We start from the raw sequence: 57,671 nt of genomic DNA on the forward strand, positions 1-57,671 counted from the left end.
AAATTCATTTCTTGTATAAAGGATAAGAAAGGGAAATATCATGAATTAGAAATACCGATAAATTAATAAAATTTATGATTGATACAGCTATATTTTAATGGTGTTTGTAGATCTTGCAACATAACAATATCTTTTAAAGTCGGAGTTTTTTTGTAGGTGTAAGTATCTATGGATGCTGCACCTGCAAAGTTTCCGGCTTTTTGTAATTGTCGATTTAGATTTTATTAAGGAATTTCTGGTAGTCATATTCTTTAAAAGGAAACTTGAAAGAATATGACTTAGATTTAATACGAAATTTGTAACGTGAAATTGAAATAGCGAGACAGAGAAAAGGAACGTAACAAATGAAATAAAAACTTTTTCTGAATATAAGGCCCGACATCTTGCCGATTGTTGTCATAGTTATGAGACAAGTGTTACAATTATCATTAGGTATATACATTTTAGTTTTTTTAATTAGGAGAAAAATTGGCATAACATACATTTGATTTTTATAACGACTGATTGTAATAGAGAAAAAGAAAACAATCGGAAGTTTTATTTTAATAAAAAGAGGAGCGTATTTCCTATGATCGGTATTTTAAAAAAGGTGTTTGATGTAAATCAACGCCAAATTAAACGTATGCAAAAGACAGTTGAGCAAATTGATGCATTAGAGTCATCTATTAAGCCACTAACTGATGAACAATTAAAAGGAAAGACGCTTGAATTTAAAGAACGTCTAACAAAAGGTGAAACAGTAGATGATCTACTACCTGAAGCTTTTGCAGTTGTTCGCGAAGCGGCAACTCGTGTTCTTGGAATGCGTCCATATGGCGTACAGTTAATGGGTGGTATTGCCTTACATGAAGGGAATATTTCTGAGATGAAAACGGGTGAAGGTAAAACGTTAACATCTACATTACCTGTATATTTAAATGCTTTAACAGGAAAAGGTGTTCATGTTGTTACAGTCAATGAATATTTAGCACAACGTGATGCGAGCGAAATGGGACAACTTCATGAGTTCCTTGGCTTAACGGTAGGAATTAACTTAAATAGTATGTCACGCGAAGAGAAACAAGAGGCTTATGCTGCTGATATTACGTATAGCACAAATAATGAGCTTGGATTCGATTACTTACGTGATAACATGGTTTTATATAAAGAGCAGTGCGTTCAACGTCCACTTCACTTTGCTATTATCGATGAAGTCGATTCTATTTTAGTCGATGAAGCACGTACGCCGCTTATTATTTCAGGACAAGCTCAAAAATCAACAGAGCTATACATGTTTGCAAATGCATTTGTTCGTACGTTAGAAAATGAAAAAGATTATTCATTTGATGTGAAAACGAAAAATGTAATGCTAACAGAAGATGGTATTACGAAAGCGGAGAAAGCTTTCCATATTGAAAACTTATTCGATTTAAAACATGTAGCACTTCTTCACCATATTAATCAGGGACTTCGTGCACACGTTGTTATGCACCGTGATACAGATTATGTTGTACAAGAAGGCGAAATCGTAATTGTAGACCAATTCACTGGTCGTCTTATGAAAGGTCGTCGTTATAGCGAAGGATTACACCAAGCGATTGAAGCAAAAGAAGGTGTAGAAATTCAAAATGAAAGCATGACGCTTGCAACAATTACATTCCAGAACTACTTCCGTATGTATGAAAAATTATCTGGTATGACTGGTACAGCGAAAACAGAGGAAGAGGAATTCCGTAACATTTACAATATGAACGTTATTGTAATTCCGACAAACAAACCGATTATTCGTGATGATCGTGCCGATTTAATCTTTAAATCAATGGAAGGTAAGTTCAATGCTGTTGTTGAGGATATTGTAAATCGTCATAAACAAGGGCAACCTGTTCTTGTAGGTACAGTTGCAATTGAAACTTCAGAGCTTATTTCAAAAATGTTAACGCGTAAAGGTGTACGTCATAACATCTTAAATGCGAAAAACCATGCTCGTGAAGCAGATATCATTGCAGAGGCTGGTATGAAAGGTGCTGTAACAATCGCGACGAACATGGCAGGTCGTGGTACAGATATTAAGCTTGGAGACGATGTGAAAAACGTTGGTTTAGCAGTTATCGGTACAGAGCGTCACGAAAGTCGTCGTATTGATAATCAGTTACGTGGTCGTGCTGGTCGTCAAGGGGACCCTGGTGTTACGCAGTTTTACTTATCGATGGAAGATGAATTAATGCGCCGATTTGGTTCAGATAATATGAAAGCAATGATGGACCGCCTTGGTATGGATGATTCTCAGCCGATTGAAAGTAAAATGGTTTCTCGTGCGGTAGAATCTGCACAAAAACGTGTTGAAGGAAATAACTATGATGCACGTAAGCAGTTACTGCAATATGATGATGTACTTCGTCAACAACGTGAAGTTATTTACAAACAGCGTCAAGAGGTAATGGAGTCTGACAACTTACGCGGCATTATTGAAGGTATGATGAAATCTACAGTAGAACGTGCTGTTGCCCTTCATACGCAAGAGGAAATTGAAGAAGATTGGAACATTAAAGGTCTTGTTGACTACTTAAATACAAACCTTCTTCAAGACGGAGATGTAAAAGAAGAAGAATTACGTCGCCTTGCTCCTGAGGAAATGAGCGAACCGATTATCGCGAAATTAATAGAGCGATACAATGAAAAAGAAAAGCTTATGCCAGAAGAGCAAATGCGTGAGTTTGAGAAGGTTGTTGTATTCCGCGTTGTAGATACGAAATGGACAGAGCATATTGATGCAATGGATCACCTTCGTGAAGGTATTCATTTACGTGCTTACGGTCAAATCGATCCACTTCGTGAGTACCAAATGGAAGGGTTCGCGATGTTCGAGTCAATGGTTGCTTCTATTGAAGAGGAAATTTCTCGTTACATTATGAAAGCTGAAATTGAACAAAACTTAGAACGTCAAGAAGTTGTTCAAGGTGAAGCTGTTCATCCTTCTAGCGATGGCGAAGAAGCAAAGAAAAAGCCAGTTGTAAAAGGTGACCAAGTGGGCCGCAACGATTTATGTAAATGTGGTAGCGGTAAAAAATATAAAAACTGCTGTGGTATCGTTCAGTAATATAGGACGGTAGCTTTGGCTGTTTTGCAAACTTTTATATCAAAAATGTATAATTAAGAAGGATTAAACTCTCTCCGTAATAAGTGGAGAGAGTTTCCCTTGTTTTCATACGAAAGTAACAGCAATTACATAGAGGTGAAGGAAATGGAATTAGTAGAAATTAGACAGGAATTAGAGAAAATGGCTAAGCGATTAGCGGCTTTTAGGGGGTCTCTTTGACCTCCCTACTAAGGAGAAACAAATTGCAGAATTAGAAGAAAAAATGATGGGCGCAGGATTTTGGGATGACCAACAAGGCGCACAAGCTGTAATTAATGAAGCGAATGCGTTAAAAGATATGGTTGGAAAGTTCCGTCAGTTAGATGAGACGTTTGAAAATTTAGAAATCACGCATGAGCTTTTAAAAGAAGAGTATGATGAAGATTTACATGAGGAATTAGAATCAGAAGTAAAAGGCTTAATTCAAGAAATGAATGAGTATGAGCTTCAGTTACTATTAAGTGATCCTTATGATAAAAATAATGCGATTTTAGAATTACATCCAGGTGCAGGTGGAACTGAGTCACAAGACTGGGGTTCTATGTTATTACGTATGTACACACGCTGGGCTGAAAAACGCGGATTCAAAGTAGAAACGGTTGATTATTTACCAGGTGATGAAGCTGGTATTAAGAGTGTAACTTTATTAATTAAAGGTCATAACGCTTACGGTTACTTAAAAGCAGAGAAAGGTGTACATCGTCTTGTACGTATTTCACCATTCGATTCTTCAGGGCGCCGTCATACATCGTTCGTATCTTGTGAAGTTGTACCAGAGTTCAATGATGAAGTTGAAATCGAAGTACGTACAGAAGATTTAAAAATTGATACGTACCGAGCAAGTGGAGCTGGTGGGCAGCACGTAAATACGACAGATTCAGCAGTTCGTATTACACATACACCGACAAATACGGTTGTAACATGTCAGTCGGAGCGTTCTCAAATTAAAAACCGTGAGCATGCGATGAAAATGTTAAAAGCGAAATTATATCAAAAGAAACTAGAAGAGCAACAAGCAGAATTAGATGAAATTCGCGGAGAGCAAAAAGAAATCGGATGGGGTAGCCAAATCCGTTCTTATGTATTCCACCCGTATTCTCTTGTAAAAGACCATCGTACAAATACGGAGGTTGGTAACGTACAAGCTGTTATGGATGGAGAGATTGACCCATTTATTGATGCTTACTTACGTTCTCGCATCTAATAAGCGAAAAAAAGCCAACGAAATTGTTGGCGCATGCTGAGGACAATAGAGGATATAAAGAATTTGATTTTATTTTTATAGATGAAGTAAAGAGGAAGAGAAGTTGGAAACGACAACTTCTCTTTTTGATGGGATTATATGTAGATTACAATGCTGTATATTGTTTTGTAAAAAGTAGAGAATAGTAAAATAGAGCGGTAATAGGGTAAAGATTTATATAGAACTTTTCTAATTTTCCTTTTAAAAAGGATACTTTATAGAAGTTTTTTAAGTTGTTCACAGAATTGAAACAACTTATGAAAGCTTTATTTTATCAAGGTTCTCACTGTATTTTTGAGGAATATGAAATACACCTTAGTTTTTCTATATAAAGATAATGCTTATAATGAAAATGAGTGTGTTAGGAATAAAAAGAATATCAACAATGGGGAGCGATAGAAGTGAAAAAGAAATTGTTGGCTATTGCGCTAGGGACATCGGTTGTTTTTGCTTTAGGAGCATGCGGAAATAAAGAAGAGAGTAAGTCTTCGAAACAGTCTGCAAGCACAGACAGCGCAGAACAAATTTTCCAAAGAAGTTGTGCGGGATGTCACGCAACAGATTTATCAGGGGCAACTGGACCTGATTTAAGAAAAGTAGGCGGTAAGTACGACGCTGCAGATATCGAAGAGATTATTAAAAAAGGCCGTGGTTCAATGTCACCAGGACTTATTCAAGGTGAAGATGCGAAAAAAGTATCTGAATGGTTAGCTGAACATAAATAAAAAGGTGAAATGGGCGAGTTGATAATATAGTCAGCTCGTTTTCCTTTTTTCTGGTATGTAACATAACTGTAACAAAAATGTATCCAAATTGGAAACCGTTTGATGTTACAATGGGGTTTGTAGAATTTTGCTGAAATATATTACATAGAGTGGTATTGCTTATGAGAAAGCATAAGTAAACTACCTTCAACAAGGATGACTAAATGAAAATGAAGGATGTCTTTTATTTTCAGATGTACAGAAAAGTATTTCGAAAAAAATCATTAAGTATTGGGTGATAAATAATGATAAAAATGACGAATGTTTATAAGGAGTACCCGAATGGTATGAAAGCCATTGCTGGTCTTACAGTTAACATTAAACAAGGTGAATTCGTATACGTAGTTGGACCGAGTGGAGCCGGGAAATCTACATTTATTAAAATGATGTATCGTGAAGAGAAACCATCTACAGGATCTATTAATGTAAATGGACTTACTATCGAAACATTGGCAGAAAGAGACGTTCCGTATTTTCGTCGTCAATTAGGCGTAATTTTCCAAGATTTTAAATTGCTACCTAAATTAACGGTATATGAGAATGTTTCGTTTGCTTTAGAAGTAATTGAAGAAGAACCGGATGCAATTCGTGAGCGTGTAACAGAAGTTCTAGGTCTTGTAGGCCTTGAAGATCGTGCAGACGCACTTCCAAGTGAGCTTTCAGGTGGGGAGCAACAACGTGTGGCTATTGCAAGAGCAATTGTAAATAGACCAAAGGTTGTAATTGCCGATGAGCCAACAGGTAACCTAGATATTGAAACAGCTCTTGATATTATGAATATTTTTACTCGCATTAATGAGCGCGGCACAACGATCGTTATGGCGACGCATAATGCAGATATCGTAAATACAATCCGTCATCGTGTAATCGCGATTGAAGGCGGAAAAATTGTTCGAGATGAGATTGAGGGAGGATACGGATATGAAGGCTAAGACCCTTAGTCGACATTTGCGAGAAGGTGTAAAGAATCTATCACGTAACGGATGGATGACATTTGCTTCTGTTAGTGCAGTAACAGTTACATTATTACTTGTAGGTGTCTTTTTAACAGCGATTATGAATATGAACCATTTTGCGACGAAAGTAGAGCAAGATGTAGAGATTCGTGTACACATTGATCCAGCTGCAAAAGAAGCGGATCAAAAGAAATTAGAAGAAGATATGAGTAAGATTGCAAAAGTAGATTCTATTAAATATTCTTCTAAAGAAGAAGAGTTAAAACGTTTAATTAAAAGCTTAGGTGATAGTGGAAAAACGTTTGAGTTATTTGAACAAGATAACCCACTTAAAAACGTATTCGTTGTAAAAGCAAAAGAACCAACCGATACAGCGACAATCGCGAAGAAGGTTGAAAAAATGCAGTTTGTTAGTAATGTTCAGTACGGAAAAGGACAAGTTGAACGATTATTTGATACTGTAAAAACTGGTCGTAACATTGGGATTGCGTTAATTGCTGGTCTTTTATTCACAGCGATGTTCTTAATCTCTAATACAATTAAAATTACAATTTATGCTCGTAGTACAGAAATTGAAATTATGAAACTTGTTGGTGCAACAAACTGGTTTATTCGTTGGCCATTCTTGCTAGAGGGATTATTCTTAGGAGTATTAGGATCAATTATTCCAATTGGCCTAATTCTAATTACGTATAATTCGTTGCAAGGTGTGTTTAATGAAAAACTTGGCGGAACAATTTTCGAGCTTCTACCATACAGTCCGTTCGTATTCCAATTAGCTGGTTTACTAGTGTTAATCGGTGCTTTAATCGGTATGTGGGGAAGTGTAATGTCAATTCGTCGCTTCTTAAAAGTATAAAAAGTTGCAAACATAATTCGTACAAGCTTATCATATAGTAGAAATAGGTAAAGGCATCACACACTGTGTGATGCCTTTTGCTACACCACCTGTGTGTTTTGGAAAGGGGAATTCCGCATTGAAACGTAGAGTTGCAATTATTGGAATGGTTGTTGCATTTTTAATTGGTGCTGGCGGAATGTTTGCAGGCATGTCTGTATTTGGGGTTAACCCATCAGAAGTAACGCAAACAATTTCGAGTGGGAATGCTAGCACTGCGCAAGGGAATTTGGCAAAAATTAATGAGGCGTATGCACTAATTGATTCACGTTATGTGGAAGACGTGAAAGATGAAAAGTTAGTTGAAGGTGCAATACAAGGTATGTTGTCTACGCTGAAGGACCCTTATTCCACGTATATGGATAAAGAAACAGCCAAACAGTTTAGTGAATCGCTTGATCCCGAATTAGAGGGGATTGGGGCTGAGGTGAACAAGACGGACGGTAAGCTTATTATCGTATCGCCAATTAAAGGTTCACCAGCAGAAAAGATAGGAATTAAACCGAATGACCAAATTTTATCTGTAGATGGAAACAGTGTGAAAGACTTATCACGTGAAGAAGCAGTATTAAAAATTCGTGGTAAAAAGGGAACGACTGTCGCAATTGAAATTAAACGTGCGGGAGTAACTGATCCGATCGTATTTAAAATTAAGCGTGAAAAGATTCCAATCTTTACAGTATTTAGTTCTGTGAAGCAAGAGAGCGGAAAAGATATCGGTTATATGCAAATCACTTCTTTTGCTGAAAATACAGCGAAAGAATTTAAGGATCAGTTAAAAGAGTTAGAGAAGAAAAATATAAAAGGCTTAGTTATTGACGTGCGTGGTAATCCTGGTGGCTATTTAAATAGTGTAGAAGATATACTAGGGGAAATTATGACGAATAAAAAGCCGATGCTACAAGTAGAGCAGCGAAATGGTGAGAAGAAGAAATTCTCTACGGAACTGAAAGAGAGAAAACCATATCCAATTTCAGTATTAATTGATAATGGAAGTGCTTCTGCTTCAGAGATTTTAGCGGGTGCGCTGAAAGAAGGAGAAGGATACGATTTAATTGGTGAAAAGACATTTGGTAAAGGTACTGTCCAGCAAGCTGTTCCATTTAAAGACGGCAGCAACATTAAATTAACGATGTTTAAATGGTTAACACCGGATGGGAACTGGATTCATAAAAAAGGAATCGCACCAACAGTAGAAGTGAAGCAACCAAATTATTATCATGCGACACCAATTCAAATTGAAAAAACACTTTCATACAATTCAAATGATGTACAAGTAAAACATGCTCAAGAAATGCTTAAGAGCTTAGGGTATGTACCAGGTCGTGAAGATGGATACTTTAGTAAAGAGACAGAATCGGCTCTGAAAGCATTCCAAAATGCAAATGAGATGGAAGCGACAGGACAGCTTGATAAAAAGACAGCTGAAGCGATTCAAACTAAAATTATCGAAAAAATCCGTTCTGGAGAAAATGATCTACAATTACAGTCAGCATTAAAATTAATGGCAAAATAAGAAGAAATACAGGCAGTTTGCTGCCTGTATTTTTTTGTGTTAAACAAACGTTTGTTTAGTTATGATAATATAAAAAGAAAGAATGATATAAATGGTGGTGAATGAGTTCATGGAGGCGTGGATTTTTGAAATAATGCGGGCAGTTGGACGTTTTTTCTTACACCCTGCTGTCTATATATTTGTAATAAGTAGTATCTTCGTTGGATACTTACGTATGTTAAGAGAACGAAAAGATTTTTCTTTTAAAGTTTATGATATTTGGTTTGAACTGCGAACCTCTCTATTTGCAGGGATTGGATATGGATTAGTAGTATCTATTATTACGATTGGGCTTGGACTTGTTGTTTCTAAAGCGAGCTTATGGGCCATTTTAATTTGGACGTTACTATTTGGATTAACGGCTATGTATCGATATTTATCGGCGGCTTATACATTTAGCATTGCGATTGTATGTGTTCTATTATCTTCTAAGCTACCAGTTTCCTTTTTACAGCTTCGAGAAGGTGAAGAGAGTACCATTGTATCCCTTGTTATTTTACTAGGCGTTATGCTTATTGTAGAAGGCTTATTGATTTCTAAAAACGCAGTAGGATATTCGACGCCGAGGATTAGGAAGGGGAAGCGTGGATTAAAGATTGGTTTACACGAATCAAAGCGTTTATGGATCGTTCCTATTTTTATTCTTGTACCGGGTGATGCGGTAACGCAGTTTATTTCATGGTGGCCTGTCGTTTCAATCGGTTCAAATACATATTCTCTATTCCTCGTTCCATTTTTAATTGGATTTATGAGAAAGATTAAAAGTTATGAGCCGACGGAAGCCTTATTATTTACAGGAAGACGTGTTTATGGATTAGCAGGACTTGTGCTCGTTTTAGGAGTCGCAAGTTACTGGTGGCACGTACTTGCAATTATCGCGATGGGAGTCGCAATGCTTGGGCGTTTCACAATCTCGATGCAAGAGAAAATTGCCGATGAAACAAGACCAGCATATTTTGCTGCACGCAATGATGGGCTCGTTGTACTAGATACAATTCCAAATACAATTGGAGCAGAGCTAAAATTACTGCCTGGAGAAATTATTACGAAAGTAAATGGAGTCATTCCAAAAAGCGCCGAGGAATTTTATGATGCGCTTCAAACGAAGACGACAGGAGCATTTTGTAAATTAGAAGTATTAGATACAAATGGTGAGCTTCGTCTTGCACAAACTGCATTATATGCTGGTGGGCATCACGAATTAGGTATTGTATTCGTTGAGCAGGAGCACGAGTGGGATTCGGAAGCGATGTAATAGAAGGAATGGTATCACCTTGTGGTGGTACCTTTTTTGTTTTTGGGGGAGGGGAGGGGAGGGGAGTTAGTAAATGAAATTTATATCGGCGATTTTCCGAATATATCAGCGCAACTTGAAATATATCGGCGATTTTGCAAATATATCAGCGCAACTCGAAATATATCGGCGATTATTCGAATATATTGACTTTCCAGCAAAAAACGACAACTATCGCAAAGCTTATTTTCAGTTTCATAGACGGATAACTTGAATAATTATTTGATAATGGTTATCATTTAGGGGGTCTTTTTAATTTTGGAAAATGGAGGTAAGATATGCTGCGTAAATTTTTCTCGTACTATAAACCGTATAAAGGTTTATTTATACTCGACTTTTCTTGTGCGGTTGTCGCAGGATTATTAGAACTCGGCTTCCCGCTTATCGTAAATCAATTTATTGATAAGTTATTGCCAGGGCAAAACTGGACGCTTATTTTATGGGCTTGTTTCGGTTTACTCGCAGTTTATATGTTAAATGCAGGCTTACAATATGTCGTTACATATTGGGGACATATGCTTGGTGTTAACATTGAAACAGATATGAGGCAGAAATTATTTGATCATATTCAAAAGCTATCATTCAGATTTTTTGATAATAATAAAACTGGTCATTTAATTTCACGCCTTACAAACGATTTAATGGAAATTGGGGAAATTGCTCACCATGGACCAGAAGATCTATTTATCGCCGTAATGACTTTAGTTGGGGCATTCTCATTTATGATGATGATCAACTGGAAGTTAGCGTTATTAACGTTCTTCGTCATTCCATTCCTATTATGGTTAGCACTTTACTTTAATAAAAAAATGACAGGTACATTTAGACGTTTATTCTCAGACGTTGCTGATTTTAATGCATGCATTGAGAACAATGTTGGGGGAATTCGTGTTGTACAAGCATTCGGAAATGAAAAGTTTGAGAAAGAGCAATTTGCTGTCAACAACGCTCGTTTCCGTACAACGAAATTAATGGCGTATAAAATTATGGCGTTAAATTCATCGATTAGTTATATGCTCATGCGGCTCGTAACGCTCTTCGTCTTAATATGCGGTACATGGTTTGTTCTGCAAGGAGAATTAACGTACGGTGGATTTATCGGATTCGTTCTATTAACGAATATTTTCTTCCGCCCAATTGAAAAAATTAACGCGGTAATCGAAAGCTATCCGAAGGGAATCGCCGGTTTTAAAAGATATGTAGAGCTTCTTGAAACAGAGCCTGACATTGTAGACTCTAAAGATGCAATGGAAGTTAAACATGTACATGGTGATATTCAATATAACAACATTACGTTCGGATATGAAAATAAAGAACCAATTTTAAATGACATTAGTTTGAAAATACATGCAGGTGAAACGGTTGCGTTCGTTGGACCATCAGGAGCTGGGAAAACGACGTTATGTAGCCTATTACCACGTTTTTATGAGCAATCATCTGGATCAATTCAAATTGATGGGATTGATACGAAAGATATGACATTATCTTCACTTCGTAAGCAAATTGGAATTGTGCAGCAAGACGTGTTCTTATTTTCAGGAACAATTCGTGAAAATATCGCTTACGGAAATTTAAAGGCATCAGAGCCTGAAATTTGGCAGGCAGTAAAACGTGCGCAGTTAGAAGATTTAATTTACTCACAGCCGGAAGGTTTAGATACTGTTATCGGTGAGCGCGGCGTGAAACTTTCAGGTGGACAAAAGCAGCGTCTAGCTATTGCTCGTATGTTCTTGAAAAACCCGCCAATTTTAATATTGGATGAAGCAACTTCTGCACTAGATACAGAGACAGAACTTGCGATTCAAAAATCGCTTGCTGAATTAGCTGTCGGTCGCACAACGCTAGTTATCGCTCACAGACTTGCAACGATTAAAAATGCAGATCGCATCGTCGTTGTAAATAAAGATGGCATTGCAGAACAAGGTTCACATAATGAATTAATTGAGCAAGGCGGAGGATACAGTAGGTTATACGAAGCTCAGTTTAGTTCGTAAATATAATTTGTACTGAATTAGTGCACCATAAGTAGGTAAAAATCTCATATGGGAGGCTATAAAGTATGATTGTAACAACAACGTCTACAATTCAAGGAAAAGAAATTATTGAGTATATTGATATCGTCAATGGAGAAGCGATTATGGGTGCGAATATCGTTCGTGACCTTTTCGCTTCTGTTCGTGACGTTGTCGGTGGTCGTGCTGGCGCTTATGAAAGTAAATTAAAAGAAGCACGCGACATCGCAATGGAAGAGATGAAAACTTTCGCAAGACAAAAAAATGCAAATGCAATTGTTGGTATCGACGTGGATTACGAAGTAGTTCGCGAAGGTATGTTAATGGTTGCGGTGAGCGGGACTGCTGTCCGCATATAAAGTAAAAAGCCGTGCTGATGCACGGCTTTTTACTTTGTATGTCGAAGTTTCAATATTTCTTGGGAAATGTGGAAGGCCCCGTCGATATATAGGGAAGACATTAGAGCGCTTCTTTACATTTTTGAATTTGAGTTAATAATTTTGCGTATTCTTGTTCGAGAGATGTGATGTCATCGTGATGATTTGGAATGGAAATCATCACGATGACTTCTGTTAATTTTGTTTGTAATCGTAACAATTCTTGCTCAGTAACGTTTACAGAAGCTCCGGTGGTTCTTTTTGTGTATTGCTCGTAATTACCGTGGAAGATTCTTGGTTCACTCTCATCTACTTGTAGAATATGGTCTGCAACAGAGCGAATAAAGGCACGGTCATGGCTAATGAAAAGTATTGTGCCAGGATATTCTTGTAACATGGTTTCTAATTCTTCTTGCGTTGCTAAGTCTAAATAGTTTGTCGGTTCATCTAGCAGAAGCATATTATAGTTTCCTAAAAATACTTTTGCGAGTGCAACCTTCATTCGTTCACCCCCGCTTAGAACGTGCACAGGTTTATGAACATCCTCATGGCGGAATAGAAGTCGTGCAAGTATTGTGCGAACGAATGCTTCTGTATAGTTTGTTTCTTCTAGAACATTTTCTAAAATCGTTTTATCTGTTTTTAAAATAGATAATGTTTGTTCGAAGTATCCAATTTTACAACTTTTCGATAGCTGCATGCCACGCTCGTTTGTGAGAAGCATGTTGAACAAAGTGGTTTTGCCGCTTCCATTTGCCCCTAAAACGGCAAGCTTTGCACCAGGGGCAATAGTTCCATTCATATTTTTAAATAGTGTGCGGTCGCCTATTTTCTTTGTTGCTTTATTGAATTGTACTGCCACCTTACTATGAATGGGAGTATGGTATTGCACGTCAAATTGAGCTTGAGAAAGATCCTTTGGCTTTTCCTTCTTTTCTAGTTTTTCGAGACGTGTCTCTAATGCCTTCGCTGCTTTGCTAACCTGTTCTTGGCCATGAGCCCCACTTAACCTATAAAGTCTAGATTCAGATGAACTGAACCGCGTTGGGATTTTTGTCATGTTAGAAGCACGTTGCTTTCTTTGTAGAATGGACTGTTCTAAACGATTTTTTTCTTGTACATATTGCTCATATTCTGCTTGTTTTTGTATTCGTTCACGTTCTTTTTGTTTTCGATAGTTTGAATAATTCCCTTTGTACTCTTGAATAGTACCGTCTTCAATTTCAATAATTTTGGTACATATATTATCTAGAAATTCACGATCATGCGATATTAAAACAAGTGCTCCTTTATAAGATGAAAGTGCCTTTTCTAATTGCTCTGTACCGACCATATCTAAGTGGCTTGTTGGTTCATCAGCGAATAAAATGCCTGCATTTTGTTCGAGAGCATGGGCGATCTTTAGCCGCATTCGTTCACCGCCGCTCATTGCGTCGGTAACGTTTGAAATACTCCATTTTCCTTTTGCAAGAGAAGAAGCAGTTTCCGGTAGTTCTTCGCTAAGCTGAGGAATGATGCTGATAGAACTATGATGAGTTACTATGCCTCTGTCAGCTTCTATTTCTTTACTTAATATTTGTAATAACGTAGATTTACCAGCTCCGTTGACTCCGACAATTCCTATGCGATCCTGTGCTTGAATTTCCAGTGATGGTAATGTAAATAGTGTGCGATCACCAAAGCTCTTTTCAATATTACTTGCGAATAAAATAGTCATAAAAAACCCTCCCTAGTTTCACTAGAGAGGATAAACGTCGCCCTTGTATGTAAAAAATCGTACATAAATAAACGATTTTTTACATGATCGTTTCGAAAGAAAGTATCGACAAATGGACAGACTAATCCCCTGCTAGTTTTCATCATTTTTGTTCACTATTTGTGATGGATGAAATAAATAAGAGAATTAGAACTTCATTGGTCAAAGTACCTTCCTTTCATAATATTACTTTTATTGTATGCGCATACAAAAGGGTTTGTCAAACTTATTTCTGTTCGCTATTTTTGAATTTATCATTATACAATTGTGCTTTTGCCAGCGCCTCAGCATCGTTTTTAATTTCATCCAGTCCATTCGCATTCCCAATAACATAACCTTCAAATGAAGAGCCAACAAAATCAAAGATATATTGGAATTGAGCAATAAGCGGTAATGCTTTTAGCTTTGGGTTGTCCCCGCCAACGATGACAACGTACATTTTTTTGCCTTTCATTTTTTCTTTGAAATGAAGAGATGTATCGCGCAAGCTTTGTGACCAGCGATCAACAAAATTTTTCATATGTCCACTCATTCCATACCAATATAATGGTGTAGCAAAGATAATCGTGTCGTGCTCTAGCATGCGTTTGGTTAACTGCTTATAGTCATCATTTACGGGTTGGAATCCTTCTGCATCATGACGTTGGTCTATAATAGGATAGACGGTATGATCACGCAAATAAATTTGTTCTGTTTCAATGTCCTCTATCATCATATGTGTTAAAGCTTCTGTATTTCCGTTTTGTCTTGAACTGCCATGTATAACAAACATGTAATCATCCCTTTTCTTTTGCATGTTTTAGGAGTGAAACGTGTTTTTGCAAATTCGTTTGGATGTTGGAAAGCAATGAGATTTGCTTTGTTACTTCATTGAGTTTATCTTCATAAAGCGTAAGGATACTGCTGCACGGATTGTCGTACAGGTGCGGTTCAATTTCAAGGCAGCGCAGCATCCTTGCCGTCTCTTCTAAATTTAAGCCAATTTGTAAGTACATTTGAATAAGCTCCACTTTTTCGATGGCACTTTCATCAAAATCACGGTAACCATTTGCGAGGCGTTTCGAAGGGAGTAACCCCTTTTCTTCATAATGTCTTAGAGATCTTTCGCTAATGCCAGTTTCTTTTGATAACTCTCCAATTCGCAATGTGTTTCACTCCTTTTACATGTATTGTAAACCTTCACACTAATGTGAAGGTCAATGCTGTTTTTTCGCAAAGGAATCTACATGATTTAAAAACACTTGAATAGCTTTAGACGGAATAAAATATTTGCCGCGCACGATGGAGAATGGACGGATGAGTTGTTCATTTGGAACTTCGACGTGGAATAGTTCTTTTGCTAGTAGCTCTTTCCGTACAGTCCAATCAGAAAGGATAGCGATGCCAAGCCCAGCACTAACAGCTTCCTTTACGCTTTGGATACTGCTGAATGTAAAGAATCGTTTCATTTTTAAATGGTGTTGATGAATAAAGCGGTCACTATAAGCGCGTGTACCAGAACCACTTTCTCTTAATACCCATACTTGATCTTGGAGTGAGCTTTCATTTATTTCATTTGTGCGGAGCAATGGATGATTTGGCGGGACGACGAGCTTCATTTCATCTTGCATAAATGTTTCAACGTCAACGTCAGCGTATACGACTTGCCCTTCTACTAAGCCGATATCAATTTGATTAGAACGAAGGCTTTGCAAAACGTCTTCTGTATTTGAGATAAAGGTATGAACTTCGACGTGTGGATTTTCATTTGCATAGTTAGCCAGTATTTTTGGAAGTAAGTATTCGCCAATTGTAAAACTAGCACCAATGCGCAGTGTTCCTGTTACAACGTTATGTAGTTCATTAATTTCTTGTTTCGCATCTTCGTAAAGAGAGAGCATTTGCTTTGCATGTATATATAATATGTTTCCAGCTTCCGTAACTTGGACGTGCTTCGGGGAGCGTTGAATAAGTGTAGTACCAAATTCGTTTTCTAAGTTGCGTATATGCATACTTACTCCAGGCTGTGAAAGGTTTAATAATTCTGCTGCACGAGAGAAGTGTTTCTGCTCAACGACAGTAACAAAAATTTTTAAAATGTCTACGTTCATATAATGGGCTCCTTTCTTTTTCTATTATCTTATCATAAGTATTTCTAATGATAGAGATTTGGTATTGGTATTAAACTTATTATAGAAACTCTCTTATAATGTAAGTAGAAAGAACATGCATGTTCCAATACGATTATTGGAGTGGTTCAAAATGGAACAAACACTTGTTATACAAAAGAAGAAGCGTTTTGGATTTTCGCAAGGGATTGGGATTACGCTATTAATCGCAATTGCCGCGAAATATTTAGCAGAGCTTCCATTTTTAAATATTATGGGACAATTAGTAATTGCTATTCTAATTGGGATGGTTTGGCGTGCGGCAATTGGAGTCCCTCAAGATGCGATTGCAGGGACGAACTTTGCGAGTAAGAAGTTGCTGCGCTTTGGAATCATCTTACTTGGAATGCGATTAAATCTTGTTGATATTGCGAAGGCAGGGCCGAAAGTATTGGTCATCGCAGCGGTTGTTATTACATTTACGATTTTCGTTGTATATGGACTAACGAAAGTATTTAAGGTAGAAAAGAAACTTGGGATTTTAACCGCATGTGGTACAGCAATTTGCGGGGCGGCAGCGGTCGTGGCAATTGCGCCGCAAGTGAAAGCAAAAGATGATGAAACGGCAGTTGGGGCTGCAATTATTGCTATTTTAGGTACGATATTTACGCTTATTTATACGTTGTTATATCCAGTGCTTGGCCTATCTCCATATGGTTACGGTGTATTCTCAGGGGCCACGCTGCATGAAATTGCTCATGTTATCGCAGCTGCGGCGCCAGGAGGAAGTACAGCTGTAGACATCGCAGTTATCGTGAAGTTAACGCGCGTTGCAATGCTCGTACCAGTAGCAATTTTAATTGGATTATGGTTTGGAAAGAGTGAAGGAAGCAAGGAAAAAAGATCGTGGCGCGACCTTCCAATTCCATGGTTCATTTTCGGATTTTTAGCGATGAGTGCCGTGCATTCGCTCGGGATTATTCCAGAAGTTGTTGCGGGATACATTGTTGTCATTGCTTATATGCTAATCGCAATGGCGATGGCAGGACTTGGTTTAAATGTAGAGTTTAAAACGTTCCGTAAGTTAGGAAGCAAAGCGTTCGTGGCGGGGCTGATTGGCTCGGTTTGCTTATCGGTTCTTGGATACGTTCTTGTATATGCGTTAGGATTTATGTAGTAGGAAGAAGCTGTTCCCGAAGGTATTTGGGGACAGCTTTTTCTTATGATTATAGTAGCGCTACGGATGTCGATATTTGTCGGTAAGTCGATATATTTGAAAAATCGCCGATATAAATGGAGTTGCGCTGATATATTTGGGAAATCGCCGATATAATTTAAGTTGCGCTGATATAAATTGAATTACTCTTGTACTTTATTAGAGTAGGTGTTCAGTGAAACGTTTTTCTAAAATTTGTAAAGATATCTTTACTTATAACTGGAAAATATTTATAATTTAAGTAAAGATATCTTTACTTTTGAAGGTGGAGCCTATGGGTGTAAAAAATAAAATAAAAGAGTTAAGAAAGCAAAATCATATAACGCAAGTTGAAATGGCAAAGGCGATGCAGGTGACGCGGCAGACGATAGTGGCGATTGAAAACCATCATTACAATCCGAGTCTAGAGTTATCTTTAAAAATCGCCAAGTATTTTGGAGTGAAGGTGGAGGAAATATTTACGCTGGAGTAAGGAGAAAGAAAATAAATGATAAGCTTGAGAGATTTCAATTAGAGTAAACGTTTAAATATATAAGGATTGGTTTTGATTTATTAATTAGCATCGCATCAACGAGCGTGTTAGCAACAAAGAATAATAGATAGAAAAAGGGGAACTGGGATGGGATTACCGGTGTTATGTGTCGCTACAGCTATATTTTCGCTTCTTTGGGGAATGCAAAACTTTTCTCGTAATCCAGTGCCAAGCATTTGTATTATGATTGGTACTGTAGGTTTATCGTATTATTTATTATTATTAGCCCATTATCATAAAACGGCAACGAGTGTTGTTGTTGGGGCACTTATTTTATTTTGTGGGCGCGCCATACAAAAGGGGTTATTTCCATAAAAGCTGTTTATACACTTTGTATAAACAGCTTTTTGTATTTTTTTTACAAAACGCTTGAAAGTTACGTAACGTCATCTTTTATAATGAGAGGGAAGAGGTGATGGTAGTGATTTCAATACAAGAATTGACGAAAGAAACAGGGGTTACAGTACGTACACTACGTTATTATGATCAAATAGATTTATTAAAGCCGAGCGGAAAAACAGAGGGTGGACATCGGTTATATAGTGAAAATGACGTTATTCGTTTGCAACAAATTTTATTTTTGAAAGAAATGGGATTTTCATTAAAAGAAGCTGCGAATATGTTAGTAAAAGGTGAGCTGGATTTAAAAAATTCGCTTGAAAAACAACTTCGGTTTGTACAGGAAGAACAAAAGAAATTTAATCGAATGGAGCGTGTTTTACAAGCAGTTGTTTATTCGGTAGATGTAGAGGGAGAACTTGATTGGAAAGTTATGTTTGAACTTATTCAGCTTTCAAAACAGTCTCCTCGTATACGTGAAATATTTCAAAATGAAGTATTTTCAAAGGAAGAACAAAAATTGCTTCAGAATTTGCCAAATATGAGTGAGGAAGATCCGAATGTTTTAGAATGGGTAGATTTATTAAAGCAATTACGTACTTTTATGAAAGACGGTAAAGAAGTCGCAAGTGATGAAGTACAAGAGGCAACGAAGAAATTAATGCAGAAATGTTTAGAAATGGCTAATGGTGACGAAGCGTTTTTAGATAAGTTATGGGAAGTTAGAAAATCGAAGGAAGATTCACAGAAAATGAGCATGTATCCAATTGAAGAAGAACTTTTAGCATATATGGATGAGGCTTTTCGTATTTATGATGAAAGGGAGAAGGATAAATGAGTATACTCGCAGAATATCGTTGGTATTTTTTAATTGGGGCAGAAATTGTATTTTGGTTATCAGCTATCGGTTTCTTTTTACTTCGCTACGGATTCCGTTTGAAAAGAGCGAGTTTTATTATGGGGATTGTACTCCTCGTAAATGAAGTATTTATTTTAACTTTAGGGGTAGTGGACTATTATCAAACAGGAAAGTTCTCTAACTTTCAGATTATTACTGTAATCATTTTATTATATGCAGTTTTCTACGGGAAAAAGGATTTAAAGAAGCTTGATATATTTTTACAAAAATCAGTTGCGAAATGGCGTAATGAACCGGCGCCTATTATTGAAGAACAGGTAGAATTAACAGGTATGGCCTATGCAAAGCAGGAAATAAAAAATTGGGTATTACATCTTGTTTTATTCGTTGGTGTGCACATATTCTTTTTCTTCGCGTATGGATTTATTCCATTTGAACAATGGGGTAATTGGTTAGAATCGGGAATCGTTTTAAATAAAGCTGCAAGTCGCGTGAGTCAAGTGTGGGCGATTATATTTTTAGTTGATACAGCGATTTCATTTTCATATGTGATTTTTCCGAAGAAGGAGAAAGGAAAAGAAAAGCTACTTTCATAATTGAAAGTAGCTTTTCTGGTATACAAATAATTTTTATAGGAGAGGATGACAATAGGAAAAAGAACCAGTTTTATAAGTCTATTTCTCTTTAGTTTAGTAGCATGTTCACCATCTAGCACTACAATTGATAAGAAGAATGATGTCATTGTAAAGGGAGCAGGAATTCTCAATCTAGATAAATTTGAAAAGTTCGTTTTGAATGTCGAGCAAAGGGAAGTTGATAAAATAAGAATTGTACAGTATACCCTTGAAGGGGACCCGATTTTTCAAACGTTAGAGTATAGTGGGAACGATATATTTTATGTGTCAGATAATAGAAAAGACAAATTTGCTGGGAAGGATAAAGGGTTACATAAAGATAGTTGTAAAGGTATTGTTAAAGAGCAGCGCGAATCAGAAAGTACTTATCGGTTAATAGATTGTATGAATGAAGCTGGGCGCAATGGATATGACTTAGTATATGTACCTGAAAAATAGAATTAGTAGAGGAAGGAAGTATTTACTCCTTCCTTTTTCTATGTGTATATTGTCGAAAACTTTACCGAATATCTGTTCGTTTTTTTAGGTTTTTTATAGGTATTCGTGGTAAAATAATAATACAGATTTTTATGAGGAGGTCGGATTTTCTTGGAACGTCAATTTGAAATTGTCTCAGCGTATTCCCCGCAAGGTGATCAGCCGGTAGCTATAGAGAAGCTTGTAGAGGGAATTAATAGTGGAAAGAAAAAGCAAGTGTTGCTTGGAGCGACAGGAACGGGTAAGACATTTACGATTTCAAATGTCATTAAAGAAGTGCAAAAGCCAACACTTGTTATGGCTCATAATAAAACGTTAGCAGGGCAGTTGTATAGTGAGTTGAAAGACTTTTTCCCGAATAATGCAGTTGAATATTTTGTTAGTTACTACGATTATTATCAGCCAGAAGCGTATGTGCCGCAAACAGATACGTTTATTGAAAAAGATGCGCAGATTAATGATGAAATTGATAAATTGCGTCACTCGGCAACGTCTGCATTATTTGAACGGGACGATGTAATTATCGTTGCGAGTGTTTCGTGTATATATGGCTTAGGTTCTCCAGAAGAATACCGCGAGCTAGTTGTTTCGCTTCGAGTTGGTATGGAAAAAGACCGCAATCAATTGCTTCGTGAACTTGTTGATGTACAGTATGGACGTAATGATATTGATTTCAAGCGTGGTACATTCCGTGTACGCGGAGATGTAGTTGAAATCTTCCCGGCATCACTTGATGAGCATTGTATTCGAATTGAATTTTTCGGTGATGAAATCGATCGTATTCGTGAAGTAAATGCGTTAACAGGTGAAGTATTAGCAGAACGTGATCATGTAGCAATCTTCCCAGCATCTCACTTCGTTACACGTGAAGAGAAAATGAAGGTCGCTATTGAAAATATCGAAAAAGAATTAGAAGAGCGTTTAAAGGAGTTAAATGATAACGGTAAGTTGTTAGAAGCGCAGCGTATAGAGCAACGTACACGTTATGATTTAGAAATGATGCGCGAGATGGGCTTTTGTTCAGGTATTGAAAACTACTCCCGTCATTTAACACTTCGTCCAGCGGGGGCAACGCCGTATACGTTATTAGACTATTTCCCGAAAGATTTCTTAATCGTTATGGATGAGTCGCACGTATCAGTACCGCAAGTAAGAGCGATGTATAACGGTGACCAAGCACGTAAACAAGTGCTTGTGGATCATGGATTCCGTCTGCCATCGGCTTTAGATAATAGGCCGCTTACGTTTGATGAGTTTGAAGAGAAAACGAATCAAGTTATTTATGTTTCGGCAACGCCAGGACCGTACGAGTTAGAGCAGTCACCAGAAGTAATAGAACAAATTATTCGTCCAACAGGACTTTTAGATCCGCCAATTGATATACGACCAATTGAAGGGCAAATTGACGATTTATTAGGAGAGATTCAAGATCGCATTGCAAAAAATGAACGTGTATTAATTACGACTTTAACGAAGAAAATGTCAGAGGATTTAACGGATTACTTAAAAGATGTAGGAATTAAAGTTAACTATCTTCACTCTGAAATTAAAACGTTAGAACGTATTGAAATTATCCGTGATCTTCGCCTCGGTAAATTTGATGTACTTGTCGGCATTAACTTATTGCGAGAAGGATTAGATATTCCGGAAGTATCACTTGTCGCTATTTTAGATGCTGATAAGGAAGGATTTTTGCGTTCAGAACGTTCATTAATTCAAACAATTGGTCGTGCCGCGCGTAATGAAAACGGCCGCGTTATTATGTATGCAGATCGTATAACGAAATCTATGGGGATTGCGATTGAAGAAACGAAGCGTCGTCGTAGTATACAAGAAGCTTACAATGAAGAGCATGGTATTACACCGAAAACGATTCAAAAAGGCGTTCGTGATGTTATCCGTGCAACGACAGCTGCTGAAGAGACAGAAACATACGAAGCAACTCCTTCTAAGAAAATGACGAAAAAAGAGCGCGAAAAGACAATTGCGAAGATGGAAGCAGAGATGAAAGAAGCAGCAAAAGCGTTAGACTTCGAGCGTGCAGCTGAACTAAGAGATTTACTATTAGAATTAAAAGCGGAAGGGTGAAAAAAGTGAGTAAGAGCAAGGATTTTATCGTTGTAAAAGGTGCTAGAGCACATAACTTAAAAAATATTGATGTAACCATTCCGAGAAATCAGCTTGTCGTTGTAACGGGATTGTCTGGTTCGGGGAAATCATCATTAGCATTTGATACGATTTATGCAGAAGGGCAGCGCAGATACGTAGAATCATTATCTGCGTATGCGCGCCAGTTTTTAGGACAAATGGATAAGCCGGATGTGGACACGATTGAAGGATTGTCACCAGCGATTTCAATCGATCAAAAAACGACGAGTCGTAATCCACGTTCAACTGTCGGAACGGTAACGGAGATTTATGATTATTTACGTTTATTATTTGCGCGAATTGGTACGCCAATTTGTCCAAATCATGGGATTGAAATTACATCACAAACAGTAGAGCAGATGGTAGACCGTGTTCTTGAATATCCTGAACGTACGAAATTACAAGTGTTAGCTCCTATCGTGTCTGGGCGTAAAGGTGCACATGTGAAAGTACTTGAAGATATTAAGAAGCAAGGATATGTTCGTGTACGTGTTGATGGTGAAATGCTTGATGTATCTGAGGATATTACGTTAGATAAAAATAAGAAGCATTCCATTGAAGTTGTAATTGACCGTATTGTTGTAAAAGAAGGAATCGCAAGCCGTCTTGCTGATTCACTTGAAAGTGCATTAAAGCTTGGCGGAGGCCGAGTGTTAATTGATGTAATGGGAGAAGAGGAACTTCTATTTAGTGAACATCATGCTTGTCCGCATTGTGGTTTTTCAATCGGAGAATTAGAGCCGCGTATGTTCTCATTCAACAGTCCGTTCGGAGCATGTCCTTCTTGTGATGGACTTGGTTCAAAGCTAGAGGTAGATTTAGAGCTTGTTATCCCGAACTGGGATTTATCATTAAATGAACATGCAATTGCACCTTGGGAACCGACAAGTTCACAATATTACCCGCAACTTTTACAATCTGTATGTAATCACTACGGCGTTGATATGGATGTGCCTGTGAAAAATATACCGAAAGATTTATTTGATAAAGTGTTGTACGGAAGCGGGGAAGAGAAGGTTTATTTCCGCTATGTAAATGAATTTGGTCAAGTAAAGGAAAATGAGATTTTATTTGAAGGTGTTATTCCAAACATTGAACGTCGTTATCGTGAAACGAGCTCCGATTACATTCGTGAGCAAATGGAAAAGTATATGGCAGAACAAGCTTGTCCGAAGTGTAAAGGTGGACGCTTAAAGCCTGAGAGCTTAGCTGTATTTGTTGGCAATAAAACGATTGCTGACGTAACGAAGTATTCAGTTCAAGAAGTACAAGAATTCTTCTCGAATGTAGAGCTAACGGAGAAGCAACAAAAAATAGCTCATTTAATTTTAAGAGAAATTCAGGAGCGCGTTGGGTTCTTAGTGAACGTTGGTTTAGATTATTTAACGTTAAGTCGTGCCGCAGGAACTTTATCAGGTGGTGAGGCGCAGCGTATTCGTTTAGCGACGCAAATTGGTTCTCGTCTAACTGGCGTACTTTATATTCTTGATGAACCTTCAATTGGTTTACACCAGCGTGATAACGATCGTCTTATTCGTACATTGCAAGAAATGCGCGATTTAGGTAATACGTTAATTGTTGTTGAACATGATGAAGATACGATGATGGCTGCTGACTATTTACTTGATATAGGGCCTGGTGCAGGTATTCACGGTGGACAGGTCGTTTCAGCAGGGACGCCGGCTGAAGTGATGCAAGATGATAATTCATTAACAGGGAAGTATTTAAGCGGTAAAGAGTTTATTCCAGTTCCACTTGAAAGACGTAAAGGTGATGGACGTAAAGTAGAGATTGTCGGCGCAAAAGAGAATAACTTAAAGAATGCGAAAATGTCATTCCCGCTTGGTACGTTTGTAGCGGTAACAGGGGTATCTGGTTCTGGTAAAAGTACGATGATTAATGAAGTACTATATAAATCGCTAGCTCAAAAGTTATATAAAGCGAAAGCGAAGCCAGGTACTCATAAAGAGATTAAAGGTCTTGAACATTTAGATAAGGTAATTGATATTGATCAATCACCAATCGGTCGTACACCACGTTCTAATCCAGCGACGTATACAGGTGTATTCGATGATATTCGTGATGTGTTTGCACAAACGAATGAAGCGAAAGTGCGCGGATATCAAAAAGGACGTTTCAGCTTTAATGTAAAAGGTGGACGTTGTGAAGCGTGCCGTGGTGATGGAATTATTAAAATCGAAATGCACTTCTTACCAGACGTATACGTTCCGTGTGAAGTTTGTCATGGTAAACGTTACAACCGTGAAACGTTAGAAGTGAAATATAAAGATAAGAATATTTCTGAAGTGTTAGGGATGACAATTGAAGATGGAGTAGAGTTTTTCGCTAATATCCCAAAAATTAAGCGTAAACTTCAAACGCTTGTAGACGTTGGGCTTGGTTATATGAAATTAGGTCAACCAGCAACAACATTATCTGGTGGGGAAGCACAGCGTGTGAAATTAGCCTCTGAATTACACCGTCGTTCTACAGGACGTACGTTATACATTTTAGATGAACCAACGACTGGTTTGCATGCGCATGATATTGCACGTCTTCTAGAAGTGCTGCAACGTCTTGTTGAGAGCGGTGAGACGGTACTTGTAATTGAACATAATTTAGATGTGATAAAAACAGCTGATTATATAGTTGACCTTGGACCAGAGGGTGGAGATAAAGGTGGACAAATCGTTGCTTCCGGAACGCCAGAGCAAGTAGTGAAAGAAGAGCGCTCGTACACAGGTAAATATTTAAAAGAGATTTTAAATCGTGATAAAGCAAGAATGAAAGAGAAAATAAAAGAAGTAGAATTATCGCAATAAGTTTATTGATGAAAACCGGGTGGAAATGACGCTCGGTTTTTATTGTATAGGGGGAGAAGATGAAGTTTTTAGAGGTGTTAAGGAAGAAAAATATGAAAGTAAGAGAGTTTCAAAGTTGGGGTGTATATTTTCGAAAGCGCTGGGAGGATCACTTTGCAAATCATTTAAGTGATGAAGAAAAAGAAGACATTTTTCTTTATGGAGATAAGTATGGATGTGGGTATCTTTGGCACATATTTAGTTATGAGAAAAAGAAGTGTTTAGAGGGTAAAGAAGCAAAGAACGCGTTTCATAATGAAGTGAAAAAGGATTGCTACATTTTCTACCAACACTGTGATGAGGTACTGTTAATAAAGGATGCGAGTTTGTTACATATGGATGATATATTGTGTGAGAGGGACGATATGTATAAGGGTGATATCTATATTGTAGATAAGGAGTTCACTTGGACTTTTGTAAAAACTCATGAACATAGATGGTGCGGCCCTTATTTTACTAAGAAATGTTAGTAGGTATACAAGCATGAAAGATAGAATAAGTTGATATAAGTGTTCGTATCATACTTGCGTTTCTTATCTATTAGCGTATGATGAAATATATATGTTTAAAAGGATGTGTAACGAAATGAGATGGATTGTATCACTTCTTGTAAATAGCGTTGTGTTAATCGCTGTATCGGGACTTTTAAAAGGGATTGCACCAGATGCATTTTACGTAGCAAATATACAAACTGCAATTATTGCGAGTATTATATTGGCGGTTTTAAATGTGTTCGTAAAGCCATTTTTAATTTTAATTACGCTACCAATTACTGTTGTAACTTTCGGCTTCTTCTTAATTGTTATTAATGCGATTACGTTAAAAATAGCAGATTCATTATTAGGAGATGCTTTTAATATATCAGGATTTGGTGTAGCGATTGTTGCGGCAATTTGTATTTCAATTTTTAATATGATAATTGAAAAGGCAATTGTTGAGCCTCTATATGAAAAAAAGAGAAAGTGACAAAAAGAAAAACATTTCATTATTCGTATGAAATGTTTTTTTCTATTTATTAGAAACCGTATTTCTTGTTTTCAGAAAAAAATGGTACAATATCCGATAGAATGGAATTTTACATCAAACGAGACTGAACCCGCAGCGGAGTGGAGGTTTATACATATGCCGAAAGTAAGGACAAAAGATTTAATTGAACAATTTCAATTGGAGTTAATCAGTGGTGAAGAAGGTATTCATCGTCCAATTGATACAAGTGATTTATCACGACCTGGAATTGAAATGGCAGGGTTTTTTACATATTATCCAGCAGATCGTGTGCAGCTTCTTGGTAAAACGGAGCTTACTTTCTTTGACACGTTAACGTCAGAGCAAAAACAAGAGAGAATGAAAGCGCTTTGTACTGAGGAGACGCCATGTATTATTGTAACTCGTAATCAAGATGTACCAGATGAGTTATTACAAGCATCACGTGAATCAGGTATGCCTTTATTACGTTCTTCTCAAACGACAACGAGATTATCAAGTCGTTTAACAAACTATTTAGAAGGTAAGTTAGCACCAACAACAGCTGTGCATGGTGTGTTAGTAGATATTTACGGCGTTGGTGTTTTAATTACAGGTCAAAGTGGTGTTGGTAAAAGTGAGACAGCTCTTGAGCTTGTAAAGCGTGGTCACCGTCTTGTTGCGGATGATAGTGTGGAAATTCGTCAAGAAGATGAAGATATGTTAGTCGGAAGTTCACCAGATTTAATCGAGCATTTATTAGAAATTCGTGGTCTAGGTATTATTAACGTTATGACGTTATTCGGTGCAGGGGCAGTACGAAATTATAAGCGTATTACACTTGTTATTAATCTTGAAATTTGGGATCAAAAGAAAAATTACGATCGCTTAGGTCTTGATGAAGAGAAGATGAAAATTATTGATACAGAGCTTACGAAGATTACACTTCCAGTTCGTCCTGGTCGAAACTTGGCTGTTATTATTGAAGTAGCAGCGATGAACTTCCGTTTAAAACGTATGGGAGTCAATGCAGCACAGCAGTTCTCTGAACGATTAATGAGTGCAATTGAGTTAGGAAATCAGGAGTAAACTTTGGAGAGGGAGGTCATATACATATGCTGTTAGCTTCTGTACCACAGCTTGACCGTGTAGCTATCCAACTTGGGCCGTTTCCTGTGTATTGGTACGGGATTATTATCGGTACAGGTGTACTATTAGGTCTTTGGCTGGCAACTCGCGAGGGAGAAAGGCTAGGTATTCCAAAAGATACATTTGTTGACCTTGTATTAATTGCAGTACCGATCGCTATTCTTTTTGCGAGAATGTACTATGTTATTTTTGAATGGGAATATTACGCACAAAATCCGAGTCAAATTATTAATATTCGTCAAGGTGGTTTGGCGATTCATGGTGGTTTAATCGGGGCTGTTATTACAGGTGTTCTTTTTGCGAAACGACGCGGGGTTTCCTTCTGGAAGTTGGCAGATATTGCTGCACCAAGTATTTTACTAGGACAAGCAATTGGCCGATGGGGAAACTTTATGAACCAAGAGGCGCATGGTGATGAAGTAACGAGACAGTTTTTAGAAGGTCTTCATTTACCAGATTTCATTATTAATCAAATGTATATTGAGGGTGTGTACTATCATCCGACGTTTTTATATGAATCATTATGGAATTTTGCAGGCGTAATTTTACTACTTGCATTAAGAAAAGTGAATTTACGTCGCGGGGAGTTATTCTTCACATATTTAATTTGGTATTCAGTAGGACGCTTCTTCGTAGAAGGCTTACGTACAGATAGTTTAATGCTAGGACCACTTCGTATTGCACAAGTAATGTCAATTGGACTTGTTGTTATTTCTATTATTTTCATTATTGTGAGACGAAAAATGGGGCAAGCTGATAAAAGATATTTAGAAAATTAGAGACAAGTAGCATCTTATTATAAGATGCTGCTTCTTTCATATTCAGGAAGGCGAAAGGACTAAGGCGATGAGAATAAATACCGTGTTATTTGATTTAGATGGAACTTTAATTAATACAAATGAACTTATTATTTCTTCGTTTTTACATACTTTAAATACATATTATCCAAATCAATATAAGCGTGAAGATGTGTTGCCATTTATCGGTCCATCTTTGCATGATACTTTCAGCAAGATTGATGAAAGTAAGGTTGAAGAGATGATTACTAGCTATCGGAAATTTAACCATGATCATCATGATGAATTAGTAGAAGAATATGAAACTGTATATGAAACAGTTCGAGAGTTGAAGAAGCAAGGTTATAAAGTTGGTATTGTTACAACGAAAGCGAGACAAACCGTTGAGATGGGATTACAGTTGTCAAAGCTTGATGAATTTTTTGATGTTGTCGTGACAATTGATGATGTAGAGCATGTGAAACCACATCCGGAGCCACTTCAAAAAGCGCTTGAATTATTAGATGCAAAACCAGAAGAGGCATTGATGGTTGGGGATAATCATCATGATATTGTCGGTGGTCAAAATGCGGGGACGAAAACAGCTGCGGTTTCATGGACGTTGAAAGGTAGAGCGTATTTAGAGGCTTACAAGCCGGACTTTATGCTAGATAAAATGAGTGATTTGCTACCGATTTTGTCTAACATGAACCGTTCATAAAGGTCCAAGTAAGTTAGTAGAGGAGCGAGCTAAGTGCGACGGACAACGCGCTATCCTGTTTCAGGAGAAAATTCGTTATGGAATGTGTATAAAACAGTGTCTTTTTGGAAGGTAATGAAAAACTTTATTATTATCCAAATTGCGCGTTACACGCCATTTTTATCCGTAAAAAATTGGTTGTACCGCACTTTTTTACGGATGAAAGTAGGAAAGAAAACATCATTTGCGCTTATGGTAATGCCGGATATTATGTTCCCAGAAAAGATAACTGTGGGAGAGAATTCGATTATTGGCTATAACACAACGCTTTTAGCACATGAATATTTAATTCGTGAATATCGACTTGGCGAAATCGTCATTGGAAATGAAGTAATGATTGGAGCGAATGTAACAATATTACCAGGTGTGAACATTGGAGACGGTGCGATTGTCTCAGCTGGCACACTTGTTCATAGAGATGTACCGAGCGGTGCTTTCGTAGGTGGAAATCCAATGCGTATTATTTATACGAAAGAGCAAATGACCGCAAGAGAAGGTTCATGGTGAAAATGTAACATTTCTCCTCTTTTTTTATGAATAAAAAGGAAATAATTGAGTATAATATACTGTTTTGTTTTTTACGGAATCGTTTATACTTATAGATAGAAGAATGTGTGAACGAAGAAAACAAAAAACTGGAGGATATATGGGGAAAAATCAAAGGATATATAAGGAGAACGGACAAGTTATCTCTTTTAATCAATTAGCGGACTTCTTTTATAAAAAAGGGATGAGAGCTTACAAAGGACAAAAATTGCAAGATGCAATTAAATATTTTCGAAGAGCGGCACAAAGTGAGAAGGAGCCGTTTATTTTATGTCAATTAGCATCAGTATTATCTGAGGCTGGTGAATATCAAGAATCGAATCAAATCTTCTTAAAGTTAGTTAGATCTAATCCAGAACTTGAACAGTGCTATTATTTTATTGCAAATAATTATGCATATATGGGGTTATTTCAACAGGCGAAGAAATATGCAGATCGTTATTTAGAAGTTGCAAAAGAGAAGGAATTCGTAGAAGATACATTAGAACTTCTTGAGATTATGGAAGAAGAAGCAATGGGTGCGGAAGAGATTGAAGATGAAGATGATTTAATTGTTATGCAGGAAGAAGCGAATCGCTATATTCGTAATGGACAATTGGAAGAAGCAATTGCTACATTAGAAATTGTTACGAAAGATTATCCGGAATTTTGGTCAGGTCATAATAATTTAGCCATTGCACATTTTCAATCTGGTAATGTAGACAAAGCACTGAAGTTAACAGAAATGATTTTAGAGAAAAATCCTGGCAATATACATGCGCTTTGTAATACGCTTATTTTTCTATATTCAATTGGAGAGCATAAACAAGTAGAGGCATTAGCGGGACAGCTAGTTTCGGTATATCCGATTTCATTTGAACATCGTTTGAAACTGGGAACTACACTCGCAACAATTGGTTATTTCGAGCATGCATATAAGTGGTTCAAACTATTAAAGCGTCAAGGATATGAGGGAGACGTTAGTTTTTATTATTGGTTTGCATATTCTGCGTATATGGTGAAAGACCAGCAACTAGCTGAAAAAATGTGGCAATATGTCGTGGAATTACATCCTGATAAAAAGGGAAAAGAACCGTGGAATGCGCTGAATTTAGCAGATGAAGGGCAAAATGTGTTATTTGAAGAATTACGAAAATCATTTCAGCAAAGTGCGACGCTAGAAGAACAAATGCTAGCTTTATATTTAATGAATGAATTGTCAACGCCGGAGAAGGTTGGATTCTTCTTTGATATAACGCAAGCGAAGAACGGTGTTCCCATCGTATCGCAACTTGCAAAGTACTTCTTTTTACTTAATAGTCATAAGAGTATTCCAGCTGATTTACAGCAATTTGAGCAGTGCGCGAGAATTGCGGATGCATTATACAATTATACGAAAAAAGATGATGAATTAATTGAAGAGTGTTTACACTTTTGGTTTTGTACGTTCATACGTTTATATACATCTGGAGACATATTTACAAATGTGTACGGCTGGTCAGCTGCGATTGAATACATTGTACGCGGCGAACAAGGAAATAAAATGACACAGTCGGAGCTTGGAGATGTATATAATGTATCTGTAGCGACTGTCCGAAAGTATGTGCAAGCTGTTAAGCGTACGCACACATAAGATAAGCAAATCATTGGGAAAAAAATGATGCTAACAGTATAATGAGGGTAACTTAATTGTGTAGGAATGGATAGGAGTGAATAGTGTGTCAGAAGAAAAAATTTATGATGTCGTTATTATTGGTGCAGGACCAGCTGGTATGACAGCTGCAGTATATACATCTCGTGCAAATTTAAGCACATTAATGCTTGAGCGAGGTATTCCAGGTGGCCAAATGGCAAACACGGAAGATGTAGAAAACTACCCAGGTTATGAGTCTATTTTAGGACCAGATTTATCAAATAAAATGTTTGAGCATGCGAAGAAATTTGGTGCTGAATATGCATACGGTGATGTGAAAAAAGTCATCGATGGTAAAGAATACAAAACAATTATTGCTGGTAAAAAAGAATATAAAGCACGTGCAATTATCGTTGCAAGCGGTGCAGAGTATAAAAAAATTGGTGTACCGGGTGAAACAGAACTTGGCGGCCGCGGTGTATCATATTGTGCAGTATGTGACGGAGCATTCTTTAAAGGAAAAGAGCTTATCGTAATTGGTGGCGGAGATTCTGCTGTTGAAGAGGGTGTGTTCTTAACACGCTTCGCATCAAAAGTAACGATCGTTCACCGTCGTGACACGCTTCGTGCACAGAAAATTTTACAAGACCGTGCTTTCCAAAACGAAAAAGTAGATTTCATTTGGAATCACACTATAAAAGAAATCAACGAAGCAAGTGGTAAAGTAGGAAGTGTAACACTTGTGGACGTAAATAGTGGAGAAGAGAAAGAAGTCAAAACTGACGGCGTATTTGTATACATCGGTATGTTACCTTTATCAAAACCATTTGTTGAACTAGGTATTACAAATGAAAATGGTTACCTTGAAACGAACGAGCGTATGGAAACGAAAATCCCTGGTATTTTCGCAGCTGGTGATGTTCGTGAAAAAATGCTTCGTCAAATTGTAACTGCAACAGGTGACGGTAGTATTGCAGCGCAAAGTGCACAACATTACGTAGAAGAATTATTAGAGGAATTAAAAACTGTATCAGAAAAATAAGGGATAATATACCTTTTGAGAAGAAAGCTACCGACAGGAGCTTTCTTCTTTTTTTGTGTGAAAATGTCAAAATTTTGTCAAAAAATATAAGGATTATAAGCTTTCTTATTGATATACTGGACTTTACGGAAAAAATCACTATAAGAAATGAGGAATTTATTCAGTATGGAATGGCGTAATATATATCGTGGATTTTGTATGGGCGTTAGTGATTTAATTCCTGGTGTGAGCGGCGGTACAATCGCTGTTGTGTTAGGGATTTATGAACAATTGCTTGCGGCAATTAGTGGATTCTTTAGTCGTGAATGGAAAAAACATTTAGGATTTTTAATTCCCCTTGCAGCTGGTGTGGCAGCGGCATTTTTAACGTTAAGTCACGTTATTAAATATTTACTTGCAAATCATTATGAACCGACTCAATTTTTCTTCCTCGGTTTAATTATTAGTATATTACCGATGTTAATGAGGGAAGCTGATGCAAAGTCGTCGTTTAAAGGTAAGCACATCGTTTTATTAATAGTTGCAGCAATTCTTGTTGCGATTACAGCTTTCTTTAAACCAGATAAGGCAGCAGATCCAATTACGACTTTAACAATTTTAAATGCAATTGGTTTATTTTTCGCAGGATGGATGGCTAGTATGGCCATGCTGCTTCCTGGGATTAGTGGATCGTTTATTTTATTAATTATTGGTGTGTATCCAACAGCAATTAACGCTTTAACTACACTTAATTTACCTTTAATCGTGGTTATCGGTGCTGGTGTTATGGTTGGATTTGTTGTAAGTAGTAAAGGCATTAGTTTTTTATTAGATCGTTATAAAAGTATGACATTTGCGGCAATTATTGGACTTGTAATCGGTTCGATTGTAATTGTATTCCCAGGGATTCCGACTGGTGGATTTTCAATTATAAGTTCAATCATTACCTTTATTTTAGGATTTGCGATTGTTACTTATTTCGGTAAGAAATAAGTACTTTAATCCCCTTGACGATAAAAAGCGTTAAGGGGATTTTTCATGCTATTCATTAAAAGTCTAAGCATTTACATTGCTTGTTATAGAAAGCTTTTTTAAAATTGCTGAGTAGCATATGCTTAGCGAAAGAGGACTGGCTCCTTCGTTGTAGCAAACTGTTTTTGATAGTATAATGAAAGAAGTATGCAGTGAGGAATTTTACTGCAAGTAGCTGAGGTGAAGAAACATGCAAAGAGTGACAAACTGTGTGTTAATTAGAGATAATGAAGTACTCTTACTCCAAAAACCTCGCCGGAATTGGTGGGTTGCACCAGGCGGGAAAATGGAGCGTGGTGAGACTGTAAGAGATTCCGTTGTTCGCGAATATCGCGAAGAAACAGGTATTTATTTGAAAAACCCAGCGTTAAAGGGGGTCTTCACCTTTGTCATCCAAGAAGGTGATAAAGTTGTTTCTGAATGGATGATGTTCTCCTTTTTAGCGACAGATTTTGCAGGAGAAAACAAACTAGAGAGCGAAGAAGGCATCATTGGTTGGCATACATTTGATAAAATTGATGATTTAGCAATGGCGCCAGGAGATTATCACATTATTGATTATTTAATTAAAGGAAATGGCATAATCTACGGTACATTTGTATATACCCCAGATTTTGAGTTGCTTTCATATCGATTAGATCCGAGTTAAACCGTCAAGGAGAGGATACGATGACAGAGAATAATGATATAAAAATGGTAATTATTACAGGGATGTCTGGAGCTGGAAAAACAGTAGCTTTACAAAGTTTTGAAGATTTAGGATATTTTTGTGTAGATAATTTACCACCGATGTTATTGCCAAAGTTTATTGAGCTTATGGCGGATTCAAAAGGGAAAATGAATAAAGTGGCACTTGGTATTGATTTACGTGGCCGCGAGTTTTTCGAACATTTATGGGGAGCACTTGATGATTTATCAGAACGTACATGGATTATTCCTCATATTTTATTTTTAGATGCGAAAGATAGTACGCTTGTAACTCGTTATAAAGAAACGAGACGTTCGCATCCACTTGCACCAACTGGTTTGCCGTTAAAGGGAATCGAAGCAGAGCGCAATTTATTAACAGATATGAAAGCACGAGCGAATATTGTGCTTGATACATCGGATTTAAAACCGAAAGAATTACGTGAAAAAATTGTTCACTTGTTCTCAACAGAAACTGAGCAAGCATTTCGTGTAAATGTTATGTCATTTGGATTTAAGTACGGTATTCCAATTGATGCAGATTTAGTATTTGATGTTCGTTTTTTACCAAATCCATATTACATTCCACACATGAAGCCATTAACAGGACTAGATGAAGAAGTTTCTTCGTATGTACTGAAATTTAATGAGACACATAAGTTTTTAGAGAAGTTGACGGATCTGATTACTTTCATGCTGCCTCATTATAAAAGAGAAGGCAAAAGTCAACTTGTAATTGCAATTGGATGTACAGGTGGACAGCATCGTTCTGTTACGCTTACAGAATACCTTGGGAAACATTTGAAACCAGAGTATAGTGTTCATGTATCTCATCGTGATGTGGAGAAGAGAAAGGGCCATTAAGGGATGAAAAAAGAGAGAAAACCTAAAATTGTCATCATGGGAGGCGGAACTGGACTCTCAGTTTTATTAAGAGGATTAAAGCAATATCCTGTTGATATTACAGCAGTTGTTACAATCGCTGATGATGGTGGCAGTTCGGGTCGATTACGTGATGAGCTAGAAATTCCACCTCCAGGTGACATCCGTAACGTACTTGTTGCGTTATCGGATGTAGAGCCACTGGTGGAAGCTTTATTTCAGCACCGTTTCACAACAGGAGACGGACTGAAAGGTCATGCGTTAGGAAATCTATTATTGGCAGGTATGACCTCGATTACAGGAGACTTTTTCCATGCAATTACAGAAACAAGTAAAGTATTAAATGTCAGAGGACGTGTATTACCAGCAGCGAATCAAAGTGCGGTACTTCATGCGGAACTTGAAGATGGGGAAATTGTAACAGGTGAATCAAAGATTCCTTATTACGGAAAGAAGATTAATCGTGTCTTTTTAACTCCAGAAGATGTAGAGCCATTGCATGAAACGTTGGCTGAGATTAAACGAGCTGATTTACTTGTTTTCGGTCCTGGCAGTTTGTATACGAGTATATTGCCCAATTTAGTTGTTAACAAAATTGGAGACGCTGTTCTTGCTGCAAAGGCGAAGAAGGTATATGTATGTAACGTTATGACACAAGCGGGTGAAACGATGGGATATACTGCTTTTGATCATGTGCAGGCGTTACACGATCATTTAGGGCAACCATTTATCAATACTGCAATTGTAAATAACCGTGAGATTCCTTGTGAATTACGTAAGTTATATGATGAAGAAATGTCTACACCAGTTGTAGTGGATGAAGAACGTTTTGTTGAAAATAATATTGATGTTATTCAAGAGGGATTAGCGAAGTATGATGATCATGTTGTAAGGCATGATACGTTAAAGTTAGCTTCCATTTTATATTCATTGTTATAAATATGCGTTGCCTCGTTTGAGGTAGCGCTCCTCATTCATATAGGACAAGAATTTTGTTCCATAATAATCGTATAAGGAGGTGTTGACTGTGTCATTTGCATCAGAAACAAAGAAAGAGTTGACGAATCTTGAGATGAAGGAATGCTGTGAGAAAGCAGAATTATCAGCGTTACTTCGAATGAACGGGTCGCTTTCTTTTTCAAACCGTCGTCTATCTATCGATATTCAAACGGAAAATGCGGCAATTGCAAGAAGGATTTATACGCTTTTGAAAAAAGGATATGACGTGACGGTAGAATTGCTTGTTCGTAAAAAAATGCGCTTGAAGAAAAATAATGTATATATTGTGCGGCTTGTTGAGAAGTCTCGTGAAATATTAGCTGATCTTCATATCGTTCGAGATGACTTTTCATTTATTCGAAATATATCACAAGAATTGATTGAGAAGAAGTGTTGTAAACGATCGTACTTACGCGGCGCATTTTTAGCAGGTGGTTCAGTAAATAACCCAGAAACATCATCTTATCATTTAGAAATCTTTTCGTTATATAAGGAACATAATGATGCTATATGTGAACTGATGAACGGATTTGATTTAAATAGTAAGACGTTGGAAAGAAGAAAAGGGTACATTACGTATTTGAAAGAAGCAGAAAAAATTACAGAGTTTTTAAATATTATAGGTGCTCATAATGCACTTTTAAGATTTGAAGATATTCGAATCGTACGTGATATGCGTAATTCTGTAAATCGTTTAGTGAACTGCGAAACAGCTAATTTAAATAAAACAATTGGTGCAGCACTAAGGCAGATTGAAAATATTCGTTACATTGATGAGACAGTTGGTCTTGATATATTGCCGGATAAACTACAAGAGATTGCACAATTACGAAGAGATTATCAAGATGTAACATTGAAAGAGTTAGGTGAGATGGTATCCGGGGGGAAGATTAGTAAGTCGGGTATTAATCATCGTTTGCGTAAAATCGATGAAATTGCAGAGAAATTACGCGCGGGGGAAACGGTAGCAAAAAAATAAGAGGTTAAAGGGGAAATGGAGCTGTGGTTCAAAAACGAGTTCAGGTTTCATTAAAAAACGGTTTACAAGCACGTCCGGCTGCGTTGTTTGTACAAGAGGCAAATCGCTTTCATGCAGATATCTTCATCGAGAAAGATGGAAAGACAGTAAATGCAAAGAGCATAATGGGGATTATGAGCTTAGCAATTGGAACTGGAAGCATGATAACAATTACAACAGAAGGTTCAGATGCAGAAGAGGCTTTAGAAGCATTAGCTGCATATGTACAATAAAAAGCTATCGCGTATATGCGATAGCTTTTTTGTTGTCTGTGCGAATTAGCGAGGAGGGGTATTTAAGGGGTACGTGCTTGTCGAGAATTGGCGGTAAGTCGATAAGTTATGTCGAAACGTCGATATATTAAAATAATCGCCGATATAATCGGAGTTGCGGTCGATATATTTGAAAAATCGCTGATATATTTAGAGAGATACTGGATGGGGTATGTGAGCGGGGAACAATATATAAAAGAAGCGCCCAATTATAGGGCGCTTCCACTTTTAGTTGTATCCAGCTCCAGCGACCTGCGATTCTAAACGAGCCGCTTTCGCTTTTAAGTATTAACGATTTGTAAAGATTTTATCGATTAAACCGTATTCTAAAGCTTTTTCTGCTGTCATGAAGTTGTCGCGGTCTGTGTCGCGTTGTAGTACTTCAAGTGGTTGACCAGTACGGTCAGCAAGAATTTGGTTTAGTTTTTCACGTAAGAATAGGATACGTTTTGCAGCGATTTCGATTTCAGTTGCTTGACCTTGTGCTCCTCCAAGTGGTTGGTGAATCATTACTTCACTGTTTGGAAGTGCATAACGTTTTCCTTTTTCACCTGCTGCAAGTAAGAATGCACCCATAGATGCTGCCATACCGATACAGATTGTTGATACTTGTGGTTTAATAAACTGCATTGTATCATAGATTGCCATACCCGCTGTGATAGAACCACCAGGGCTGTTGATGTAGATGTGAATATCTTTTTCTGGATCTTGAGATTCCAAGAATAAAAGCTGGGAAACGATTGAGTTAGCTACGTTGTCATCAATTGCACTACCAAGCATAATGATGCGGTCTTTTAATAGTCGAGAGTAAATATCGTAAGCGCGTTCTCCACGATTTGTTTGTTCAATTACTGTAGGAATTAAATTCATCTGTTATTTCCTCCTTATAAAGCTTTCTTAGTCTTATAATACAATTATGGTCAATAAAGGTCAAACGAAACCACTTTAAATCAAAAAAATATGTAGTTGTACCATGAAATATTCGCTATGTTTTCGAAATTCCCTGCTTATGTATCTTCAACATCATAACCGAATTACATAAATTTAAACGTTATGAAAACTGGAGAAAAAAAGAAAAGAACGCCTTTTAACTGAAGCGTTCTTTCGATAATTAGTCTTTTAAAAGATAAGTTACTTTATTTAAAATCTTTTCGATTTGTTTCGCGTTTTTACTATACATTTCGCTTGCTGATTTCGACTTTGTTTCTAGGGAAAATAGTTCAAGATCAGCATGACATTTTTTTAAAGATGCTAATAATAAAGGTTTGTTTTGAGGAGAAGGCATTTGGAGTTTGTCATTGTAAATGTCGATAGTAAGTTGTCCGTATGAATCCACTTGACCGAGGAAGACATTTTCAATAACAACACCGAGTTTTTCTAATTCTGAATGTAGCCAAGCGCGGTTATGTCCGCTTGCTGAAAGAGGTTCATCTAGTACATTTCCATCCATAATAACAGTTTGTGGTTCTTTCTCGTTTGGTACTTTTAAACCGATATCTTTTGCTGTAAGTGGCTGGGAATCTTTCTTTAATAATACATTTAATTCTCCGCTTGGTTCTAAGACAGCAAATTCGACTTCAGCTACGCTGAACGCACTTTTTCCACGGAGAAGTTCCAGTAATTCGTCACTCGTATATTTTTCTTTCTTTAAGTTATCTTCGAGTATCTTTCCGTCTTTTATTAATACGGTAGATTTCCCTTCAAAGAAGTCCCGAGCTGTTTTGTTCTTTAAAGAGAGGATTCCTGTTAAAAAAGGTACCACAGCGAAAATGAGTATCGCAAAGACGCCGTGAAAAAATTTTGAATCGAGCCCTGTAGATACTTGGGCAGCGATGTCACCAATCGTCATTCCGGCTATGTATTCAAAAAAGGAAAGCTGAGAGATTTGTCTTTTCCCTAACCATTTCGTAATAGCGAATAAAATAATTAATATGAATACAGAGCGAAGAATGACAAGTGTCCATTCCGGCAGGTGAGACATAGTCGTTTCCTCCAGTCTACTTAAAACCCTTTATATTGAGGTTCTTCACGTTCTAATACTGAAATTCTATCCTTTAAATCAGCGATGACGCTGTCCATTTCTAACATACATTCATGAAATACGCGTTTTGATTCTTCGTCTTGTGAATTTAATGAAAGGGAGCTTAAACTTGCTTGAGCGCCCCTTACACTAGCAAGGCAAGTTTTTACGCTAGCGATAACAGTCATATAAACACCTCTTATCCTTTCGGTTTGAATAACAATGCTCCAATGAAGCCGAAAATAATAGCCGCTGATACACCGGCGCTCGTTACTTTAAACATGCCGGTAATAACGCCAACGATGCCATGTTTTGCAGCTTCTTCCATTGCGCCATGAACGAGGGCATTACCAAAGCTTGTAATAGGTACAGTTGCCCCGGCTCCAGCGAAATCAATTAATGGCTCATACAAATTAAATCCATCTAATATAGCTCCAGCAACAACGAGTGTTGCCATTGTATGAGCAGGTGTTAGTTTGCCGACATCAAACATAAGTTGGCCGATTACACATATGAGTCCGCCAATGACGAAAGCCCAGAAAAAAATCATTGCGTTGCACCTCCAAATTCAATCGAAACGGCGTGAGCGATACACGGAATCGTTTCTTCTTGTTGGAATGTAAGTGGAGATAGTAAAGCGCCTGTCGCAACGACAAGTATTTTTTTGAACTCTCCTCTTTTCATTCGGTTTAATAAATGACCGTACACGACTGTTGCAGAACATCCAGGTCCGCTAGCACCAGCTATGACAGGTTGTCCTTCTCTATAAATGATAATTCCGCAATCTTGAAATTGTTCGCTCGTTACTTTCGTGCCGTGTTTATGTAGTAAGTCATAAGCAATTTCGCGTCCTACATGTCCGAGATCGCCTGTTACGATTAAATCGTAGTAAGAGGCATCAATTTGACGTTCACGTAAATGGGCTTCAATTGTATCAACTGCAGCTGGAGCCATTGCGCCTCCCATATTAAACGGATCCGTTAATCCCATATCAACCACTCGACCGATTGTTGCAGAGGTTACTCTTGGACCGTGTCCAGTATCGCTTAAAATAGCGGCTCCTGCTCCGGTTACTGTCCACTGTGCAGTAGGCGGCTTTTGTCCACCGTATTCGGTAGGGTAGCGGAACTGTTTTTCTACAGCTGTATTATGGCTTGAAGCTCCAGTTAATAAATATTTTGCACCTTTTGCATTTACGATACTTGCCCCAAGTGCTAAACCTTCCATAGAAGTAGAGCAAGCCCCGAATAATCCGAGATAAGGAGTCCCAAGTGTGCGGCAAGCAAAGCTTGTTGGAGTAATTTGATTAATTAAATCTCCTGCGAGTACGAATTGAATATCATCTTTACGAAGTTCTGCTTTTTCAGTAGCGCGACTACAAGCTTCTTCGAATAAAATCTTATGTGCTTTTTCATAGGAATCTTGTCCGAGCCATAAATCTTCATGAAGGATATCGAAGTCTTCTGGGATGTTCCCCTTTGCTTCAAATGGTCCACCGACAACCCCTGTTGAAATAATGACTGGTTTGTTTTCAAATACCCACGTTCGGTGTCCTTGTAACATTTATAGCCCTCCCCATTGAACGAGAATAGTTTTAATAAGTGCGATGACGAAAGCGGAAAATACACCAAATAAAATAACAGAACCAGCTAGTTTAAACATATTACCGCCGACACCAAGTACAAAACCTTCCGTTCGGTGTTCAATACACGCGGAGATAACAGAGTTACCAAATCCAGTGACAGGTACAGCTGTTCCAGCGCCTGCAAACTGACCGAGACGATCGTATACACCGAATCCGGTTAGCAACATTGAGATAAAAATGAGAGTTGCGACTGTTGGATTTCCTGCTGAGCGTTCGGTAAAATCGAAATACGTAATATAAAAAGTTGATATCAGTTGCCCGATTAGGCAGATAAAACCACCAACGAAAAAGGCCTTTAAACAATTTTTTAGAACAGGGCGTTTCGGTTCGCGTTCTTGCTCGAATTTTTTGTATTCCTGTTGTACAGGGGTTAAGTTTTTATCTTTACTTGACATTACAATCCTTCCTTTTCTATTCGAAAGCGTTAAGTGTTAGATTCCATTTCTGATCCGATTAGCTTTAACTGTTTTTTGATCTCATCTTTAGATACTTCTTTTTTCTTAATTTTGTTTGCAAGCTTTTCGAGTAACATAAAGATTTTTTTATCTGTACTAACACGAACATCGAAAGTAGGATATTCATCACTTAGTTGCTTTTGAAGTTTCTTGCGCAAAGGTTTTAATCCAAACCTTTCATGATGCTCAGGTATAACCGCTATGTAGAGATCTAAATTTGAATTCACTGCTGCGCTTTTTATAATTTCATCCATAGCGAGGGCCTTTTTCTTAGCTCCTTGCGATATAGATTGATTAAAGGATTCTGTACTCATCTTTGTTAATTTTGGACCCTTTTCTTTTTCTGTTCGTTTTGTTTCTTCTTTCTTTACCTTTTTATCTAATGGGCTATGATCACAACCGGTAAAAGAACTAAATAGAAGTATAAATAACGCGGTTATAAGTCCAATCTTTCGCATAATCATCATTCCATTTCTATTGCAATATGTAATGTGATAGAAAAAGGATGACTGCATATCATCCTTTTTCTATTTCACAGCAAGATTGGTTCGTTATTGCTGTGAGTATTGTGGTTCTTCTTGTTGGACTTCTTCAACACGTGGGTTTAAAGAATCGATAATCGTTTGTGTTTGCTGCGCAGCTGTTTGGAAAAGTTGCTTAGCTTGTTGGTTATCCGTATCAAGAGCGAATCCCTCTAAGCTAGCTTGTGCACTTTTTAATCCAGAAACAGTCTGCTTTAATTTTGTAATTACAGTCATTGAATGAAGCCCCCTTTGGAATATCAATTCAAAGATTATAATTTGTGAGTTGGGGAGAATTTATGATTGGAAAATTTAGGGGTGGAATGGATTTTATATGCTTTTAGCTAAGATGCATAAGGTATTACAGGGATATTTTTATTGATTTAGATGGATTTTATTGCTATTATTATGAGAAGAAAATGAAGTGTTTTCTATAATCATGCGCCCATAGCTCAGTCGGATAGAGCGGTGGTTTCCGGTACCACGTCTGCCGGGGGTTCGAATCCCTCTGGGCGCGTCAAAAAGTCCTAACTTACGTTTTGTAGGTTAGGACTTTTTTTATTTACCTCTTGTTATATCTAGTAATAAGATTTACTATTAGTACTTGATGATAATTTTTAACTTTATTATTTTCTTTCAATATTATTCAAATTTCGGTTGTAAGTTGTAAATCTCATTAATACATATAAATTAATAATATTTTGGAATGGGTGTCTGCGTGAGGATTCTCCTTTTACCAAACTTATTGTACAATAGAAACAAGGGGGAGATTAGTTTGAAGGCAAGTCTTTTACAAGAACAAAGCTTACGTTTGGCAATGACACAAGAGTTAAGGCAAGCGATTACAATGCTCCAGTATAATGTACAAGAATTATCGGAGTTTTTGTATGAGCAATCGTTAGAGAATCCCCTTATTGAGTTAGGTGGTTTTGAGAGGGAGAAGAAAAAGAGCTCTAACAACAGTAAAAGTACCAGCAAACAAGTCGAGAATCAGATGGAGATCTACAGTGTGGATTCTACAACGATTCAGCAACATTTATTAAATCAAATACAGTATTATAAAATAGATGAAGAAGAGCGAAAAGTAGCTTCTTTCATTATTATGAACATGGATGGAAATGGATATTTACAAGAAACGAATGAAGAGTTAGCAGAGCTCCTTTCTGCACATATTCATGTAGTCGACCGTTCTGTAGAGCTTGTCCAATCACTGGAGCCAGCAGGGGTAGGGGCGCGTAATATTCAGGAATGTTTAACCTTACAATTGAAGCGCTTACAAAGACGTAATGGATTAGCAGAAGAGGTTGTAGAAGATCATTTCGCTTATTTTGTGAAGAAAGATTGGCGAAAGCTCGTTCAAGTGTTGAAATGTAGTAATGAGGAATTGCAGAGTGCGGTAAATTGTATAACGTCATTACAACCAAAACCAGGTCTTGCGTTTTCTTCAGATAAACCACTTTACATTGTACCTGATATGGCGGTGAAAAAAGATGGCGATCGCCTCGTTTTACAAATGAATGAGAGAAATATGCCGAGAATTGAAATTCATTCTGAATATAGTGCGCTTCTTAATAATAGTGAAAGTGAAGTAGCATCTTACGTATCAGAAAAGTATCAGCATGTGCAGTGGATTATGCGCAGTTTGAAGCAGAGAAAACAGACATTGCTGCAAGTAATGACTATTATTATGGAAAAACAACGTGATTTCTTCTGGAAAGGTCCAGAGTATTTAAGACCTCTCGCTTTAAAAGAGGTAGCGGAAGAGTTAAGTGTGCATGAATCGACAATTAGTCGTGCGACGCGAAATAAATATGTGCAAACACCACACGGTTTATTTGAGATGAAATCGTTCTTTAGCAATGCCGTTTCGACGACTGAAGATGAAGCAGTTTCTACAAAACGTGTAAAACAATTTATTCAAACGCTAATTGGGGCAGAGGATAAGAAAAAGCCACTTTCAGATCAAAAGATTTCAAAATTATTAGAAGAAGAGCATGAAATTGTTATTTCTCGAAGAACAGTGGCGAAGTATAGAGAACAAATGCATATCCCAGCTTCGTCATTACGAAAAACGATCGGATAGGTGAAGAAGATGAAAGTTGTACTGTATACTAAAAAAGATTGTGGCCTTTGCGTGAAGGCAAAACAAGTTTTACAGGAAGTACAATGTGAATATTCTTTTCAAATCGAGGAAATAGATATATATGAAGATAATGACCTTTTAGAAAAATATCACTTAATGATTCCGGTTGTAGAAATGGACGGAAAACAAGTAGAATATGGTAACATTCACAAAGGTGTCATAATAAACTATATAAAGAATGCAGTTAAGAGTTGAATAAGTTTCTATCTCCTGTTACAATAATACACGTAGCAGGGATTATTTTTTTAACCTATGTGGGACACAAAATGTCACTACGGGACGTAAAGTGACCACAAGGGAAAATGAACCGATGTAGTGAGGAGAAAAGATATGCGCTCATGGATTCAGAATACAAAAAAATTATTACCTGATCTGCTACCTGTTATGCAAACGAGAATGCAAATTCTTCAATACATTAGGCTCATGCAGCCGATTGGAAGAAGAAACTTATCAGCAAGTCTCGGTATGACAGAACGAGTATTGCGAAGTGAAGTTCAAGTTTTGAAAGAACAAAACTTAGTTCACGTCGCTTCTTCTGGAATGACTTTGACAGAAGAAGGAACAGCTTTAGTTCTTGCTTTGGAAGACTTTATGAAAGAAATTTCCGGGTTAAAGGTTTTAGAAAAGCAACTTAAGGAAACATTAGACTTGGATGAAGTTTTCGTTGTCCCTGGTGATAGTGATGAATCACCTTGGGTCAAACTGGAGATGGGCCGTGCTTGTGTGACTTGTATAAAAGACCGTCTGACAGCGAATAATATCGTTGCTGTGGCTGGAGGAACTACGCTAGCTGCTGCTGCGGACATGATGCAACTTGATTGCAAAGATTTACATATGCTGTTTGTCCCAGCACGTGGTGGAATTGGAGAAGGTGTTGAATTAGAAGCCAATACCATTTGTGCCAAGATGGCGCAAAATACGATGAGTAATTATCGCTTATTGTATGTTCCAGACCATGTTAGTAGCGAAGCATATGCGTCTATTGTGACAGAGCCTTCCGTGAAAGAAGTTCTTGAGTTGATTCGATCTTCCAATATCGTCATTCATGGAATAGGTGATGCGTTAACAATGGCACGTCGCAGAAGTACTTCAGAAGCAGATTGGTTAAAGATTCAGGCAAGCGAAGCAGTTGGCGAAGCTTTCGGTTACTACTTTAATGAAGAAGGAAATGTTGTTCATAAAGTAAGAACAGTTGGTATGCAACTAGAGGACTTACAAAATGTATCTCATGTTGTTGCAGTCGCTGGAGGTTCTTCAAAGGCAAAAGCAATACAGGCTGTAATTAAACAAGGGCACACTTCAATTCTAATTACAGATGAAGGTGCAGCAAAACAGTTAACAAAGGGTTTTACCCTTTAATATAATCCCCCAAGGAGGAAATTCAAATGACTAAAATTGGTATTAATGGATTTGGACGTATCGGACGTAACGTATTCCGCGCAGCTCTTAACAACTCTGAGGTAGAAGTAGTAGCAATCAACGACTTAACAGATGCTAAAACATTAGCTCACCTTTTAAAATATGACACAGTTCACGGAACTTTAAATGCAGAAGTATCTGCTAACGAAAACAGCATCGTTGTTAACGGTAAAGAAATTAAAGTTATCGCTGAGCGTGACCCAGCTCAATTACCATGGAGCGACTACGGAGTAGAAGTAGTAGTAGAATCTACTGGCCGTTTCACTAAAAAATCAGATGCTGAGAAACACTTAGGTGGATCAGTTAAGAAAGTTATCATCTCAGCTCCAGCTTCTGACGAAGATATCACTGTAGTTATGGGTGTTAACCACGAACAATACGATGCAGCTAACCACAACGTAGTATCTAACGCTTCTTGTACTACAAACTGTCTAGCTCCATTCGCTAAAGTATTAAACGAAAAATTCGGCGTAAAACGCGGAATGATGACAACAATTCACTCTTACACTAACGACCAACAAATCTTAGACTTACCACACAAAGATTTACGTCGTGCTCGTGCAGCAGCTGAAAACATGATCCCAACATCTACTGGTGCAGCTAAAGCTGTAGCATTAGTATTACCAGAACTTAAAGGTAAATTAAACGGTGGCGCTGTACGTGTTCCAACTGCTAACGTTTCTCTAGTTGACTTAGTTGTTGAACTTGACAAAGAAGTAACAGTTGAAGAAGTAAATGCAGCATTCAAAGCAGCAGCTGAAGGCGAATTAAAAGGTATCCTTGGATACAGCGAAGAGCCATTAGTATCTATCGACTATAACGGATGTACAGCTTCTTCTACAATCGATGCATTATCTACAATGGTAATGGAAGGTAACATGGTTAAAGTACTTTCTTGGTACGATAACGAAACTGGTTACTCTAACCGCGTAGTAGACCTAGCAGCTTACATGACTTCAAAAGGTCTTTAATTCTTAATTATATAAGTTATCAATGACAAAACGAGGGAGAGGGTTTGTTCCCTCTCTCTCTTCTTTCGTTTTAAAAGCAAATGTGTTAAGCTTTTGAGTGGGTTTTGTCAATCCTAACTAGTAGTCGGAGGGAAATCCAATGAACAAAAAATCAATTCGTGACGTAGATTTAAAAGGTAAGCGTGTATTTTGCCGCGTTGATTTCAACGTACCTATGAAAGAAGGTAAAATTACAGATGAAACTCGTATCCGTGCAGCTCTTCCTACAATTCAATATTTAGTAGAGCAAGGTGCGAAAGTTATTTTAGCAAGTCACTTAGGCCGTCCAAAAGGTCAAGTAGTAGAAGAAATGCGTTTAACTCCAGTAGCAGCACGTTTAGGCGAGCTTCTTGGTAAAGACGTTAAAAAAGCGGACGAAGCATTCGGACCAGTTGCACAAGAAATGGTTGCAGCAATGAACGAAGGCGACGTATTAGTTCTTGAAAACGTACGTTTCTATGCGGGCGAAGAAAAGAACGATGCAGAACTTGCGAAAGAATTTGCAGCACTTGCTGACATCTTCGTAAACGATGCATTCGGTGCAGCTCACCGTGCTCACGCTTCTACAGCAGGTATCGCAGACTACCTACCAGCAGTATCTGGTCTATTAATGGAAAAAGAGTTAGATGTACTTGGTAAAGCACTTTCTAACCCAGAACGTCCATTTACAGCTATCATCGGTGGTGCGAAAGTAAAAGATAAAATCGGTGTAATTCGTCATCTATTAGACAAAGTAGATAACTTAATCATCGGTGGTGGACTTGCTTACACATTCGTTAAAGCTTTAGGTCATGAAATTGGTCTATCTCTATGTGAAGACGACAAGATCGAACTAGCTAAAGAATTTATGCAACTTGCAAAAGAAAAAGGCGTAAACTTCTACATGCCAGTTGATGTTGTAATCACTGAGGAATTCTCTGAAACTGCAACAACTAAAATCGTTGGTATCGACTCTATCCCTTCTAACTGGGAAGGCGTGGACATCGGTCCTAAAACACGTGAAATTTATGCAGATGTAATTAAAAATTCTAAGCTTGTTGTATGGAATGGACCAATGGGTGTATTCGAAATGACTCCATTCGCAGAAGGTACAAAAGCAGTAGGACAAGCATTAGCAGATGCAGAAGATACATACTCTGTTATCGGCGGTGGTGACTCTGCAGCAGCTGTTGAAAAATTCGGTATGGCTGATAAAATGAGCCACATTTCTACTGGCGGCGGTGCGTCATTAGAATTCATGGAAGGTAAAGAGCTTCCAGGTGTAGTTTGTCTTAACGACAAATAAGTAGCAGCCAAAGAAAAAGGACGGTGCAAAGCATGCGTAAACCAATTATCGCAGGTAACTGGAAAATGAATAAAACTCTATCTGAAGCAGTTAGCTTCGTAGAGGAAGTTAAAGGTCAAATCCCAGCAGCTTCAGCTGTTGATGCAGTAGTTTGCTCTCCAGCTCTATTCTTAGAGCGCCTTGTAGCAGCAACTGAAGGAACTGACTTACAAGTAGGTGCACAAAACATGCACTTCGAAAAAAATGGTGCATTCACTGGCGAAATTAGCCCAGTAGCACTTAGCGACTTAAAAGTTGGCTATGTAGTACTTGGCCACTCTGAGCGTCGTGAAATGTTTGCTGAAACAGATGAGTCAGTAAACAAAAAGACTATCGCAGCATTTGAACATGGTTTAACACCAATCGTATGTTGTGGTGAGACTTTAGAAGAGCGCGAAAGCGGAAAAACATTTGATCTAGTAGCAGGTCAAGTGACAAAAGCACTTGCAGGTTTAACAGAAGAGCAAGTTAAAGCAACTGTTATCGCTTATGAGCCAATCTGGGCTATCGGTACAGGTAAATCTTCTTCTTCTGCAGATGCAAACGAAGTATGTGCGCACATCCGTAAAGTTGTTGCAGAAGCTGTTTCTCCAGAAGCTGCAGAAGCTGTTCGTATCCAATACGGCGGTAGCGTAAAACCAGAAAACATTAAAGAGTATATGGCACAATCTGACATCGACGGCGCTTTAGTTGGCGGTGCTAGCTTAGAGCCTGCTTCGTTCTTAGGTCTTCTGGGGGCGGTAAAATGAGAAAGCCAACAGCTTTAATCATTCTTGACGGTTTCGGACTTCGTGAAGAAACTTACGGGAATGCTGTAGCACAAGCTAAGAAACCTAATTTTGATGGTTACTGGAACAAATTCCCTCACACAACGCTTACAGCTTGTGGCGAGGCAGTAGGTCTTCCAGAAGGTCAAATGGGTAACTCTGAGGTTGGTCACTTAAATATCGGTGCTGGCCGCGTAGTATATCAAAGCTTAACACGCGTTAACGTTGCAATTCGTGAAGGCGAGTTCGATAAGAACGAAACTTTTCAAAATGCAATTAAAAGCGTAAAGGAAAAAGGTACTGCACTTCATTTATTCGGTTTACTTTCTGACGGTGGTGTGCACAGTCACATGAACCATATGTTTGCTCTTCTTCGCTTAGCAGCAAAAGAAGGCGTGGAGAAAGTTTATATCCATGCATTCTTAGACGGCCGCGATGTTGGACCACAAACAGCAAAAGGTTATATCGATGCAACGAATGAAGTAATTAAAGAAACAGGAGTAGGACAATTCGCGACTATCTCTGGTCGTTATTACTCTATGGACCGTGACAAGCGTTGGGATCGCGTAGAAAAATGTTACAGTGCTATGGTGAATGGTGAAGGACCTACTTATAAATCGGCAGAAGAGTGTGTAGAAGACTCTTATGCTAACGGTATCTATGATGAATTCGTATTGCCGTCTGTAATTGTTAACGAAGATAACACGCCAGTTGCAACAATCAATGATGATGATGCAGTTATCTTCTATAACTTCCGTCCAGACCGTGCAATTCAAATTGCTCGTGTATTTACAAACGAAGACTTCCGTGAGTTCGATCGTGGTGAAAAAGTACCTCACATTCCAGAATTCGTATGTATGACACACTTCAGTGAAACTGTAGATGGATACGTGGCATTCAAGCCAATGAACCTTGATAACACTTTAGGTGAAGTTGTTGCGCAAGCGGGATTAAAGCAACTTCGCATCGCGGAAACTGAAAAGTATCCGCACGTTACATTCTTCTTTAGCGGTGGTCGTGAGGCTGAATTCCCAGGAGAAGAACGTATCTTAATTAACTCACCAAAGGTTGCAACGTATGACTTGAAACCTGAAATGAGCATTTACGAAGTAACGGACGCTTTAGTAAATGAAATCGAAAATGATAAACATGATGTTATCATTCTTAACTTTGCGAACTGTGATATGGTTGGCCATTCTGGGATGATGGAACCAACAATTAAAGCAGTAGAAGCAACTGACGAATGTTTAGGAAAAGTTGTAGAAGCGATTCTTGCAAAAGATGGTGTAGCACTTATTACTGCTGACCATGGTAATGCTGATCAGGAGTTAACTGCTGATGGTGGTCCTATGACAGCTCATACAACTAACCCGGTTCCTTTCATCGTTACAAAAAATGATGTAGAGCTTCGTGAAGGTGGTATTTTAGGAGATATCGCTCCAACAATGCTTACACTTTTAAATGTGGAACAACCGAAAGAAATGACAGGTAAAACAATTATTAAATAATTTGCTTATATAAAAAGGAGAGAATTTATTATGTCAACAATTATTGATGTTTATGCTCGCGAAGTCCTTGACTCTCGTGGTAACCCAACTGTAGAAGTAGAAGTTTACACAGAAAGCGGCGCTTTCGGACGCGCTATCGTACCAAGTGGTGCATCTACTGGTGAGCACGAAGCAGTAGAATTACGTGACGGTGACAAATCTCGTTACCTTGGTAAAGGTGTTGTTAACGCAGTAAACAACGTTAACGAAATTATCGCTCCAGAAATCGCTGGTTTCGATGTAACTGACCAAGCTGGTATCGACCGTGCTATGATCGAATTAGATGGCACTCCAAACAAAGGTAAACTAGGCGCTAACGCTATCCTTGGTGTATCTATGGCAGTAGCTCACGCAGCAGCTGACTTCGTAGGTCTTCCATTATACCGTTACCTTGGTGGATTCAATGCAAAACAATTACCAACTCCAATGATGAACATCATCAACGGTGGTTCTCACGCTGATAACAACGTTGACTTCCAAGAGTTCATGATCTTACCAGTTGGTGCTCCAACATTCAAAGAATCAATCCGTATGGGTGCTGAAGTATTCCATGCACTTAAAGCTGTATTACATGACAAAGGTCTTAACACTGCAGTAGGTGACGAAGGTGGATTCGCTCCAAACCTTGGTTCTAACCGTGAAGCTTTAGAAGTAATCATCGAAGCTATCGAAAAAGCTGGTTACAAAGCTGGCGAGAACGTATTCTTAGGAATGGACGTTGCTTCTTCTGAGTTCTACAACAAAGAAACTGGTAAATATGACCTTGCAGGCGAAGGCCGTACTGGCTTAACTTCTGCAGAAATGGTTGATTTCTATGAAGAGCTTTGCAAAGACTTCCCAATTATCTCTATCGAAGATGGTTTAGACGAAAACGACTGGGATGGTCACAAATTATTAACTGAGCGTATCGGTGATAAAGTACAATTAGTTGGTGATGATTTATTCGTAACTAACACTCAAAAACTTGCTGAAGGTATCGAAAAAGGTATCTCTAACTCAATCTTAATTAAAGTTAACCAAATCGGTACTTTAACTGAGACTTTCGAAGCTATCGAAATGGCTAAACGTGCTGGTTACACAGCAGTTGTATCTCACCGTTCTGGTGAAACTGAAGATGCTACAATCGCTGACATCGCAGTTGCAACTAACGCTGGCCAAATCAAAACTGGTTCTATGAGCCGTACTGACCGTATTGCTAAGTACAACCAATTATTACGCATCGAAGACGAACTAGGCGAAATCGCTGTTTACGATGGTATCAAATCTTTCTATAACATCAAACGATAATTGTAGAAAATAAACGACAGACCGTGAGAAATCACGGTCTGTTTTTTTATGCTAAAATTGTTCACCCGTCATAAGTGACATGAAATGTTTGAAGAAGCGGTTATAGTCAAAATCAATTGCGATTTGATGAACCGGCCAATCAATAAATGGCTTCTGGTTCACTAGAGAGCGAAATTCCCCTATGCTTGCTCCTTGTGCAGAGGATTCTGTCATGACAACAATAGGTGATTTATGATACGTGAACATAGAGTTATCAAATAAAGCGAGTATTGGCATTGTGTCATGGAAGGGGCTCCCCTTTAAATGTGGTAGGGCGTCTTTATAATATCCGTAGTAATAATGATCAAATAACGGTTTGACAAGTGGAGCTTTTCCTTTTGCCTCAATGTATTCTGCCATTTCTGGTGTAATGACGGAATATTGGGTAACGTTTAATGGGTATATGTACATGTTAACTGCGGATTGAAGGACTATATTAGCAGCAGTAGGATCGCCATAAAAGTTTGCTTCGGAAATAGGGGTAACATTACCAGGATGTAAAAAGGCACCGCCCATTACGTAGTAAGGTTTAATTTGTTTCATTAACTGTTTGCACATGATAAACAAAATTGCTAGGGAGGTAAGTCTTCCTAAACTCACAATGATTAATTCATCTTTATACTGTTCAATAAGAGGAATGACTTCAAAAAAATTCTCCATTTCTCCGTTAGTCACATTCACCTTTGGAATAATTGGACCGAGCCCCTGTTTCCCATGTACATCCGTAAAAAACGCAGGTGGGGCACCAGTAAGGGGACGTTCTGAACCACCGAATATCTTGATATTTCTATTCTTTGTTTCGTTATTAAAAAAATGAGCATTTTCTACGGCCATTTTTTTTGGAACATTGCCGTAATCAGCAACGATACCGACGATTTCTATTTCATCGATAAAGAATGCTAAGAGGAGAGCCATCGTATCATCAATCCCAGGATCACAAAAAATGAGAACTTTTTTGGGCATATGTTCACCACCTATCTTGTTTATCCGGTACAAATCCGCTTGGTGAGGGCTAATAATTAATGGGGATGAGGAAAACCTCAATGATTAAAGTTTCACTTTATATATATGTAAGTTTAAGGATAAAAAGATTATTTTATTGAAATAATAGTCTTTTAAATTCAGAAAATAAAAACTTTTTATATTAGGTCAAGGTTTTTGACGTAATTTTCGTTTAGAAATGCAGTCATATCAAGGTTGTAAGCGTATAACATAGGCTGTTTTTGCTGTCAAGTTGATAAATTGCAGCTTTTTACAATTTATACTATGATAAAGATATTAACAGAAGATCGTATAAACATGAGGGATGATGAACATGAAATTTACAAAGATTCTTGTCCAAATTGCTGCTCTTTACGTGTTTTATATGGTTGGAACTTGGGTGCAAGAAATGTTAAATATTCCGATTCCAGGAAGTTTGATTGGAATGTTCCTCTTACTTGTTTTACTTAGCCTAAAAGTTCTTCCAGTGAAATGGTTCGATTTAGGAGCAGAAACACTCGTTGCTATTATGCCGTTTTTATTAATTCCGCCAACGCTTGGCCTAATGAATTACGGTGCTTTTTTTATGAGTAAAGGAATTTCTCTTTTCATTACAGTTGTAGCGAGTACATTTTTAATTATTATTGTCGCAGGACATACAGGACAATATCTTGCGAATAGGAAGGAAAGAGAGTCGCGATGAGCCAAATATTAATCGGAATCGGTTGGGTTCTTTTTACGGTGCTATTATATCAATTATCTAAAAAAATCTATAAATTATTTCCAACACCATTCACCATTCCAATGCTTGTAGCAACTGGATTAATGGCTTTCCTATTTATCGTGCTTGATATACCATATCAACATTATATGGAAAGTGGTGGTGGCTGGATTGCAAAGCTACTTGGACCCGGTGTTGTAGCATTTGCAATTCCTCTTTATAAACAACGTCATGTTCTGCAAAAATATGTTGTACCGATTGCTGGCGGGGTATTAGTAGGTACAACAGTTGCAATCGCTAGTGATTTTGCGATTGCTTCACTTATGGGAACGGATAAAAGCTTAATCTTATCGTCATTACCAAAATCGGTGACAATGCCAGTTGCGATGAGTGTTTCAGAGCAAGTCGGTGGTGTACCTTCCTTAACAGCAGCTTTCGTTGTTATCGCAGGTATTACTGGAACGATTACAGGCCCACTTTTATTAAAATGGAGCCGTGTTACAAACTCAGTTGGTAAAGGTATCGGATTTGGATGTGCTTCTCATATTATGGGCGTGATGAGAGCGATGAAAAATAACGAACATGAAGGTGTTATTGGATCGGTAACAATGACATTAACAGCAATTTTGACATGTTTACTTGGACCGTTATTTGCGATGATGTTTATGTAATAGAAGAAAAGCGAGAGCGCCTCTATAGCTCTCGCTTTTCTATAGAATTTATGCTACAGTTACAATAACTGAATCTTTGTAGGAGGTACGCCAAGTGCATACGTTATTATCAGTTTTACTTATTATTGTATCGATTTTAATGATTGTTATGGTACTTATGCAATCTAGTAATAGCTCAGGCCTTTCAGGTGCAATTTCAGGCGGTGCGGAGCAATTATTTGGTAAGCAAAAGGCACGTGGAATTGAAGCGGTATTAAACCGTATTACAATTGTTTTAGCTGTATTGTTCTTTGTATTAACAATTGGTGTTACGTACTTCAATTTATAGAATTGAAAGAAGAAGCGTTAGTAAGTTGTACTAATGGTTCTTCTTTTTTGTTATTTGAAAAAAGTTTCTAATTAGATTATAGAAATACAAATATGGTACACTAGATATAGAAAGAATACGACTAGATTACAGAAGAGAAAGAGGAGAAATACATGATGAAATTAGCATCTCCGAAACCATTTACATTTGAGGGTGGAGACCGCGCTGTTTTATTACTACATGGATTCACAGGGAACTCAGCTGATGTACGTATGTTAGGGCGTTTCTTAGAAAAGAAAGGCTATACTTGTCATGCGCCAATTTATAAAGGGCACGGTGTACCACCAGAAGAGCTTGTTCATACAGGGCCTACAGATTGGTGGCAAGATGTAACGGAGGCATATCAGCTTTTAAAAGATAAAGGTTTTGAGAAAATTGCTGTTGTTGGATTGTCACTTGGCGGCGTATTTTCTTTAAAATTAGGTTATACAGTACCGGTTTTAGGTGTAGTACCAATGTGTGCACCGATGTATATTAAGAGCGAAGAAACGATGTACCAAGGTATATTGGCATATGCCCGCGAATATAAAAAACGTGAGCAAAAATCACCTGAACAAATTGAACAAGAAATGTTGGAATTCCAAAAGACACCGATGAATACATTAAAAGCATTACAACAATTAATTGCTGACGTACGTAACAATGTGGATATGATTTATGCGCCAACATTTGTTGTACAAGCACGTCATGACGAAATGATTAATACAGATAGTGCTAACATTATTTATAACGGTGTAGAATCTACGTTAAAAGACATTAAATGGTATGAAGACTCTACGCATGTCATTACACTTGATAAACAACGTGACGAGCTACATGAGGATGTATATAACTTCTTGGAGCAACTAGATTGGTAAGATCTAGTTGCCTCTTTTTTTCATAAGGAATTTTTTGTGAAAACTGTAAAAATCATAAGGGGAGTATTGAAGTTTCACTTTATACATCCCCTATCTTTCGGATACACTAAATAATATAAGGTTTTAAAGGAGGTATTTTTGCTTGGAAGAAATCATACAAGAACATATTGATAAGTTGTTATTATTTATGAGAGAAGAAGCGTATAAACCGCTAACGATACAAGAGTTAGAAGAGGCATTTGGAATTGAAGGTTCTGAGGGTTTTAAAGATTTTGTAAAGGCACTTGTAACGATGGAAGAGAAGGGACTTGTTATTCGTACACGTAGCAACCGTTACGGTCTTCCTGAAAAGATGAATTTAGTAAGAGGTAAGTTAATTGGACATGCACGTGGTTTTGCATTCGTTGTACCAGACGAGAAGAAAACGGGAGACGATGATCTTTTCATCCCGCCTACAGAATTAAACGGTGCACTTCATGGCGATACAGTATTAGCACGCCTTAGTTCTCAATCGAGCGGTTCGCGTCAAGAAGGTTCAATTGTACGCATTTTAGAGCGTGGAACGAAAGAACTAGTTGGTACATATACAGAATCGAAAAACTTTGGATTCGTTATACCTGACAATAAGCGCTGGACGAGTGATATCTTTATCTTGAAAAGCGCATCGATGGGTGCTGTAGAAGGTCATAAAGTAGTTGTGAAAATTACGAGCTATCCAGAGAATCGTTTAAGTGCAGAAGGTGAAGTTATTCAAATTCTAGGTCATAAAAATGATCCAGGAGTAGATATTTTATCTGTCATTCATAAACATCATTTACCTTTAGCATTCCCTGAGGAAGTGATGGAGCATGCAAACAGTGTACCAGAAACGATTTCAGAAGAAGATTTAAAAGATCGCCGCGACCTGCGCGATCAAATGATCGTAACGATTGATGGTGCAGATGCGAAAGACTTAGATGATGCTGTTACAGTAACGAAGCTTGAGAACGGTAACTACAAGCTAGGCGTTCACATTGCGGATGTAAGTCATTACGTTCAAGAAGGCTCTCCAATTGATGTTGAAGCAGCGGAAAGAGCGACGAGTGTATATCTTGTTGACCGTGTAATCCCGATGATTCCGCATCGTCTATCTAACGGTATTTGTTCATTAAATCCGAAAGTAGACCGTCTGACGTTATCTTGTGAAATGGAAATCAACAACTTAGGTGATGTTGTTAAACACGAGATTTTCCAAAGTGTGATTAAAACGGCAGAGCGTATGACGTATGCTGACGTAAGAAGCATTTTAGAAGATGAGAACGAAGAGTTAATTAAGCGTTATGAGCCGCTCGTACCGATGTTTAAAGAGATGGGTCAATTGGCACAAATTTTACGTGAAAAACGTATGCGCCGTGGTGCAATTGACTTTGACTTTAAAGAAGCGAAAGTATTAGTGGATGAAGAAGGAAAACCGACTGATGTTGTTATGCGTGATCGTTCTGTTTCAGAGAAGTTAATTGAAGAATTTATGCTTGTTGCGAATGAAACAGTAGCAGAGCACTTCCACTGGATGAACGTACCGTTTATGTACCGTGTCCATGAAGATCCGAAAGAAGATAAGCTTGAGCGTTTCTTCGAGTTTGTAACGAACTTCGGATATGCGGTAAAAGGACGTGCGAATGAAGTGCACCCTCGTGCGCTGCAACAAATTCTTGAAATGGTTCAAGGACAGCCAGAAGAAGTAGTTATTTCAACAGTTATGCTTCGTTCTATGAAGCAAGCTCGTTACGATGCGGATAGTTTAGGACATTTCGGTTTATCAACTGAGTTCTACACACATTTCACATCACCAATTCGTCGTTACCCAGATACAATCGTTCATAGATTAATTCGTGAATACATTATTAATGGTAAAGTCGACAACGAAACGCAAGCAAAATGGCGTGAAAAATTACCTGAGATTGCAGAGCACTCTTCTAATATGGAACGCCGTGCTGTTGAAGCAGAGCGTGAAACAGATGAGATGAAAAAAGCAGAGTATATGGTTGATAAGATCGGTGAAGAGTATGACGGTATGATTAGTTCTGTAACAAACTTCGGTTTATTCGTAGAGCTTCCAAATACAATTGAAGGTCTTGTACACGTTAGCTACTTAACGGATGATTACTACCGTTATGACGAGCAACATTTCGCTATGATCGGAGAACGTACAGGAAACGTATTCCGCATCGGTGATGAAATTACAATTCGCGTTATTAACGTAAACAAAGACGAGCGTGCAATCGACTTTGAAATCGTTGGCATGAAAGGCACACCTCGCCGTAAGTTCAAAGATCGTCCAGTCGTTATCGAACAGCCAAGAACAGGCAGAAAGAAACGCGGTGGACGTAGCGAGCGCAGTAATGAGCGCGGCGGTGAACGTGGCACAGGTAGAAAATTTGACCGTGGTGGCAAAGGAAAAGGAAGAGGATCTGCATCTGCATCCGCTTCTGCTAGCCAGCCAGGAAAAAAAGATGGTAACGGTAAGAAGAAAAAAGCATTCTTCGAAAACGTACCAGGATTCAAGAAGAAAAAGAAAAAGCGTAAGTAAGAAAAGAGTGGCTTCGCTTTGATGAAAAGCGGGGCCGTTTTCTTTTTTCTTCGTGGCTTGAGAGCGAGCCACTTTCGCTTTTAATGGAATCCAGCTACAGTGGCTAGAATGTTCGGCGGCTTCACTTCTTCCCGAGAGGCAAAGAGCGCCTCAAGGTCAGAAGCTCCATCCACCTCACATTCTGAGCGAGCCACTTTCGCTTTTTATTAACATTTGTTACAATAGTAAAAATAGAGGAGGGACGTTATATGCCAAAGGGTACAGGTAAGGTTATTGCACAGAATAAAAAAGCATTTCATGATTATTTCATCGAAGAAACATACGAAGCAGGGCTTGTCCTTCAAGGAACGGAAATTAAGTCAATTCGCGCTGGACGCGTAAACTTGAAAGATGCGTTTGCACGTGTACATAATGGTGAAGTATGGGTTCATAATATGCACATTAATACGTACGAACAAGGGAATCGTTTCAACCATGATCCACTTCG

Annotated in this window: 58 protein-coding genes, 1 tRNA gene and 1 pseudogene (1 of these 60 running past the window's edge); 46 read left to right on the forward strand and 14 right to left on the reverse strand. The window is 37.9% G+C overall.

Going from position 1 to position 57,671, the window contains the following annotated elements:
* Positions 1–62: 62 nt before the first annotated feature.
* Positions 63–212, reverse strand: a pseudogene (locus ACQGSG_RS02235) (tyrosine-type recombinase/integrase); the annotation flags it as partial.
* A gap of 356 nt (positions 213–568) precedes the next feature.
* Between ACQGSG_RS02235 and secA the strand changes: the two are divergent.
* The 9 genes from secA (at position 569) to ACQGSG_RS02280 (ending at position 12,196) form a co-directional block, all read left to right on the forward strand.
* A complete protein-coding gene (gene secA / locus ACQGSG_RS02240) occupies positions 569–3,076 on the forward strand; it encodes a preprotein translocase subunit SecA (RefSeq protein ID WP_000579388.1) in 2,508 nt (835 codons plus the stop codon).
* A 144-nt stretch (positions 3,077–3,220) separates the two neighbouring features.
* Positions 3,221–4,319 (forward strand): peptide chain release factor 2 gene (gene prfB / locus ACQGSG_RS02245; RefSeq protein ID WP_096001716.1). Its coding sequence is split into 2 segments (ribosomal slippage): positions 3,221–3,292 and positions 3,294–4,319, totalling 1,098 coding nucleotides; the frame shifts between segments, so codons are not numbered across the junction.
* A 440-nt stretch (positions 4,320–4,759) separates the two neighbouring features.
* Entirely contained in the window at positions 4,760–5,083 is a 324-nt protein-coding gene (cccB, locus tag ACQGSG_RS02250; RefSeq protein WP_000727971.1) for a cytochrome c551, read from the forward strand.
* 284 nt (positions 5,084–5,367) lie between these two features.
* Complete coding sequence (gene ftsE / locus ACQGSG_RS02255) at positions 5,368–6,054, forward strand: cell division ATP-binding protein FtsE (RefSeq protein WP_000594321.1); 687 nt, start codon at positions 5,368–5,370, stop codon at positions 6,052–6,054.
* Positions 6,044–6,937: a permease-like cell division protein FtsX gene (gene ftsX, locus ACQGSG_RS02260; protein WP_000645027.1), complete on the forward strand. Its 894-nt coding sequence runs from the start codon at positions 6,044–6,046 to the stop codon at positions 6,935–6,937. The genes ftsE and ftsX overlap by 11 nt, the downstream gene beginning before the upstream one ends.
* A gap of 70 nt (positions 6,938–7,007) precedes the next feature.
* The gene (locus tag ACQGSG_RS02265) at positions 7,008–8,492 is read left to right on the forward strand and encodes a S41 family peptidase (RefSeq protein ID WP_002005957.1); all 1,485 of its coding nucleotides are present in this window, start codon (positions 7,008–7,010) and stop codon (positions 8,490–8,492) included.
* 109 nt (positions 8,493–8,601) lie between these two features.
* Positions 8,602–9,786, forward strand: a complete 1,185-nt coding sequence (locus tag ACQGSG_RS02270) for a PDZ domain-containing protein (RefSeq protein WP_142338762.1) — start codon at positions 8,602–8,604, stop codon at positions 9,784–9,786.
* A 317-nt stretch (positions 9,787–10,103) separates the two neighbouring features.
* A complete protein-coding gene (locus ACQGSG_RS02275) occupies positions 10,104–11,819 on the forward strand; it encodes an ABC transporter ATP-binding protein (protein WP_000944624.1) in 1,716 nt (571 codons plus the stop codon).
* Positions 11,820–11,884: 65 nt separating this feature from the next.
* Positions 11,885–12,196, forward strand: coding sequence for a heavy metal-binding domain-containing protein (locus tag ACQGSG_RS02280; protein WP_000637523.1), 312 nt, complete (start codon positions 11,885–11,887; stop codon positions 12,194–12,196).
* A gap of 100 nt (positions 12,197–12,296) precedes the next feature.
* Here the strand turns inward: ACQGSG_RS02280 and abc-f are convergent, their stop codons facing one another.
* The 4 genes from abc-f to ACQGSG_RS02300 all read right to left on the reverse strand — a co-directional run bounded on the left by abc-f (position 12,297) and on the right by ACQGSG_RS02300 (position 16,060).
* Positions 12,297–13,931 (reverse strand): ribosomal protection-like ABC-F family protein, encoded by a 1,635-nt coding sequence (gene abc-f, locus ACQGSG_RS02285; RefSeq protein ID WP_325842559.1) that lies wholly within the window; start codon positions 13,929–13,931, stop codon positions 12,297–12,299.
* A gap of 265 nt (positions 13,932–14,196) precedes the next feature.
* The gene (locus ACQGSG_RS02290; protein ID WP_325842560.1) at positions 14,197–14,742 is read right to left on the reverse strand and encodes a flavodoxin family protein; all 546 of its coding nucleotides are present in this window, start codon (positions 14,740–14,742) and stop codon (positions 14,197–14,199) included.
* Between the two features lie 4 nt (positions 14,743–14,746).
* Entirely contained in the window at positions 14,747–15,115 is a 369-nt protein-coding gene (locus ACQGSG_RS02295) for a MerR family transcriptional regulator (protein WP_001219181.1), read from the reverse strand.
* Between the two features lie 51 nt (positions 15,116–15,166).
* Positions 15,167–16,060, reverse strand: coding sequence for a LysR family transcriptional regulator (locus ACQGSG_RS02300; protein WP_001099982.1), 894 nt, complete (start codon positions 16,058–16,060; stop codon positions 15,167–15,169).
* Between the two features lie 151 nt (positions 16,061–16,211).
* On the opposite strand from ACQGSG_RS02300, the gene ACQGSG_RS02305 reads away from it, so the two are divergent.
* The 22 genes from ACQGSG_RS02305 (at position 16,212) to ACQGSG_RS02410 (ending at position 36,802) form a co-directional block, all read left to right on the forward strand.
* On the forward strand, positions 16,212–17,234 hold the full coding sequence (locus ACQGSG_RS02305) for a YeiH family protein (RefSeq protein WP_000438439.1): 1,023 nt from the start codon (positions 16,212–16,214) through the stop codon (positions 17,232–17,234).
* Positions 17,235–17,547: 313 nt separating this feature from the next.
* Complete coding sequence (locus ACQGSG_RS02310; protein ID WP_000538364.1) at positions 17,548–17,745, forward strand: helix-turn-helix transcriptional regulator; 198 nt, start codon at positions 17,548–17,550, stop codon at positions 17,743–17,745.
* 147 nt (positions 17,746–17,892) lie between these two features.
* Positions 17,893–18,120: a hypothetical protein gene (locus ACQGSG_RS02315; RefSeq protein ID WP_000524139.1), complete on the forward strand. Its 228-nt coding sequence runs from the start codon at positions 17,893–17,895 to the stop codon at positions 18,118–18,120.
* A gap of 100 nt (positions 18,121–18,220) precedes the next feature.
* Positions 18,221–18,982, forward strand: a complete 762-nt coding sequence (locus ACQGSG_RS02320; RefSeq protein WP_000260337.1) for a MerR family transcriptional regulator — start codon at positions 18,221–18,223, stop codon at positions 18,980–18,982.
* Complete coding sequence (locus tag ACQGSG_RS02325; RefSeq protein WP_098877226.1) at positions 18,979–19,599, forward strand: hypothetical protein; 621 nt, start codon at positions 18,979–18,981, stop codon at positions 19,597–19,599. Before ACQGSG_RS02320 ends, ACQGSG_RS02325 begins: the two co-directional genes overlap by 4 nt.
* Before the next feature lie 45 nt (positions 19,600–19,644).
* Entirely contained in the window at positions 19,645–20,076 is a 432-nt protein-coding gene (locus ACQGSG_RS02330) for a DUF4362 domain-containing protein (RefSeq protein ID WP_098877227.1), read from the forward strand.
* Positions 20,077–20,226: 150 nt separating this feature from the next.
* A complete protein-coding gene (uvrB, locus tag ACQGSG_RS02335; RefSeq protein WP_000441060.1) occupies positions 20,227–22,203 on the forward strand; it encodes an excinuclease ABC subunit B in 1,977 nt (658 codons plus the stop codon).
* A 5-nt stretch (positions 22,204–22,208) separates the two neighbouring features.
* The gene (gene uvrA / locus ACQGSG_RS02340) at positions 22,209–25,085 is read left to right on the forward strand and encodes an excinuclease ABC subunit UvrA (protein WP_000045583.1); all 2,877 of its coding nucleotides are present in this window, start codon (positions 22,209–22,211) and stop codon (positions 25,083–25,085) included.
* Positions 25,086–25,144: 59 nt separating this feature from the next.
* Positions 25,145–25,594, forward strand: a complete 450-nt coding sequence (locus ACQGSG_RS02345; RefSeq protein ID WP_000670206.1) for a DUF4275 family protein — start codon at positions 25,145–25,147, stop codon at positions 25,592–25,594.
* Positions 25,595–25,709: 115 nt separating this feature from the next.
* The gene (locus ACQGSG_RS02350) at positions 25,710–26,090 is read left to right on the forward strand and encodes a phage holin family protein (protein ID WP_001267308.1); all 381 of its coding nucleotides are present in this window, start codon (positions 25,710–25,712) and stop codon (positions 26,088–26,090) included.
* Positions 26,091–26,246: 156 nt separating this feature from the next.
* Positions 26,247–27,176 (forward strand): HPr(Ser) kinase/phosphatase, encoded by a 930-nt coding sequence (gene hprK / locus ACQGSG_RS02355; protein WP_001127250.1) that lies wholly within the window; start codon positions 26,247–26,249, stop codon positions 27,174–27,176.
* Between the two features lie 26 nt (positions 27,177–27,202).
* The gene (gene lgt / locus ACQGSG_RS02360) at positions 27,203–28,015 is read left to right on the forward strand and encodes a prolipoprotein diacylglyceryl transferase (RefSeq protein ID WP_000922850.1); all 813 of its coding nucleotides are present in this window, start codon (positions 27,203–27,205) and stop codon (positions 28,013–28,015) included.
* Positions 28,016–28,082: 67 nt separating this feature from the next.
* Positions 28,083–28,733: a pyrophosphatase PpaX gene (gene ppaX, locus ACQGSG_RS02365; protein WP_002097946.1), complete on the forward strand. Its 651-nt coding sequence runs from the start codon at positions 28,083–28,085 to the stop codon at positions 28,731–28,733.
* 33 nt (positions 28,734–28,766) lie between these two features.
* Entirely contained in the window at positions 28,767–29,279 is a 513-nt protein-coding gene (locus tag ACQGSG_RS02370; RefSeq protein WP_048655512.1) for an acyltransferase, read from the forward strand.
* 139 nt (positions 29,280–29,418) lie between these two features.
* Positions 29,419–30,930: a tetratricopeptide repeat protein gene (locus ACQGSG_RS02375; RefSeq protein WP_000517720.1), complete on the forward strand. Its 1,512-nt coding sequence runs from the start codon at positions 29,419–29,421 to the stop codon at positions 30,928–30,930.
* Between the two features lie 85 nt (positions 30,931–31,015).
* Positions 31,016–31,972, forward strand: a complete 957-nt coding sequence (trxB, locus tag ACQGSG_RS02380; RefSeq protein WP_001288079.1) for a thioredoxin-disulfide reductase — start codon at positions 31,016–31,018, stop codon at positions 31,970–31,972.
* 165 nt (positions 31,973–32,137) lie between these two features.
* On the forward strand, positions 32,138–32,944 hold the full coding sequence (locus ACQGSG_RS02385) for a DUF368 domain-containing protein (RefSeq protein ID WP_000455196.1): 807 nt from the start codon (positions 32,138–32,140) through the stop codon (positions 32,942–32,944).
* Between the two features lie 229 nt (positions 32,945–33,173).
* A complete protein-coding gene (locus tag ACQGSG_RS02390) occupies positions 33,174–33,632 on the forward strand; it encodes an NUDIX hydrolase (protein WP_001190080.1) in 459 nt (152 codons plus the stop codon).
* 20 nt (positions 33,633–33,652) lie between these two features.
* Positions 33,653–34,534, forward strand: coding sequence for an RNase adapter RapZ (gene rapZ / locus ACQGSG_RS02395; protein WP_000138459.1), 882 nt, complete (start codon positions 33,653–33,655; stop codon positions 34,532–34,534).
* Between the two features lie 3 nt (positions 34,535–34,537).
* A complete protein-coding gene (locus ACQGSG_RS02400) occupies positions 34,538–35,491 on the forward strand; it encodes a gluconeogenesis factor YvcK family protein (protein ID WP_000712186.1) in 954 nt (317 codons plus the stop codon).
* Between the two features lie 88 nt (positions 35,492–35,579).
* Positions 35,580–36,530, forward strand: coding sequence for a DNA-binding protein WhiA (whiA, locus tag ACQGSG_RS02405; protein WP_000006560.1), 951 nt, complete (start codon positions 35,580–35,582; stop codon positions 36,528–36,530).
* Between the two features lie 23 nt (positions 36,531–36,553).
* A complete protein-coding gene (locus ACQGSG_RS02410) occupies positions 36,554–36,802 on the forward strand; it encodes an HPr family phosphocarrier protein (RefSeq protein WP_000250307.1) in 249 nt (82 codons plus the stop codon).
* Between the two features lie 327 nt (positions 36,803–37,129).
* Here the strand turns inward: ACQGSG_RS02410 and clpP are convergent, their stop codons facing one another.
* The 8 genes from clpP to ACQGSG_RS02450 all read right to left on the reverse strand — a co-directional run bounded on the left by clpP (position 37,130) and on the right by ACQGSG_RS02450 (position 41,719).
* Positions 37,130–37,711, reverse strand: a complete 582-nt coding sequence (gene clpP / locus ACQGSG_RS02415) for an ATP-dependent Clp endopeptidase proteolytic subunit ClpP (RefSeq protein ID WP_001049162.1) — start codon at positions 37,709–37,711, stop codon at positions 37,130–37,132.
* Positions 37,712–37,952: 241 nt separating this feature from the next.
* Positions 37,953–38,822, reverse strand: a complete 870-nt coding sequence (locus tag ACQGSG_RS02420; protein ID WP_000018924.1) for a DUF421 domain-containing protein — start codon at positions 38,820–38,822, stop codon at positions 37,953–37,955.
* 20 nt (positions 38,823–38,842) lie between these two features.
* On the reverse strand, positions 38,843–39,049 hold the full coding sequence (locus ACQGSG_RS02425; RefSeq protein WP_000215909.1) for a DUF1657 domain-containing protein: 207 nt from the start codon (positions 39,047–39,049) through the stop codon (positions 38,843–38,845).
* Between the two features lie 11 nt (positions 39,050–39,060).
* Positions 39,061–39,411: a stage V sporulation protein AE gene (gene spoVAE / locus ACQGSG_RS02430; RefSeq protein WP_000575919.1), complete on the reverse strand. Its 351-nt coding sequence runs from the start codon at positions 39,409–39,411 to the stop codon at positions 39,061–39,063.
* On the reverse strand, positions 39,408–40,424 hold the full coding sequence (gene spoVAD, locus ACQGSG_RS02435) for a stage V sporulation protein AD (RefSeq protein WP_000938972.1): 1,017 nt from the start codon (positions 40,422–40,424) through the stop codon (positions 39,408–39,410). Before spoVAD ends, spoVAE begins: the two co-directional genes overlap by 4 nt.
* Complete coding sequence (gene spoVAC, locus ACQGSG_RS02440; protein WP_000095408.1) at positions 40,425–40,901, reverse strand: stage V sporulation protein AC; 477 nt, start codon at positions 40,899–40,901, stop codon at positions 40,425–40,427. It lies immediately after the preceding gene.
* Positions 40,902–40,930: 29 nt separating this feature from the next.
* A complete protein-coding gene (locus tag ACQGSG_RS02445) occupies positions 40,931–41,419 on the reverse strand; it encodes a YhcN/YlaJ family sporulation lipoprotein (protein ID WP_001226064.1) in 489 nt (162 codons plus the stop codon).
* Positions 41,420–41,512: 93 nt separating this feature from the next.
* Entirely contained in the window at positions 41,513–41,719 is a 207-nt protein-coding gene (locus tag ACQGSG_RS02450) for a DUF1657 domain-containing protein (RefSeq protein ID WP_000216166.1), read from the reverse strand.
* Between the two features lie 204 nt (positions 41,720–41,923).
* On the opposite strand from ACQGSG_RS02450, the gene ACQGSG_RS02455 reads away from it, so the two are divergent.
* From ACQGSG_RS02455 to eno, 9 genes are all read left to right on the forward strand, one after another.
* Positions 41,924–41,999 (forward strand) — tRNA-Arg (locus ACQGSG_RS02455).
* A gap of 258 nt (positions 42,000–42,257) precedes the next feature.
* A complete protein-coding gene (gene rpoN / locus ACQGSG_RS02460; protein WP_000647955.1) occupies positions 42,258–43,565 on the forward strand; it encodes an RNA polymerase factor sigma-54 in 1,308 nt (435 codons plus the stop codon).
* Positions 43,566–43,574: 9 nt separating this feature from the next.
* Positions 43,575–43,820 (forward strand): glutaredoxin family protein, encoded by a 246-nt coding sequence (locus tag ACQGSG_RS02465; RefSeq protein WP_000869730.1) that lies wholly within the window; start codon positions 43,575–43,577, stop codon positions 43,818–43,820.
* A gap of 135 nt (positions 43,821–43,955) precedes the next feature.
* Positions 43,956–44,984, forward strand: a complete 1,029-nt coding sequence (cggR, locus tag ACQGSG_RS02470) for a gapA transcriptional regulator CggR (protein WP_001258185.1) — start codon at positions 43,956–43,958, stop codon at positions 44,982–44,984.
* A 26-nt stretch (positions 44,985–45,010) separates the two neighbouring features.
* Complete coding sequence (gene gap, locus ACQGSG_RS02475; protein WP_000161236.1) at positions 45,011–46,015, forward strand: type I glyceraldehyde-3-phosphate dehydrogenase; 1,005 nt, start codon at positions 45,011–45,013, stop codon at positions 46,013–46,015.
* A gap of 139 nt (positions 46,016–46,154) precedes the next feature.
* Entirely contained in the window at positions 46,155–47,339 is a 1,185-nt protein-coding gene (locus ACQGSG_RS02480) for a phosphoglycerate kinase (protein WP_001036350.1), read from the forward strand.
* 32 nt (positions 47,340–47,371) lie between these two features.
* Positions 47,372–48,127, forward strand: coding sequence for a triose-phosphate isomerase (gene tpiA, locus ACQGSG_RS02485; protein ID WP_001231038.1), 756 nt, complete (start codon positions 47,372–47,374; stop codon positions 48,125–48,127).
* A complete protein-coding gene (gpmI, locus tag ACQGSG_RS02490) occupies positions 48,124–49,653 on the forward strand; it encodes a 2,3-bisphosphoglycerate-independent phosphoglycerate mutase (protein ID WP_001231158.1) in 1,530 nt (509 codons plus the stop codon). The genes tpiA and gpmI overlap by 4 nt, the downstream gene beginning before the upstream one ends.
* A 30-nt stretch (positions 49,654–49,683) precedes the next feature.
* On the forward strand, positions 49,684–50,979 hold the full coding sequence (gene eno / locus ACQGSG_RS02495; protein ID WP_000103951.1) for a phosphopyruvate hydratase: 1,296 nt from the start codon (positions 49,684–49,686) through the stop codon (positions 50,977–50,979).
* Positions 50,980–51,030: 51 nt separating this feature from the next.
* On the opposite strand, the gene ACQGSG_RS02500 is transcribed toward eno, so the two are convergent.
* The gene (locus tag ACQGSG_RS02500; protein WP_098581757.1) at positions 51,031–51,981 is read right to left on the reverse strand and encodes a nucleoside hydrolase; all 951 of its coding nucleotides are present in this window, start codon (positions 51,979–51,981) and stop codon (positions 51,031–51,033) included.
* A gap of 352 nt (positions 51,982–52,333) precedes the next feature.
* On the opposite strand from ACQGSG_RS02500, the gene ACQGSG_RS02505 reads away from it, so the two are divergent.
* The 6 genes from ACQGSG_RS02505 to smpB all read left to right on the forward strand — a co-directional run.
* Complete coding sequence (locus ACQGSG_RS02505; RefSeq protein ID WP_000673222.1) at positions 52,334–52,702, forward strand: CidA/LrgA family holin-like protein; 369 nt, start codon at positions 52,334–52,336, stop codon at positions 52,700–52,702.
* Positions 52,699–53,391, forward strand: coding sequence for an LrgB family protein (locus ACQGSG_RS02510; RefSeq protein WP_000078304.1), 693 nt, complete (start codon positions 52,699–52,701; stop codon positions 53,389–53,391). Before ACQGSG_RS02505 ends, ACQGSG_RS02510 begins: the two co-directional genes overlap by 4 nt.
* Positions 53,392–53,485: 94 nt before the next feature.
* Complete coding sequence (secG, locus tag ACQGSG_RS02515; RefSeq protein ID WP_000557264.1) at positions 53,486–53,719, forward strand: preprotein translocase subunit SecG; 234 nt, start codon at positions 53,486–53,488, stop codon at positions 53,717–53,719.
* A 155-nt stretch (positions 53,720–53,874) separates the two neighbouring features.
* On the forward strand, positions 53,875–54,615 hold the full coding sequence (gene estA / locus ACQGSG_RS02520; protein ID WP_000761986.1) for a carboxylesterase: 741 nt from the start codon (positions 53,875–53,877) through the stop codon (positions 54,613–54,615).
* 142 nt (positions 54,616–54,757) lie between these two features.
* A complete protein-coding gene (gene rnr, locus ACQGSG_RS02525) occupies positions 54,758–57,184 on the forward strand; it encodes a ribonuclease R (RefSeq protein WP_325842562.1) in 2,427 nt (808 codons plus the stop codon).
* A gap of 248 nt (positions 57,185–57,432) precedes the next feature.
* Positions 57,433–57,671: the 5' portion of an SsrA-binding protein gene (gene smpB, locus ACQGSG_RS02530; RefSeq protein WP_001123919.1), read on the forward strand. It continues 229 nt past the right edge of the window; 239 of the gene's 468 nt are visible here — the first part of the coding sequence; the start codon lies at positions 57,433–57,435; the stop codon falls past the right edge of the window.

Origin of the sequence: Bacillus sp. GMa5/1 (assembly GCF_050172015.1) — a bacterium.
In the GTDB taxonomy this organism is placed as follows: Bacteria; Bacillota; Bacilli; order Bacillales; family Bacillaceae_G; genus Bacillus_A; species Bacillus_A cereus.

Excerpts from the sequence above, each read along its gene's own strand:
- cggR (WP_001258185.1), top strand. The coding sequence starts at position 43,956 with ATGCGCTCATGGATTCAGAATACAAAAAAATTATTACCTGATCTGCTA.
- ACQGSG_RS02425 (WP_000215909.1), bottom strand. The coding sequence starts at position 39,049 with ATGACTGTTATCGCTAGCGTAAAAACTTGCCTTGCTAGTGTAAGGGGC.
- ACQGSG_RS02320 (WP_000260337.1), top strand. The coding sequence starts at position 18,221 with ATGGTAGTGATTTCAATACAAGAATTGACGAAAGAAACAGGGGTTACA.
- ACQGSG_RS02480 (WP_001036350.1), top strand. The coding sequence starts at position 46,155 with ATGAACAAAAAATCAATTCGTGACGTAGATTTAAAAGGTAAGCGTGTA.
- spoVAD (WP_000938972.1), bottom strand. The coding sequence starts at position 40,424 with ATGTTACAAGGACACCGAACGTGGGTATTTGAAAACAAACCAGTCATT.
- ACQGSG_RS02510 (WP_000078304.1), top strand. The coding sequence starts at position 52,699 with ATGAGCCAAATATTAATCGGAATCGGTTGGGTTCTTTTTACGGTGCTA.
- ACQGSG_RS02450 (WP_000216166.1), bottom strand. The coding sequence starts at position 41,719 with ATGACTGTAATTACAAAATTAAAGCAGACTGTTTCTGGATTAAAAAGT.
- clpP (WP_001049162.1), bottom strand. The coding sequence starts at position 37,711 with ATGAATTTAATTCCTACAGTAATTGAACAAACAAATCGTGGAGAACGC.
- lgt (WP_000922850.1), top strand. The coding sequence starts at position 27,203 with ATGCTGTTAGCTTCTGTACCACAGCTTGACCGTGTAGCTATCCAACTT.
- rapZ (WP_000138459.1), top strand. The coding sequence starts at position 33,653 with ATGACAGAGAATAATGATATAAAAATGGTAATTATTACAGGGATGTCT.
- ACQGSG_RS02310 (WP_000538364.1), top strand. The coding sequence starts at position 17,548 with ATGGGTGTAAAAAATAAAATAAAAGAGTTAAGAAAGCAAAATCATATA.
- estA (WP_000761986.1), top strand. The coding sequence starts at position 53,875 with ATGAAATTAGCATCTCCGAAACCATTTACATTTGAGGGTGGAGACCGC.
- ACQGSG_RS02265 (WP_002005957.1), top strand. The coding sequence starts at position 7,008 with ATGCCTTTTGCTACACCACCTGTGTGTTTTGGAAAGGGGAATTCCGCA.
- ACQGSG_RS02500 (WP_098581757.1), bottom strand. The coding sequence starts at position 51,981 with ATGCCCAAAAAAGTTCTCATTTTTTGTGATCCTGGGATTGATGATACG.
- spoVAE (WP_000575919.1), bottom strand. The coding sequence starts at position 39,411 with ATGATTTTTTTCTGGGCTTTCGTCATTGGCGGACTCATATGTGTAATC.
- ACQGSG_RS02325 (WP_098877226.1), top strand. The coding sequence starts at position 18,979 with ATGAGTATACTCGCAGAATATCGTTGGTATTTTTTAATTGGGGCAGAA.
- ACQGSG_RS02345 (WP_000670206.1), top strand. The coding sequence starts at position 25,145 with ATGAAGTTTTTAGAGGTGTTAAGGAAGAAAAATATGAAAGTAAGAGAG.
- ACQGSG_RS02385 (WP_000455196.1), top strand. The coding sequence starts at position 32,138 with ATGGAATGGCGTAATATATATCGTGGATTTTGTATGGGCGTTAGTGAT.
- ACQGSG_RS02375 (WP_000517720.1), top strand. The coding sequence starts at position 29,419 with ATGGGGAAAAATCAAAGGATATATAAGGAGAACGGACAAGTTATCTCT.
- abc-f (WP_325842559.1), bottom strand. The coding sequence starts at position 13,931 with ATGACTATTTTATTCGCAAGTAATATTGAAAAGAGCTTTGGTGATCGC.
- ACQGSG_RS02280 (WP_000637523.1), top strand. The coding sequence starts at position 11,885 with ATGATTGTAACAACAACGTCTACAATTCAAGGAAAAGAAATTATTGAG.
- gap (WP_000161236.1), top strand. The coding sequence starts at position 45,011 with ATGACTAAAATTGGTATTAATGGATTTGGACGTATCGGACGTAACGTA.
- spoVAC (WP_000095408.1), bottom strand. The coding sequence starts at position 40,901 with ATGTCAAGTAAAGATAAAAACTTAACCCCTGTACAACAGGAATACAAA.
- ACQGSG_RS02400 (WP_000712186.1), top strand. The coding sequence starts at position 34,538 with ATGAAAAAAGAGAGAAAACCTAAAATTGTCATCATGGGAGGCGGAACT.
- ACQGSG_RS02465 (WP_000869730.1), top strand. The coding sequence starts at position 43,575 with ATGAAAGTTGTACTGTATACTAAAAAAGATTGTGGCCTTTGCGTGAAG.
- ACQGSG_RS02290 (WP_325842560.1), bottom strand. The coding sequence starts at position 14,742 with ATGTTTGTTATACATGGCAGTTCAAGACAAAACGGAAATACAGAAGCT.
- ppaX (WP_002097946.1), top strand. The coding sequence starts at position 28,083 with ATGAGAATAAATACCGTGTTATTTGATTTAGATGGAACTTTAATTAAT.
- secA (WP_000579388.1), top strand. The coding sequence starts at position 569 with ATGATCGGTATTTTAAAAAAGGTGTTTGATGTAAATCAACGCCAAATT.
- ACQGSG_RS02270 (WP_142338762.1), top strand. The coding sequence starts at position 8,602 with ATGGAGGCGTGGATTTTTGAAATAATGCGGGCAGTTGGACGTTTTTTC.
- ACQGSG_RS02275 (WP_000944624.1), top strand. The coding sequence starts at position 10,104 with ATGCTGCGTAAATTTTTCTCGTACTATAAACCGTATAAAGGTTTATTT.
- ACQGSG_RS02505 (WP_000673222.1), top strand. The coding sequence starts at position 52,334 with ATGAAATTTACAAAGATTCTTGTCCAAATTGCTGCTCTTTACGTGTTT.
- ACQGSG_RS02305 (WP_000438439.1), top strand. The coding sequence starts at position 16,212 with ATGGAACAAACACTTGTTATACAAAAGAAGAAGCGTTTTGGATTTTCG.
- ACQGSG_RS02420 (WP_000018924.1), bottom strand. The coding sequence starts at position 38,822 with ATGTCTCACCTGCCGGAATGGACACTTGTCATTCTTCGCTCTGTATTC.
- ACQGSG_RS02390 (WP_001190080.1), top strand. The coding sequence starts at position 33,174 with ATGCAAAGAGTGACAAACTGTGTGTTAATTAGAGATAATGAAGTACTC.
- ftsE (WP_000594321.1), top strand. The coding sequence starts at position 5,368 with ATGATAAAAATGACGAATGTTTATAAGGAGTACCCGAATGGTATGAAA.
- ACQGSG_RS02445 (WP_001226064.1), bottom strand. The coding sequence starts at position 41,419 with ATGCGAAAGATTGGACTTATAACCGCGTTATTTATACTTCTATTTAGT.
- ACQGSG_RS02315 (WP_000524139.1), top strand. The coding sequence starts at position 17,893 with ATGGGATTACCGGTGTTATGTGTCGCTACAGCTATATTTTCGCTTCTT.
- ftsX (WP_000645027.1), top strand. The coding sequence starts at position 6,044 with ATGAAGGCTAAGACCCTTAGTCGACATTTGCGAGAAGGTGTAAAGAAT.
- ACQGSG_RS02350 (WP_001267308.1), top strand. The coding sequence starts at position 25,710 with ATGAGATGGATTGTATCACTTCTTGTAAATAGCGTTGTGTTAATCGCT.
- tpiA (WP_001231038.1), top strand. The coding sequence starts at position 47,372 with ATGCGTAAACCAATTATCGCAGGTAACTGGAAAATGAATAAAACTCTA.
- eno (WP_000103951.1), top strand. The coding sequence starts at position 49,684 with ATGTCAACAATTATTGATGTTTATGCTCGCGAAGTCCTTGACTCTCGT.
- hprK (WP_001127250.1), top strand. The coding sequence starts at position 26,247 with ATGCCGAAAGTAAGGACAAAAGATTTAATTGAACAATTTCAATTGGAG.
- gpmI (WP_001231158.1), top strand. The coding sequence starts at position 48,124 with ATGAGAAAGCCAACAGCTTTAATCATTCTTGACGGTTTCGGACTTCGT.
- ACQGSG_RS02330 (WP_098877227.1), top strand. The coding sequence starts at position 19,645 with ATGACAATAGGAAAAAGAACCAGTTTTATAAGTCTATTTCTCTTTAGT.
- ACQGSG_RS02300 (WP_001099982.1), bottom strand. The coding sequence starts at position 16,060 with ATGAACGTAGACATTTTAAAAATTTTTGTTACTGTCGTTGAGCAGAAA.